Origin of the sequence: Actinomadura sp. B10D3 (assembly GCF_039871695.1) — a bacterium.
In the GTDB taxonomy this organism is placed as follows: Bacteria; Actinomycetota; Actinomycetes; order Streptosporangiales; family Streptosporangiaceae; genus Spirillospora; species Spirillospora madurae.
The window spans coordinates 1-53,981 of sequence record NZ_JBDPLY010000016.1 but is presented as its reverse complement, the minus strand read 5'-3'; the positions used below and the strand labels follow the sequence as shown (position 1 = coordinate 53,981).

General features: G+C 70.3%; 67 protein-coding genes (1 of these 67 running past the window's edge). 15 read left to right on the top strand and 52 right to left on the bottom strand.

Going from position 1 to position 53,981, the window contains the following annotated elements:
* A protein-coding gene (locus tag ABGB11_RS23570) for a sensor histidine kinase (RefSeq protein ID WP_347636069.1) crosses the window boundary here: on the top strand, positions 1-372 show its 3' portion. It extends 804 nt beyond the left edge of the window; only the last 372 of its 1,176 coding nucleotides appear in the window; its start codon lies off the left edge, out of view; the stop codon is at positions 370-372.
* A complete protein-coding gene (locus ABGB11_RS23565; protein ID WP_347636068.1) occupies positions 369-995 on the top strand; it encodes a response regulator transcription factor in 627 nt (208 codons plus the stop codon). The genes ABGB11_RS23570 and ABGB11_RS23565 overlap by 4 nt, the downstream gene beginning before the upstream one ends.
* Here the strand turns inward: ABGB11_RS23565 and ABGB11_RS23560 are convergent.
* The 4 genes from ABGB11_RS23560 to ABGB11_RS23545 are packed head-to-tail and all read right to left on the bottom strand — an operon-like array spanning position 992 to position 4,494.
* A complete protein-coding gene (locus ABGB11_RS23560) occupies positions 992-1,708 on the bottom strand; it encodes an ABC transporter permease (RefSeq protein WP_347636066.1) in 717 nt (238 codons plus the stop codon). The genes ABGB11_RS23565 and ABGB11_RS23560 overlap by 4 nt on opposite strands.
* 4 nt (positions 1,709-1,712) lie before the next feature.
* Positions 1,713-2,624 carry an ABC transporter ATP-binding protein gene (locus tag ABGB11_RS23555; RefSeq protein ID WP_347636065.1) on the bottom strand — a complete coding sequence of 304 codons (912 nt, stop codon included), beginning with the start codon at positions 2,622-2,624 and terminating at the stop codon, positions 1,713-1,715.
* Positions 2,625-2,674: 50 nt separating this feature from the next.
* Positions 2,675-3,553, bottom strand: a complete 879-nt coding sequence (locus tag ABGB11_RS23550) for an ABC transporter permease (RefSeq protein WP_347636064.1) — start codon at positions 3,551-3,553, stop codon at positions 2,675-2,677.
* Entirely contained in the window at positions 3,550-4,494 is a 945-nt protein-coding gene (locus ABGB11_RS23545; protein WP_347636062.1) for an ABC transporter ATP-binding protein, read from the bottom strand. The genes ABGB11_RS23550 and ABGB11_RS23545 overlap by 4 nt, the downstream gene beginning before the upstream one ends.
* Before the next feature lie 244 nt (positions 4,495-4,738).
* Between ABGB11_RS23545 and ABGB11_RS23540 the strand changes: the two genes are divergently transcribed.
* Positions 4,739-5,428, top strand: a complete 690-nt coding sequence (locus ABGB11_RS23540) for an HNH endonuclease family protein (RefSeq protein ID WP_347636061.1) — start codon at positions 4,739-4,741, stop codon at positions 5,426-5,428.
* Positions 5,429-5,524: 96 nt separating this feature from the next.
* Positions 5,525-5,857, top strand: a complete 333-nt coding sequence (locus ABGB11_RS23535; protein WP_347636060.1) for a hypothetical protein — start codon at positions 5,525-5,527, stop codon at positions 5,855-5,857.
* Here the strand turns inward: ABGB11_RS23535 and glmM are convergent.
* The 3 genes from glmM to rplM all read right to left on the bottom strand — a co-directional run bounded on the left by glmM (position 5,854) and on the right by rplM (position 8,381).
* A complete protein-coding gene (gene glmM, locus ABGB11_RS23530; protein WP_347636058.1) occupies positions 5,854-7,197 on the bottom strand; it encodes a phosphoglucosamine mutase in 1,344 nt (447 codons plus the stop codon). The two genes, ABGB11_RS23535 and glmM, sit on opposite strands and share 4 nt — an antisense overlap.
* A 121-nt stretch (positions 7,198-7,318) precedes the next feature.
* Positions 7,319-7,828, bottom strand: a complete 510-nt coding sequence (rpsI, locus tag ABGB11_RS23525) for a 30S ribosomal protein S9 (protein ID WP_347636057.1) — start codon at positions 7,826-7,828, stop codon at positions 7,319-7,321.
* 100 nt (positions 7,829-7,928) lie between these two features.
* Complete coding sequence (gene rplM / locus ABGB11_RS23520; RefSeq protein WP_347636056.1) at positions 7,929-8,381, bottom strand: 50S ribosomal protein L13; 453 nt, start codon at positions 8,379-8,381, stop codon at positions 7,929-7,931.
* 722 nt (positions 8,382-9,103) lie between these two features.
* Between rplM and ABGB11_RS23515 the strand changes: the two genes are divergently transcribed.
* The 3 genes from ABGB11_RS23515 (at position 9,104) to ABGB11_RS23505 (ending at position 12,802) form a co-directional block, all read left to right on the top strand.
* Positions 9,104-9,847 (top strand): CAP domain-containing protein, encoded by a 744-nt coding sequence (locus tag ABGB11_RS23515; protein ID WP_347636054.1) that lies wholly within the window; start codon positions 9,104-9,106, stop codon positions 9,845-9,847.
* Positions 9,848-9,967: 120 nt separating this feature from the next.
* The gene (locus ABGB11_RS23510) at positions 9,968-11,128 is read left to right on the top strand and encodes a hypothetical protein (RefSeq protein WP_347636053.1); all 1,161 of its coding nucleotides are present in this window, start codon (positions 9,968-9,970) and stop codon (positions 11,126-11,128) included.
* Between the two features lie 24 nt (positions 11,129-11,152).
* Positions 11,153-12,802 carry a hypothetical protein gene (locus tag ABGB11_RS23505; RefSeq protein WP_347636052.1) on the top strand — a complete coding sequence of 550 codons (1,650 nt, stop codon included), beginning with the start codon at positions 11,153-11,155 and terminating at the stop codon, positions 12,800-12,802.
* Between the two features lie 18 nt (positions 12,803-12,820).
* Here the strand turns inward: ABGB11_RS23505 and truA are convergent, their stop codons facing one another.
* From truA to infA, 8 genes are all read right to left on the bottom strand, one after another.
* Positions 12,821-13,717: a tRNA pseudouridine(38-40) synthase TruA gene (gene truA, locus ABGB11_RS23500; RefSeq protein ID WP_347636050.1), complete on the bottom strand. Its 897-nt coding sequence runs from the start codon at positions 13,715-13,717 to the stop codon at positions 12,821-12,823.
* Positions 13,718-13,926: 209 nt separating this feature from the next.
* Complete coding sequence (rplQ, locus tag ABGB11_RS23495; protein WP_347636049.1) at positions 13,927-14,460, bottom strand: 50S ribosomal protein L17; 534 nt, start codon at positions 14,458-14,460, stop codon at positions 13,927-13,929.
* Positions 14,461-14,553: 93 nt separating this feature from the next.
* A complete protein-coding gene (locus ABGB11_RS23490; protein ID WP_250360001.1) occupies positions 14,554-15,567 on the bottom strand; it encodes a DNA-directed RNA polymerase subunit alpha in 1,014 nt (337 codons plus the stop codon).
* A gap of 106 nt (positions 15,568-15,673) precedes the next feature.
* Positions 15,674-16,300, bottom strand: coding sequence for a 30S ribosomal protein S4 (gene rpsD / locus ABGB11_RS23485; RefSeq protein ID WP_347636048.1), 627 nt, complete (start codon positions 16,298-16,300; stop codon positions 15,674-15,676).
* A gap of 90 nt (positions 16,301-16,390) precedes the next feature.
* Entirely contained in the window at positions 16,391-16,792 is a 402-nt protein-coding gene (rpsK, locus tag ABGB11_RS23480; protein WP_021596710.1) for a 30S ribosomal protein S11, read from the bottom strand.
* A 48-nt stretch (positions 16,793-16,840) separates the two neighbouring features.
* Positions 16,841-17,221: a 30S ribosomal protein S13 gene (rpsM, locus tag ABGB11_RS23475; RefSeq protein ID WP_347636046.1), complete on the bottom strand. Its 381-nt coding sequence runs from the start codon at positions 17,219-17,221 to the stop codon at positions 16,841-16,843.
* Between the two features lie 183 nt (positions 17,222-17,404).
* Entirely contained in the window at positions 17,405-17,518 is a 114-nt protein-coding gene (gene rpmJ / locus ABGB11_RS23470; RefSeq protein WP_021596712.1) for a 50S ribosomal protein L36, read from the bottom strand.
* Positions 17,519-17,584: 66 nt separating this feature from the next.
* Entirely contained in the window at positions 17,585-17,806 is a 222-nt protein-coding gene (gene infA / locus ABGB11_RS23465) for a translation initiation factor IF-1 (protein ID WP_018657567.1), read from the bottom strand.
* A gap of 261 nt (positions 17,807-18,067) precedes the next feature.
* Between infA and ABGB11_RS23460 the strand changes: the two genes are divergently transcribed.
* Positions 18,068-18,679: a hypothetical protein gene (locus ABGB11_RS23460; RefSeq protein WP_347636044.1), complete on the top strand. Its 612-nt coding sequence runs from the start codon at positions 18,068-18,070 to the stop codon at positions 18,677-18,679.
* A gap of 220 nt (positions 18,680-18,899) precedes the next feature.
* The gene (locus ABGB11_RS23455) at positions 18,900-19,715 is read left to right on the top strand and encodes a phosphodiesterase (RefSeq protein WP_347636043.1); all 816 of its coding nucleotides are present in this window, start codon (positions 18,900-18,902) and stop codon (positions 19,713-19,715) included.
* 4 nt (positions 19,716-19,719) lie between these two features.
* Here ABGB11_RS23455 and ABGB11_RS23450 read toward each other — a convergent pair whose 3' ends face one another.
* The 31 genes from ABGB11_RS23450 to ABGB11_RS23300 form a co-directional block, all read right to left on the bottom strand.
* A complete protein-coding gene (locus tag ABGB11_RS23450) occupies positions 19,720-20,169 on the bottom strand; it encodes a DUF1707 domain-containing protein (RefSeq protein ID WP_347636041.1) in 450 nt (149 codons plus the stop codon).
* A 13-nt stretch (positions 20,170-20,182) separates the two neighbouring features.
* Positions 20,183-21,022: a type I methionyl aminopeptidase gene (gene map / locus ABGB11_RS23445; RefSeq protein WP_347636040.1), complete on the bottom strand. Its 840-nt coding sequence runs from the start codon at positions 21,020-21,022 to the stop codon at positions 20,183-20,185.
* 12 nt (positions 21,023-21,034) lie between these two features.
* On the bottom strand, positions 21,035-21,685 hold the full coding sequence (locus tag ABGB11_RS23440; RefSeq protein WP_347636039.1) for an adenylate kinase: 651 nt from the start codon (positions 21,683-21,685) through the stop codon (positions 21,035-21,037).
* On the bottom strand, positions 21,685-22,980 hold the full coding sequence (gene secY, locus ABGB11_RS23435; RefSeq protein ID WP_024934179.1) for a preprotein translocase subunit SecY: 1,296 nt from the start codon (positions 22,978-22,980) through the stop codon (positions 21,685-21,687). Before secY ends, ABGB11_RS23440 begins: the two co-directional genes overlap by 1 nt.
* 229 nt (positions 22,981-23,209) lie before the next feature.
* Complete coding sequence (gene rplO, locus ABGB11_RS23430) at positions 23,210-23,683, bottom strand: 50S ribosomal protein L15 (protein WP_347636037.1); 474 nt, start codon at positions 23,681-23,683, stop codon at positions 23,210-23,212.
* A 1-nt stretch (position 23,684) separates the two neighbouring features.
* Entirely contained in the window at positions 23,685-23,867 is a 183-nt protein-coding gene (gene rpmD, locus ABGB11_RS23425) for a 50S ribosomal protein L30 (protein WP_021596720.1), read from the bottom strand.
* Complete coding sequence (rpsE, locus tag ABGB11_RS23420) at positions 23,864-24,487, bottom strand: 30S ribosomal protein S5 (RefSeq protein WP_024934180.1); 624 nt, start codon at positions 24,485-24,487, stop codon at positions 23,864-23,866. Before rpsE ends, rpmD begins: the two co-directional genes overlap by 4 nt.
* Positions 24,488-24,518: 31 nt before the next feature.
* Positions 24,519-24,905: a 50S ribosomal protein L18 gene (gene rplR / locus ABGB11_RS23415; RefSeq protein ID WP_347636036.1), complete on the bottom strand. Its 387-nt coding sequence runs from the start codon at positions 24,903-24,905 to the stop codon at positions 24,519-24,521.
* Between the two features lie 2 nt (positions 24,906-24,907).
* Positions 24,908-25,444 carry a 50S ribosomal protein L6 gene (gene rplF / locus ABGB11_RS23410; protein WP_347636034.1) on the bottom strand — a complete coding sequence of 179 codons (537 nt, stop codon included), beginning with the start codon at positions 25,442-25,444 and terminating at the stop codon, positions 24,908-24,910.
* A gap of 16 nt (positions 25,445-25,460) precedes the next feature.
* On the bottom strand, positions 25,461-25,859 hold the full coding sequence (gene rpsH, locus ABGB11_RS23405; protein WP_347636033.1) for a 30S ribosomal protein S8: 399 nt from the start codon (positions 25,857-25,859) through the stop codon (positions 25,461-25,463).
* Between the two features lie 150 nt (positions 25,860-26,009).
* The gene (locus ABGB11_RS23400) at positions 26,010-26,195 is read right to left on the bottom strand and encodes a type Z 30S ribosomal protein S14 (RefSeq protein WP_021596725.1); all 186 of its coding nucleotides are present in this window, start codon (positions 26,193-26,195) and stop codon (positions 26,010-26,012) included.
* Between the two features lie 2 nt (positions 26,196-26,197).
* Positions 26,198-26,773, bottom strand: coding sequence for a 50S ribosomal protein L5 (rplE, locus tag ABGB11_RS23395; RefSeq protein ID WP_347636031.1), 576 nt, complete (start codon positions 26,771-26,773; stop codon positions 26,198-26,200).
* Between the two features lie 5 nt (positions 26,774-26,778).
* Positions 26,779-27,087 (bottom strand): 50S ribosomal protein L24, encoded by a 309-nt coding sequence (rplX, locus tag ABGB11_RS23390; RefSeq protein ID WP_250359996.1) that lies wholly within the window; start codon positions 27,085-27,087, stop codon positions 26,779-26,781.
* A complete protein-coding gene (gene rplN, locus ABGB11_RS23385) occupies positions 27,087-27,455 on the bottom strand; it encodes a 50S ribosomal protein L14 (RefSeq protein WP_021596728.1) in 369 nt (122 codons plus the stop codon). The genes rplX and rplN overlap by 1 nt, the downstream gene beginning before the upstream one ends.
* A 64-nt stretch (positions 27,456-27,519) precedes the next feature.
* Positions 27,520-27,792 carry a 30S ribosomal protein S17 gene (gene rpsQ / locus ABGB11_RS23380; RefSeq protein WP_021596729.1) on the bottom strand — a complete coding sequence of 91 codons (273 nt, stop codon included), beginning with the start codon at positions 27,790-27,792 and terminating at the stop codon, positions 27,520-27,522.
* The gene (rpmC, locus tag ABGB11_RS23375) at positions 27,789-28,028 is read right to left on the bottom strand and encodes a 50S ribosomal protein L29 (RefSeq protein ID WP_021596730.1); all 240 of its coding nucleotides are present in this window, start codon (positions 28,026-28,028) and stop codon (positions 27,789-27,791) included. The genes rpsQ and rpmC overlap by 4 nt, the downstream gene beginning before the upstream one ends.
* Positions 28,028-28,447, bottom strand: a complete 420-nt coding sequence (gene rplP, locus ABGB11_RS23370) for a 50S ribosomal protein L16 (protein WP_021596731.1) — start codon at positions 28,445-28,447, stop codon at positions 28,028-28,030. The genes rpmC and rplP overlap by 1 nt, the downstream gene beginning before the upstream one ends.
* Positions 28,448-28,454: 7 nt before the next feature.
* A complete protein-coding gene (rpsC, locus tag ABGB11_RS23365) occupies positions 28,455-29,303 on the bottom strand; it encodes a 30S ribosomal protein S3 (protein WP_024934182.1) in 849 nt (282 codons plus the stop codon).
* Positions 29,303-29,686, bottom strand: coding sequence for a 50S ribosomal protein L22 (gene rplV, locus ABGB11_RS23360; RefSeq protein ID WP_075023906.1), 384 nt, complete (start codon positions 29,684-29,686; stop codon positions 29,303-29,305). Before rplV ends, rpsC begins: the two co-directional genes overlap by 1 nt.
* 39 nt (positions 29,687-29,725) lie before the next feature.
* Positions 29,726-30,007: a 30S ribosomal protein S19 gene (gene rpsS / locus ABGB11_RS23355; RefSeq protein WP_067889244.1), complete on the bottom strand. Its 282-nt coding sequence runs from the start codon at positions 30,005-30,007 to the stop codon at positions 29,726-29,728.
* A gap of 12 nt (positions 30,008-30,019) precedes the next feature.
* Complete coding sequence (gene rplB / locus ABGB11_RS23350) at positions 30,020-30,853, bottom strand: 50S ribosomal protein L2 (protein ID WP_024934183.1); 834 nt, start codon at positions 30,851-30,853, stop codon at positions 30,020-30,022.
* A gap of 37 nt (positions 30,854-30,890) precedes the next feature.
* Positions 30,891-31,190, bottom strand: coding sequence for a 50S ribosomal protein L23 (rplW, locus tag ABGB11_RS23345; RefSeq protein ID WP_250359995.1), 300 nt, complete (start codon positions 31,188-31,190; stop codon positions 30,891-30,893).
* Between the two features lie 12 nt (positions 31,191-31,202).
* A complete protein-coding gene (rplD, locus tag ABGB11_RS23340; RefSeq protein WP_347636028.1) occupies positions 31,203-31,805 on the bottom strand; it encodes a 50S ribosomal protein L4 in 603 nt (200 codons plus the stop codon).
* Positions 31,802-32,452: a 50S ribosomal protein L3 gene (gene rplC, locus ABGB11_RS23335; protein ID WP_347636027.1), complete on the bottom strand. Its 651-nt coding sequence runs from the start codon at positions 32,450-32,452 to the stop codon at positions 31,802-31,804. Before rplC ends, rplD begins: the two co-directional genes overlap by 4 nt.
* A gap of 15 nt (positions 32,453-32,467) precedes the next feature.
* The gene (gene rpsJ, locus ABGB11_RS23330) at positions 32,468-32,776 is read right to left on the bottom strand and encodes a 30S ribosomal protein S10 (protein WP_018657599.1); all 309 of its coding nucleotides are present in this window, start codon (positions 32,774-32,776) and stop codon (positions 32,468-32,470) included.
* A 145-nt stretch (positions 32,777-32,921) separates the two neighbouring features.
* On the bottom strand, positions 32,922-34,115 hold the full coding sequence (tuf, locus tag ABGB11_RS23325) for an elongation factor Tu (RefSeq protein ID WP_347636025.1): 1,194 nt from the start codon (positions 34,113-34,115) through the stop codon (positions 32,922-32,924).
* An 83-nt stretch (positions 34,116-34,198) separates the two neighbouring features.
* Positions 34,199-36,310, bottom strand: coding sequence for an elongation factor G (fusA, locus tag ABGB11_RS23320; protein ID WP_347636024.1), 2,112 nt, complete (start codon positions 36,308-36,310; stop codon positions 34,199-34,201).
* A 40-nt stretch (positions 36,311-36,350) separates the two neighbouring features.
* Positions 36,351-36,821, bottom strand: coding sequence for a 30S ribosomal protein S7 (gene rpsG / locus ABGB11_RS23315; protein WP_067806994.1), 471 nt, complete (start codon positions 36,819-36,821; stop codon positions 36,351-36,353).
* 1 nt (position 36,822) lies between these two features.
* Positions 36,823-37,197: a 30S ribosomal protein S12 gene (gene rpsL / locus ABGB11_RS23310; protein ID WP_021597495.1), complete on the bottom strand. Its 375-nt coding sequence runs from the start codon at positions 37,195-37,197 to the stop codon at positions 36,823-36,825.
* Positions 37,198-37,714: 517 nt separating this feature from the next.
* Positions 37,715-39,277, bottom strand: a complete 1,563-nt coding sequence (locus tag ABGB11_RS23305; RefSeq protein ID WP_347636022.1) for a hypothetical protein — start codon at positions 39,275-39,277, stop codon at positions 37,715-37,717.
* Positions 39,278-39,519: 242 nt separating this feature from the next.
* Positions 39,520-40,500, bottom strand: a complete 981-nt coding sequence (locus ABGB11_RS23300) for an aldo/keto reductase (RefSeq protein ID WP_347636020.1) — start codon at positions 40,498-40,500, stop codon at positions 39,520-39,522.
* A gap of 152 nt (positions 40,501-40,652) precedes the next feature.
* On the opposite strand from ABGB11_RS23300, the gene ABGB11_RS23295 reads away from it, so the two are divergent.
* Positions 40,653-41,135 carry an Lrp/AsnC family transcriptional regulator gene (locus ABGB11_RS23295; RefSeq protein WP_347636019.1) on the top strand — a complete coding sequence of 161 codons (483 nt, stop codon included), beginning with the start codon at positions 40,653-40,655 and terminating at the stop codon, positions 41,133-41,135.
* A 394-nt stretch (positions 41,136-41,529) separates the two neighbouring features.
* On the opposite strand, the gene ABGB11_RS23290 is transcribed toward ABGB11_RS23295, so the two are convergent.
* Positions 41,530-41,772: a hypothetical protein gene (locus ABGB11_RS23290; RefSeq protein WP_347636018.1), complete on the bottom strand. Its 243-nt coding sequence runs from the start codon at positions 41,770-41,772 to the stop codon at positions 41,530-41,532.
* A 130-nt stretch (positions 41,773-41,902) separates the two neighbouring features.
* Positions 41,903-42,925 carry a DNA polymerase IV gene (locus tag ABGB11_RS23285; RefSeq protein WP_347636016.1) on the bottom strand — a complete coding sequence of 341 codons (1,023 nt, stop codon included), beginning with the start codon at positions 42,923-42,925 and terminating at the stop codon, positions 41,903-41,905.
* A 128-nt stretch (positions 42,926-43,053) separates the two neighbouring features.
* On the opposite strand from ABGB11_RS23285, the gene ABGB11_RS23280 reads away from it, so the two are divergent.
* The 5 genes from ABGB11_RS23280 (at position 43,054) to ABGB11_RS23260 (ending at position 47,112) form a co-directional block, all read left to right on the top strand.
* Positions 43,054-43,551 (top strand): pyridoxamine 5'-phosphate oxidase family protein, encoded by a 498-nt coding sequence (locus ABGB11_RS23280; RefSeq protein ID WP_347636015.1) that lies wholly within the window; start codon positions 43,054-43,056, stop codon positions 43,549-43,551.
* Positions 43,552-43,645: 94 nt separating this feature from the next.
* On the top strand, positions 43,646-46,030 hold the full coding sequence (locus ABGB11_RS23275) for an excinuclease ABC subunit UvrA (RefSeq protein WP_347636013.1): 2,385 nt from the start codon (positions 43,646-43,648) through the stop codon (positions 46,028-46,030).
* A gap of 70 nt (positions 46,031-46,100) precedes the next feature.
* Complete coding sequence (locus ABGB11_RS23270) at positions 46,101-46,538, top strand: helix-turn-helix transcriptional regulator (protein WP_347636012.1); 438 nt, start codon at positions 46,101-46,103, stop codon at positions 46,536-46,538.
* Between the two features lie 47 nt (positions 46,539-46,585).
* Entirely contained in the window at positions 46,586-46,720 is a 135-nt protein-coding gene (locus ABGB11_RS23265; RefSeq protein WP_347636011.1) for a hypothetical protein, read from the top strand.
* A gap of 119 nt (positions 46,721-46,839) precedes the next feature.
* Entirely contained in the window at positions 46,840-47,112 is a 273-nt protein-coding gene (locus ABGB11_RS23260; protein WP_347636009.1) for a VOC family protein, read from the top strand.
* 46 nt (positions 47,113-47,158) lie between these two features.
* Here the strand turns inward: ABGB11_RS23260 and ABGB11_RS23255 are convergent, their stop codons facing one another.
* The 4 genes from ABGB11_RS23255 to ABGB11_RS23240 form a co-directional block, all read right to left on the bottom strand.
* Positions 47,159-48,172, bottom strand: a complete 1,014-nt coding sequence (locus ABGB11_RS23255; RefSeq protein WP_347636008.1) for a phosphotransferase — start codon at positions 48,170-48,172, stop codon at positions 47,159-47,161.
* 75 nt (positions 48,173-48,247) lie between these two features.
* A complete protein-coding gene (locus ABGB11_RS23250; RefSeq protein ID WP_347636006.1) occupies positions 48,248-49,222 on the bottom strand; it encodes a CU044_5270 family protein in 975 nt (324 codons plus the stop codon).
* Positions 49,215-49,775 carry an RNA polymerase sigma factor gene (locus ABGB11_RS23245; RefSeq protein WP_347636005.1) on the bottom strand — a complete coding sequence of 187 codons (561 nt, stop codon included), beginning with the start codon at positions 49,773-49,775 and terminating at the stop codon, positions 49,215-49,217. Before ABGB11_RS23245 ends, ABGB11_RS23250 begins: the two co-directional genes overlap by 8 nt.
* Before the next feature lie 170 nt (positions 49,776-49,945).
* Entirely contained in the window at positions 49,946-53,818 is a 3,873-nt protein-coding gene (locus ABGB11_RS23240; protein ID WP_347636003.1) for a DNA-directed RNA polymerase subunit beta', read from the bottom strand.
* Between the last annotated feature and the right edge of the window lie 163 nt (positions 53,819-53,981).

Here is a 53,981-nt window from a genome sequence, read left to right as displayed (position 1 = left end):
CGGACGCTGCGCCGCACCCTCGACCGGTTCGCCGAGGACACCGGGCTCACCGTCACCGCCGACCTCCCGGACGTCGACTGCGACCAGACGACCCGGATCGCGCTGCTGCGCTGCACCCAGGAGTCGCTCGCCAACATCCGCAAGCACGCCGCCGCCTCCACGGTCGGGGTCGTCCTCGAACGCCGCCCGCACGGCGTCGAGCTGGAGATCACCGACGACGGGCGCGGCTTCACGGTGGCCGGGTCCCGCGGCTTCGGCCTGGACGGGATGCGCCGCCGCCTCGCCGAGCTCGGCGGCGAGCTCACCGTCACCAGCTCCCCCGGCGAGGGCACCCGGATCCTCGCCATGATCCCCCGCGAGGGCGTGACATGACCGGCAGGCTCAGGATCATCGTGGTGGACGACCACACGGTCATGCGCGCGGGCCTCGTCGCGCTGCTGGCCGCCGAGCCCACCATCGAGATCGTCGGCGAGGCCGGCGACGGCCGCGAGGCGGTGGCGCTCGCCCGCCGGCTCCGCCCCGACGTCGCGCTGCTCGACCTGCGGATGCCCGTGCTGGACGGCGTCGCCGCCACCGCCGAGATCGGCGCGGCCGGGACCCGCGTCCTCGTCCTCACCACCTACGACACCGACACCGAGATCGAGCGCGCGATCGAGGCCGGCGCCATCGGCTACCTGCTGAAGGACACCACCCGCGAGCAACTCGTGGACGCCATCCACGCGGCGGCCCGCGGCGAGACCGTCCTCGCGCCCCGCGTCGCGGAGAAGCTCGTCGCCCGGATGCGCCGCCCCGAACCGGCCGCGCTGACCGCCCGGGAGATCGACGTGCTCCGGGCGGTCGCCGACGGCCTGTCCAACGCCGAGATCGGGCGGCGGCTCGTCATCGCCGAGGCGACCGTCAAGACCCACCTCCTGCGCGTGTTCGCGAAGCTGGACGTCAGCGACCGCACCCGCGCCGTCGTCGTCGCCATGGACCGCGGCCTGCTCCCGCGCTAGTCGGCGCTCGCGACCGCCAGGGTGCGGAGCCGGAAGGCGGCGAGGAACGTCGCGGCGGCCGTCACCAGCACCAGCAGCGTGATCGCCACCGGCAGGTCCACCACCGACTTGACCGGCGACGCCGCGGTGAGCGCGTCGATCACCGACAGCGCCCACTGCTGGATGGACGCCTGCTGCGCGCCCGGCGCGAACGTCCCGAGCAGGGTCTCCCACACCAGCGCGTACAGCAGGCCGATCGTGACGGCGTTGCGGCTCGCGACCGCGAGGGCCACGAACACCGCGCTGTAGGTGAGGCCGCCGACCAGCGTCCCGACCGCGAACGCGGGGGTCAGCCCGGCCGTCGTCCCGGTCAGCAGGAGCGCCGCGAGGACCGTCGGGACGACCGCGAAGGCCGTCACCAGGACGATCGCCACGACCAGCTTCGTCAGCACGACGACCTCGCGCGGGATCGGCTTGGTCAGCACGTACATGATCTGGCCGTCGTCGATCTCCGGCCCGATCACGCCGCTGCCGGCGATCAGCGCGAGCAGCGGCAGCAGCGTCGCGAGGCCGAACGTCTGCAGCACGTTCGCCGAGATGTCGAGGTCGTTGTTGCCGGTCACGCGCAGGGCGACCGCGAGGAGGAGCAGGAGCAGCGGCAGCCCCAGCAGGAGCAGGGCGCGCTTGCGGCCGAGCATCCCCCGGAACGTGATCATCGCGATGGTTGCATTCATGGGATCACCGGGCCACCAGGTAGGAGAACACGCTTTCGAGGGACTCGTCGGCCGGGGAGACCTCCCACAGGCGCACCCCGGCGTCCCGCGAGATCTGCGGCAGCAGCCAGGTGAAGCGCTGGAAGTCGATCGCCTCGACCTGCAGCCCCTTGTCGGTGAGCTGCACGCTGCGCGCCGAGCCGTCCGCGATGATCGCGGCGGCCAGCCTGCGGTCGTCGGCCGACCGGACGAGGAAGATGTGCGGCCGGTCGGTCATCAGCCGCCGGATCTTGCGGAAGTCGCCGGACGCGGCGTGCCGCCCCGCCACGATCACCTCGATGTGGCTGGCGAGCCGCTCCACCTCCTCCAGGATGTGCGAGGAGAACAGGATCGTGCGCCCCTCGGCGGCCATCCGCTGGATGAGGTCCATCAACTGGAGCCGCTGCCGCGGGTCCATGCCGTTGAACGGCTCGTCCAGCAGCAGCACCGGCGGGTCGTGCACCAGCGCCGACGCCATCTTGATGCGCTGCTTCATGCCCTTGGAGTAGTTGCCGATCTGGCGGTCGGCCGCGTAGCCCATCTCCACCAGATCGATGGCGCGGCGGGCCGCGGCACCCGGTTCGGGCAGCTTGTGCAGCTTCGCCATCGCGAGGATGAACTGCTCACCGGTGAGGAAGTCGTACGCCGACTCCCGCTCCGGGACCAGGCCGAGGCTGCGGTAGATGCCCGGGTTCCGCCAGATCGGCGCCCCGTCCAGCGTGACCGTCCCCGACGACGGCGCGAGGAACCCGCCCATCATGTGGATCAGCGTCGACTTGCCGGCGCCGTTCGGACCGAGGAGTCCGGTGACCCCCGGCCCGACCTTCATCGACACGCCGTTGACGGCCACGACGTTCCCGTACCAGCGGGACACGTTCTCCAGAATCAACTCGCTCATGCTTCCTGTGGGGGGACGACCCCCCACACCCCCCGCCTCGCTTCGCTCACTCATGAGAGCCCCGCCTTACGGAACCTACGGTAAAGGACCGCGATCGAACCGAGGACGATGACGGTGCACAGCGCCAGAGCGGCCACGCCGCCCTCGATGCCGGACGGCACCCCTCCCGACGACGACTGCGCGCCCAGCAGCCTGACCTGGACGATGTCCACCAGGTTGAACGGCGCGAACAGCCCCGCCCAGCCCTGGACGGTGAAGTTCGTCTGCTCCTCGGCGATCCCCTGGACGACGCCGACGAAAGCCGTGCTGATCATGTAGACGGCGATGACCGCGGCGACCCCGAAGCCGCGCCGCGGGGTGAACGCCGCGACCACCATCCCGATCGACGCCAGCACGAGCGCGAACAGCACGATGCCGACCAGGGCGCCGAGGTACTTGAGCACCTGCTCGCCCGAGTCCGGCATCTTGGCGACCAGCCCGCCGACGTACAGGACGGTGACGGGCGCGGCCATCAGCGCGAACAGCGCGGACGCCATCGCGGCGCCCTTGGCCAGCACGAAGTCGAGGTGGCCGACCGGGCGCGAGAAGTACAGCGGGATGACGTGGAACCGGACCTCCCGCGAGGCCAGCACCGGCGCCTGCGTGGCCAGGAAGATCGCCACGATGACCTGCATGATGACGGCGTAGCCGGAGTAGCGGATCAGCGCGTCCGGCTCCTTGGTGAAGGAGAACGCCGCGACCGACCCGGCGGCCGGCAGCATCATGATCGCCGCCAGCAGGAACGGCATCACCTTCGCCCGCGCGGGACGGCCGAGGCCGAAGGCGGCGCGCAGGTTGTGGACGTACAGCGACCGCAGCACGTAGGCGCGGCCGTTGCGGCGCCCCTCGTAGTGGCGGTAGCCGATGTCGTGGATCGTGCTGGTGCTCATCGCGGCGCCCCCTCCTGGACGGTCCCGGCGGGCGGCTGCGGCGCGGCCGGCGTCTGGAAGACCTCCTCGATGTGGTGGCGGCGCTGCTCCATCCGGATCAGCCGCAGCCCGAGGTCGGCGACGCCGTCGCGGATCAGGTCGTAGGTCTGCTCGCCGGCGATGTCGACGACGAGGAACCGGCCCTCCGGATGGACGGACACGCCCTGGTCGTAGAGGTGCTGCCCGAGCGTGTCGCGGCCTTCGTCCACCTCGACGGTGAGGACGCCGCTCTCCTTGGTGTAGGCCTCGACGGCCTGCGAGCGCAGCAGCTTCCCGCCGTCGATGATGACGACGTGGTCGCAGACCCGCTCCAGCTCGCCGAGCAGGTGGGACGTGACGAGCACGCTGATCCCGAAGTCGGCGCCGATGCGGCGGATCAGGTCGAGCATCTCGTCGCGCCCGGCCGGGTCGAGGCCGTTGGTGGGCTCGTCCAGGAAGACGAGCTTCGGGTCGTGGACGAGCGCCTGCGCGAGCTTCACCCGCTGGCGCATCCCGGTGGAGTACCCGCCGATGGGGCGGTAGCGCTCCTCGTACAGGCCGACGTGCCGGAGCGTGTCGGCGGCGCGTTCGCGGGCCGCGGTCGGCGGCAGCCCGCACATCCGGGCCATGTGCACGACGAACTCCGTCGCGGACACGTCCGGCGGCAGGCATTCGTATTCGGGCATGAACCCGACGCTCTCCCGGATCCGCAGGCCCTCGCGGGCGATGTCGAGGCCGAGGACGGTCGCGGTGCCGGAGGTCGGCGGCTGCAGCCCGAGGAGGATCTTGATGAGCGTCGACTTGCCGGCGCCGTTGGCGCCGACGAGTCCGACGACGCCCGGCTCGACGGCCATGGACAGATCGTCCAGGGCGGTCACCCGGGGGAACCTCATCGTCAGGCCCTGGGTGGCGATGATCGGCATATCACCGAACCTAGTGGCTGGCGGCGTGCGCGACGTCACCCTCAAGTGCGATGCCGGCCAGCCTTTAGGCCGATGTCGCGCCGACCCAAGTTCCCCGCACGAACGACTTTCGTCCACGGCGGCCCCACCATCCGTGGCCGCGCGGCCCGGGCATTGTGGCCGTCAAGCCAGGCCATACGGTTTGATCGGATATTTGCCGGTGATCTGGCTAAAAACAACAGAAACCCCCCAGGACGGTGACGGCATGGCCGGTGGCCCTGCGCTGGTGCACGCTCTACGAACGGCCGCGGCGGCCCTCGCGCTCGCGGTGCCCCTCGCCACGGCGGGCTGCGAAGGCAGCGTCGGGCTCTCCGAGACCGGCGCCCCGCCGTCCGGCGGCGCCCCGAAGTCCGGCGACGCGGCCCGCGCCCGCAAGGACCTCGCCGGTCTGCGCGTCGCGTCCGAGCGCGACGGCGGCGGCTACGAGCGCGACAAGTTCGGCACGCGCTGGAAGGACACCGACCGCAACGGCTGCGACCAGCGCAACGACGTCCTCGCCCGCGACCTGGCGAAGGTCGAGAAGAAGGGCGATTGCGTCGTCCTCGCCGGCCGCCTGGAGGACCCCTACAGCGGCAAGACGATCACCTTCGAGAAGAAGGACGCCGCCGAAGTCCAGATCGACCACGTCTACCCGCTCGCCCTCGCGTGGCGCATGGGCGCGTCCCGCTGGAGCGAGGACCGCCGCGAGCAGTTCGCCAACGACCACGCCAACCTCCTCGCCGTCTGGGGCGTACCGAACCGCCAGAAAGGCGACTCAGGCCCCGGCGAGTGGAAGCCCCAGAAGGCCTTCCAGTGCACCTACGCGATCAAGTACATAGCGATCGCCCGCAAATACACCCTCCCCATAACCCGCCCCGACCACAACGCCCTCCAAGACTTCCTCGGACGCTGTTAGCCCAGGGGGTGAGCCCCTGGAACCCCGGTCACGACGGGCATGCGCGTAATGATGGTTGGGGGCACCCCTGGACGGGCCGGGAAATATGCTCGGGGCATGACTAGTGAACCGGAGCGGCTCGACGGCGAGGGTGGAGACGGCGGTAAGGACGCCAAGGACGGGCGGCCGCGGGTGCGGACCGAGCGGGGGGTCGGCGCACGGGCCACGGGGGCCGAGGTGACCGGGGCCTCCGCCACCGGGGTGGCGTTGCGCGCGGGCAACGGGCTCGGGTCGCTGGCGCTCGGGGCGATGGCGGTCGGCGCGGTCGCCGTCGGGGCGGTCGCGATCGGCAAGCTCGTCGTGAAGCGGGCGGTGATCGCCCATCTGGAGGCGGGGACCGTCGAGATCAGGCACCTGAAGGTCGGGCGCCTGGAGATCGACGAACGCTAACCGAGGGCCGCCTTCACCACACCCGCGAGGTGCTCGGCCACCGACCGGGCCTGGGCCTCGGAGGCGGCCTCGACCATCACCCGGACCATCGGCTCGGTGCCGCTCGGCCGGATGAGGACGCGGCCGGTCTCGCCGAGGCCGGCCTCGGCGACGGCGACCGCCTCGGCCAGTTCCGGGGACGACTTCGCGCGGGTCTTGTCGACGTCCTTGACGTTGATGAGGACCTGCGGCAGCCGCGTCATCACCTTGGTCAGCTCGTCCAGCGGCTGCCCGCGGCGGACCATCGCGGCGAGCAGGTGCAGGCCGGTGAGGACGCCGTCGCCGGTGGTGGCGTGGTCCAGCATGATGACGTGGCCGGACTGCTCGCCGCCGAAGCCGAAGCCGCCCTCCTTCATCGCCTCCAGGACGTACCGGTCGCCGACCGCGGTCTGCACGACGGTGATGCCCGCCTGCTGCATCGCGAGCTTGAACCCGAGGTTCGACATGACGGTCGCGACGACGGTGTCGGCGGCGAGGGCGCCCGCCTCGCGCAGGTCGAGGGCCAGGATCGCCATGATCTGGTCGCCGTCCACGATCTCGCCGGACGCGGTCACGGCCAGGCAGCGGTCCGCGTCGCCGTCGTTGGCGATGCCGGCGTCCGCGCCGTGCTCCCGGACGGCCTTCTGCAGCGCCTCCAGGTGGGTGGAGCCGCAGCCGGAGTTGATGTTCAGCCCGTCCGGGGCCGTGCCGATCGTGATCACCTCGGCACCGGCGCGGCGCAGCGCCTCGGGGGCCACGTCGCTGGACGCGCCGTTCGCGCAGTCGACCACGACGCGCAGGCCGTCCAGCGACACCGGGACCGTCGAGAGCAGGTGCGCCACGTACTGCTCGACCGCGCCGTGCGCCTCGCGGACGCGGCCGACGCCCGCGCCGGTCGGCGGCTCCCACGCCTCGCCGAGGCGCGCCTCGATCCGGTCCTCGATCTCGTCGGGGAGCTTGTGGCCGCTGCGGTCGAAGAACTTGATGCCGTTGTCGGGGGCCGGGTTGTGCGACGCCGACAGCATCACGCCGATGTCGGCGTCCAGCTCGTGCGTCAGGTGCGCGACCGCGGGCGTCGGCAGGACGCCGAGCCGCAGGACGTCCACCCCGGAGCTGGCGAGGCCCGCCACGACGGCCGCCTCCAGGAACTCGCCGGAGGCGCGCGGGTCGCGGCCGACCACCGCGACCGGCCGGTGCCCCTTGAACGCGCCCTGCTCGCCCAGCACCCGCGCCGCCGCGACGGACAGGTCCATGACCAGGGGGGCGGTGAGGTCGCGGTTGGCGAGCCCGCGCACGCCGTCGGTTCCGAAGAGACGAGCCACTGTTCAACTCCCGATCAGAGAGGGGCACCCCGGAAAAGCGGACGAGCCGCCGCACCCGGTGCGCCGGCCACGCGGGGCCGGCCGCGGAGAAGCCACGGGGTGCGACGGCTCGTGCCGTCGATCAACGCTTGCTGTACTGCGGAGCCTTGCGGGCCTTCTTGAGGCCGGCCTTCTTGCGCTCCGGAACCCGCGCGTCGCGGGTGAGGAAACCGGCCTTCTTCAGCGCCGGGCGGTGCTCGATGTTCGCGAACTGCAGCGCGCGGGAGATGCCGAGGCGCAGCGCACCGGCCTGGCCGGTGGTGCCGCCGCCGTTGACGCGGGCGAGCACGTCGAACTGGCCCTCCAGGCCCAGCAGCACGAACGGCTCGTTCACGATCTGCTGGTGCACCTTGTTCGGGAAGTACTGGTCCAGGGTGCGGCCGTTGATCTTCCACTGGCCGCTGCCGGGGACGATCCGGACCCGCGCGATGGCCTGCTTGCGGCGCCCGGTACCGGCGGCGGGGCCGGTCGCGACCGGCTGGCCGAGGTAGCTCTCGCCGGCGGCCTCGGGGGTCTCGGTGCTGTACTCGGACGGCGCGTCCTCGTACGACTCGGTCTCGGCGGCCTGGTCGGCGCCGGTGATGTCGTCCACGGTTCTCCTTGGGGTGTTCTAGCCAGGGCGGCTGGCCCGTCGTCGCGGGTGCCCCGGCGGCCTCATGTCGCGGTGCGCGCGATCGGCTCGCGCGCGGGTGTCACTTCTTGATCTGGCTGATCTGGGTGATCTCGAACGGGACCGGCTTCTGCGCCTGGTGCGGGTGGTCCGGGCCGGCGTAGACCTTCACCTTGCCGAACATCTTCCGGCCGAGGGAGTTCTTGGGCAGCATGCCCTTGATCGCCTTCTCGACGGCCCGCTCGGGGTGCTTGGCGAGCAGGTCGGCGTAGTTCTGCGAGCGGAGGCCGCCCGGGTATCCGGAGTGCCGGTACGCCTTCTTCTGCTCCAGCTTGTTGCCGGACAGCGCCACCTTCTCGGCGTTCACGATGACGACGAAGTCACCGGTGTCGAGGTGAGGCGCGTAGATCGGCTTGTGCTTACCCCGAAGCAGCTGCGCGACATGACTGGCGAGACGGCCCAGCACGACATCGGTCGCGTCGATGACGTACCACTGACGCTGGACGTCAGCGGGCTTAGGGGTGTACGTGCGCACGGTCGTAAGCCTTCGTTTCTCGTCGACTTCTGAGCGGTTTCGATCCTCCGCCCGCCCTCACGGGCGAGCGCCACAGCGGAATCCTGCTCGCGCCGATCAGAGGATCATTCCGACCTGGCGCTCCGGGAGGCCGGGCCCCGCACGGCGCCGCGAGAGGCGCATGATCGGGAACACCGGCACGTCGTCGCGTCTCCCCTCGCCCGTACGGGCAGGCGTCAACGCATACAACAAACACGCAGGATACTCGGCCGCGCGCGTGCGGGTCAAAACAAGGCGCCCTGACGGCATCGGCCGCGTCCACCATTGTCGCGCACTCCGACATTTCTCTCGAATCGGAACCGTCAGCGCCCCACTGATCACGGAATGTAGTGATTTTGATCTTTCTGGGGGGATCTTCGTAACTGGGGGTTGATATCGGGATATGGTGCCGGGCGACCGGTCCACGCCGGCGCGAGCCGGCCCGCACCCGGGAGCCCCCGCTGTCCACTCCCCGCAGACCAGGCGAACACTCCGGACGCCGCAGTCCCGGCCACGGGCGCGAGCGTCCCGCACCGCACGGCGCCGCCGCGCGCGGCGCTTCCGCCCCCCGCGACGAGCTCGTCGCCGGCGCCCCGCGCCGTTCCCGCTCCGGCCCGCCGCCCGGCGGGCGACGCCCGTCCGGCGACGGCTCGGGCCGACCCCCGGGACGCAAGCGCCGCGGCAAGAGCGCGAGCGGGATCGTGGTGGCCGTCACCGCGTCCGCCCTCGCGATCGGCATCGGCGTCGCGATCGACCGGCTCGTCCTGCCCGAGCTCCGCTCGGAGAAGACCGCCGCGTCCGGGCCCAAGAAGGACCCCTCGACCGTGTCCCTGCCGGGACCGCAGAGCGACCCGCCGGCCGGAACCGGGAACGGGTCCGGCACGGGCGCCGGCGGCGGCGAGGGCTCGCCGAGCGCGGCGCCGTCGCCGACCACGGCGGAGCCGACGCCGCCGCTGAAGCCGATCCACCCGCGGACGACCGCCAAGGCGAAGCCGTCCAGGTCCGACGCGCCGTCGGGGTCGGGCTCGCCGTCGTCCGGCGGCGGCTCCGCGGGCGGCACCGGCGGCTCGTCGAGCACCGAGACCGCCGTGGTGACGCTGACCAACGCCGAGCGCGCGAAGGCCGGCTGCAAGGCGCTGCGCATCGACCAGCGGCTCGTCGTCGCGGCCCGCAAGCACTCCGCGGACATGGCGGCCAAAAACTACTTCGACCACACGTCCCGCAACGGCGACAGCCCGTGGAAGCGGATGGAGGACGCCGGCTACCCCAGCCCCGGCGCGGAGAACATCGCCAAGGGCTACCCGACCGCCGCGGCCGTCGTGAAAGGCTGGATGAACAGCCCCGGGCACCGGGCCAACATCCTCAACTGCGGCCTGCGCGCCATCGGGGTCGGGAAGGCCTCGGGCCCCGGCGGGCCGCTGTGGACGCAGGACTTCGGCTGGAAGTGACCCGCCGCGTTCCTCGCGGTCATGACCTTCGGGAAATCACCGGCGTCCGGTTCGCCCCCATGTCATGGTGGGTGTCTCGAAGGTCCAGAGCCCTGAACGAGGAACGGTAAGGTCCACACCATGGGTTATCCGGGCGATCAAGGCAAACCCGGCGACTGGCCTCCGCGGCAGTCGCCGCACGCGCCGTACGGACCCGGAGCCGAAGCGCCGCCGTACGGCCACGACAACGACGAATCCCCCTTCGCACCGCGCCCCGACGCCCCGCGCGACGAGGCACCGGGCGCGAGGCCGTTCGGGCAGGAGCCGTTCGGCCAGGACGCGTTCGGGCAAGAGCCGTCCGGGCAGGAGCCCTTCGGGCAGCCGTCCGGCAACGAGCCGTTCGGCGGGTCGCCCGCCGGCGACACCGCCGCGTGGTCCGACCAGCCGCCCGCGTGGGGCGACGAGCCCGTCGCGGGCAACGCGGCCGGCCAGGACCCCTCCGGCGCCTACGAGGGCCCGCCGCCACCGGGCCCGTCCGGCGGCCCCGGTGGCGGGCCCGTCCCGCCCGAGCGCCGCCGCAACCTCCCGCTGATCATCGGCGGCGCGGCGGTCGCCGGGATCCTCCTGATCGGCGGCGGCGTCGGGCTGTCGTCGGTGCTCAAGGGCGACGACAAGTCGGACAAGAAGCCGGCCGGCGCCGCCTCCAAGCAGCCCCAGGCGACGCCGAGCCCCACCAAGCCCGTCCTCGCGCCGGTGAAACTGCAGAGCCGCACCACCGACCCTTCGCCGCTGACCCTCAAGGAGGTCTTCGGCAAGAGCAAGTTCACCGCGGGCGGCCACAAGTACGTCCGCACGGCCGCCAACTCGCAGAAGAACTGCACCGGCGTCGTCGGCGGCACGACCCTGGAGAAGACCCTCAAGAAGGGGCGCTGCACGCAGGCGCTCCGCGCCACCTACGCGCTCAGCACCGGAGCCCTCATCGGGACGGTGGGCGTCTTCAACCTGGAGAACGAGAACGCGGCCAGACTGGCCGTCAAGGCCGCGGGCGGCAAGGACGCCTTCCTCCAGGCGCTGCCCGGCAAGGGCGTCTCGAAGACCAACGGCAAGGGCGAGGCGCTCGGCACCTCGCAGGCGCGCGGCCACTACCTCATCATGACGTGGGTACAGCGGCCGGACGGCAAGAAGATTGCGACCAAGTACCATGCCGCCGTCCGGGTCTTCGGCACGCAGATGGTCAAGGGCAGCAACCTGGCCCTGGCCCTGCACTACAGGGAAACCGAAGGCAAGCCCCTCCAAAAGTGACCTGGTTGAATACCCTCTCTGCTTATGTCTGGACCTAGAGACACCCGGGAGACCGCCGAGGACGCGGGCACGGCCGCCGTCCCCGCCGACGCGGCCCCGCCCAGTTTCGGCGGTGCGGCTCCCCCCGCCGACGCGGTCGCCGAGGAGGCGCCGCCGGCGGAGACCGCCTCCCTCAAGCTCCCCGCCTTCGGCCTGGAGGCCCCCTGGTGGGCCGCCGAGTCCGCGGACACCTCCCCGCCGGAGGACGACGACCCGCAGGACGCGGAGGCGCGGCCGGAACCGGTGGCCGAGGACGAGCCCGATGTCCCGCAGCCCGAGTCCCCGCAGCCCGAGACCGAGCCGGCCCCGGCCGCCGCGGTCGCGCTCGGGACGCTGGTCGCCGGCGAGGGCGTCCCGAGCGTCGACTCGCGCCGGGCCGTCCCCGCCGAGCCGATCGTCAAGCCCCCGGTCTCCCCGGACGACACCGACCCGGACGGCTTCGCTCCCATCCAGCCGGACGACGAGAACCCGTCCGAAGACCCCCAGGACGAGGTGTCCGAGGACGCCGCCGACGAGGGCGGCCAGGACGACGCCACCGCGGAGAGCGAGACACCGCGGGCCGAGACCATCACGGAAGAAGCCCTGGAACGAGCCGCGGACGTCACCGTCGTGGACGCCCCCGTCGTGGACGAGGTCGCGGAGGAGCCCTCCGCGCCCGTCTCGGCGTTCGAGAAGGCCAAGAAGGCCGAGGACGCGGCACCCCTGTCCCCGGTGCTCGTCCCGGACGCGATCCTTCCGCCCGGCTTCGTCCCGCCCACCGGCAGCGGCCCGTTCCCCAACACCGAGCCCGGCGAGGGCACCGCGCCGACCGCCGAGCAGCCCGCGGTGATCACGCCGGTCTACCACGCCGAGGGCGGCGTCCCGAACGACACCCCGCCACCGCCCGGACGCCCCCCGCGGGACCCCGCGGGCCACGGCGCGAACAAGCGCCGGACCCTGCTGATCGGCGGCGGCGCGGCGGCCATCCTCGCCGCGGCGGCCGCCCTGTTCCTCGTCGGCGGGAAGGGTGCGAGCGAAGGCGGCGGAAAGAAGCAGACCGCCGAGCCGCCGCCGGTGTCGCAGTCCACCCCGCCCGCCACGCCGTCCCCCGGCGGTGGCGGCGGCGCCACGCCGGCGTCCCGCATCGACAACGAGAGGACCGACCCCGGCGACCTCGCGTTCCATGACATCTTCCCGGCCGCGACCCTGCGGCTCGGCGGCCGGACCTTCACCCGCGACCGCTGGTCCCTCAACCGGGACGTCGCGTACGCGGCCCGCGGCTCGATGCTCGCCACCCTCAAGCGGGAGAAGTGCCGCAAGATCGTCCGCGCGACGTACATCGACCCGCGCAGCAAGCTCGCCGTCACCTCCGGCATCGCGGTGATGCCGACGAAGGCGGCGGCGCTCACCGTGAGCAAGGCGGGCGACCCCGCCAAGTACGAGTGGTTCCGCGGCATGGCGGGCAAGCGCTCCCCGGACATCGACCGGGCCGGCGGGTACGCGGCGGCGACCGTCCGCGGCCGGTACGTCGCCTACGCCTACGTGCAGTGGGCGAACGGCAGGACGGCCGAGCCCGGCGATCCGACGATCAAGAAGATCGCGCAGCAGTTCCTCGACCACGACCTGCGGCCGATCATGGAACGTGCCGGGGGCTGACCCGCGGACGCCCGCGGGTCAGCCGCCCTGCCGGGGCGCGGCCCCGCCGGACGGGGCGGGCTGCTCCGCGGCCGCCGCGGCGGCGGTGGCGTTCAGCGTCCGGACCCGGCGGGTCTCCTGGGCGCGGCGGGCCAGGCTGTCGTCGTCCGGGTAGCGGATCTCCTCCAGGCACAGGCCGTGCGCCGGCGCGACGTTCACCCCCGAGTCGCGGACGCGGGCGGCGAGCACCTGCGCGGGCCACTCGGCCTCGCGCCGCCCGTCCCCGACCATGAGCAGGGCGCCGACGAGCGCGCGGACCATCGAGTGGCAGAACGCGTCGGCCTCCACGGTCGCGAGCACCAGGTGCGGGTCGCGGTCGTCGCGGGCCCACTCGTACCGCAGCAGCTCGCGGATCGTCGTCGCGCCCTCCCGTTTCCGGCAGTACGCGGCGAAGTCGTTCTCCCCCACCAGCAGGCGCGCGGCCTCGTTCATCCGGGCGAGGTTCAGCGGGCGCGGGTGCCACAGCACGTCGTGGCGGCGCAGCGGATCCACCCCGACCGGGTTGTCGCACACCCGGTACACGTAGCGGCGGGACAGCGCGGAGAAGCGCGCGTCGAACCCCTCGGGCGCGACCGACACGCGCCACACCCGCACGTCCGGCGGCAGCAGCCCGGCGAGCCGGCGCGGCATCGTCCCGTTGATCGCCGAGTAGGCGGCCACCGGGACGACCAGGTGGGCGACCTGGCCGCGGGCGTGGACGCCGGCGTCGGTGCGTCCCGCGACGGTGAGCATGGGAGGCGGGTCCAGGCGCAGCATCCGCGCCAGCGCGTCCTCGATGACGCCCTGGACGGTCCGCTGGTTCGGCTGCCTCGCCCAGCCCGCGAAGTCCGACCCGTCGTAGCCGATGTCGAGCCGGAGTCGTACCAGAGCGGTCATGTCAGCCGTATCGTCCCTCTGCACCGTGCGTCCGTTCCCCCCGATGATCCGCGTCCACCGGGCACTTCCCTGACACGCCCCCCGCTTAACCGCCGCCCGCCTGCCATGACCATGAGATCAAGTCTGGCAAAGTTCAGGCCCGCCGTCCCGAAGGAAACGGCGGGCCCTCACGAATGTCGAGCAAACGCTCGCCTAGGTCGCGCGGAGAACTACTCCTTGCCCTCGGCCTTGGCGTCGTCCTTGGCGTCCTCGGCTTCCGCCTCGGCCTTCGCGTCCGCGGCCTCGGGCTCGTCGGCGCCGGCCTTGCTGAGGGTGACCTCGCCCTCGGCGGGCAGGTCCTCCTCGGCGACCTTGGGCGTGTCGGCCTTGCCGGTGGACGCGGCCAGCTGCTCCTGCACCAGCTCGATCACGGCCATCGGGGCGTTGTCGCCCTTCCGCGGGCCGATCTTGGTGATGCGGGTGTAGCCGCCGGGACGGTTCTCGAAGCGCGGCGCGATCTCGGTGAAGAGCTCGTGGAGCACACCCTTGTCGCGGATCGTCCGGGCCACGAGGCGGCGGTTGTGCAGGTCGCCCTTCTTGGCCTTGGTGATCAGCTTCTCCGCCAGCGGGCGGACACGGCGGGCCTTGGCCTCGGTGGTGGTGATGCGGCCGTGCTCGAACAGCGCCGTGGCCAGGTTCGCCAGAATCAGCTTCTGGTGAGCCGCGCTACCGCCGAGGCGGGCGCCCTTGGTGGGCTGGGGCATGGTGCTTCCTTCCTGCGCCGGCCGTATCAGGTACCGGCGTCAGCTGGTTCCGGGCCGGCCGGGGAGCGCGCCCCCGGCCGCCGGAATCGGGTGTCAGTACTGCTCGGTCTCGGCGTAGCTCTGGTCGTCGTCGGTGTAGGAGTCCGCCGCCGCGCTCGGGTCGAACCCGGGCGGGGAGTCCTTCAGCGACAGGCCCATGTCGTTGAGCTTCTGCTTGACCTCTTCGATCGACTTGGCGCCGAAGTTCCTGATGTCGAGCAGGTCCTGCTCGGAGCGGGCCACGAGCTCGCCCACCGAGTGGATGCCCTCGCGCTTCAGGCAGTTGTAGGAGCGGACCGTCAGGTTCAGCTCCTCGATCGGCAGGGCCAGGTCCGCGGCGAGCGCGGCGTCCGTCGGGGACGGGCCCATGTCGATGCCCTCGGCCTCGACGTTGAGCTCCCGGGCCAGCCCGAACAGCTCGACGAGGGTCTTGCCGGCGGAGGCGACCGCGTCGCGCGGCAGCATCGCCTGCTTGGTCTCCACGTCCAGGATGAGGCGGTCGAAGTCGGTGCGCTGCTCGACTCGGGTGGCCTCGACCTTGTAGGTGACCTTGAGCACGGGCGAGTAGATGGAGTCGATCGGGATCCGGCCGATCTCCTGGCCCGGCTGCTTGTTCTGCGCGGCGGAGACGTAGCCGCGGCCGCGCTCGACCGTCAGCTCCATCTCCAGCTTGGCCTTGTTGTTCAGCGTGGCGATGTGCAGGTCGGGGTTGTGGACCTCGACGCCCGCGGGCGGCGCGATGTCGGCCGCGGTGACCTCGCCCGGCCCCTGCTTGCGCAGGTACATGACCACGGGCTCGTCGTGCTCGGACGAGACGACGAGCTCCTTGAGGTTCAGGATGATGTCGGTGACGTCCTCCTTGACGCCCGGCACGGTGGAGAACTCGTGCAGGACGCCCTCGATCCGGATGCTGGTGACGGCCGCACCGGGAATCGAGGAGAGCAGGGTACGGCGCAGCGAGTTGCCGATCGTGTAGCCGAAGCCCGGCTCCAGCGGCTCGATGGTGAACCGCGACCGGTACTCGTCGACCTGCTCTTCGGTGAGAGTGGGACGCTGAGCGATGAGCATGGTGATGCCTTCTTTCCGCGGTGCCCGCTATTTGACTACCGCGTTCGAGAGTGTTCCCCGTTCCGCCGGGATCCCACCCGGGGATCCCGGCGGAACGGCGTGAGCCCTACTTGGAGTAGAGCTCGACGATCAGCTGCTCCTGGACGGGAGCGTCGATCTGCTGCCGGACGGGCAGCGAGTGCACGAGGATCCGCATCTTCTCGCCGTCCACCCCGAGCCACGCCGGGACCTGCCGCTCGCCGACCTCGGCCTTGGCGACCTGGAACGGCGTCATCTCGGCCGACTTGGGCTTGACGTCGATGATGTCGGCCTCGCTCACGAGGGCCGACGGGATGTTGACCTTCTTGCCGTTGACCCGGATGTGGCCGTGCCGGATGAGCTGGCGGGCCATGTCGCGGGACTTGGCGAAGCCGCCCCGGTAGACGACGTTGTCGAGCCGCCGCTCCAGCAGCGTGAGCAGGTTGTCGCCCGTCTTGCCCTGCTGGCGGTTCGCCTCGACGTAGTAGTTGTGGAACTGCTTCTCCAGCACGCCGTAGATGCGGCGAGCCTTCTGCTTCTCGCGGAGCTGCAGCAGGTACTCGGTCTCCTTGGGCCGGCCGCGTCCGTGCTCACCCGGCGGGTAGGGACGGATCTCGATCGGGCACTTCGGGCCCTCGCACTTGCTGCCCTTGAGGAACAGCTTCATCTTCTCGCGGCGGCAGAGCTTGCAGTCCGCACCGGTGTAACGAGCCATTGTTCTAGATCTCCCCCTGCCTCAGACCCGGCCGGCCAGCACAGTGGCGGGCGGTGCCGCCTGCGCAGCTTCCAGATTGCTCTTCACGGGTCAGACCCTCCGGCGCTTCGGCGGGCGGCAGCCGTTGTGCGGAACGGGCGTGACGTCCTGGATCGAGCCCACCTCGAGGCCGGTCGCCTGCAGCGACCGGATGGCGGTCTCGCGGCCCGAGCCCGGGCCCTTCACGAAGACGTCGACCTTGCGCATGCCGTGCTCCATCGCGCGCCGGGCGGCGGCCTCGGCGGCCTGCTGCGCGGCGAACGGGGTGGACTTGCGCGAGCCCTTGAACCCGACGTGGCCCGAGGAGGCCCAGGAGATCACGTTGCCGTTGGGGTCGGTGATCGAGACGATCGTGTTGTTGAACGTGCTCTTGATGTGGGCGTGCCCGTGAGCGACGTTCTTCTTCTCCTTGCGGCGCACCTTCTTGGCGCCGACACGGCTTTTAGGAGGCATTCTGCTCTCTCTACTCTGAGGTCATCGATCCGGAGGACCGACTCCGGACTACTTCTTGCCGGCCTTCTTCTTGCCGGCCACGGTCTTCTTCTTGCCCTTGCGGGTACGCGCGTTGGTCTGCGTGCGCTGACCGTGCACCGGAAGCCCGCGGCGGTGCCGGATGCCCTGGTAGCACCCGATCTCGATCTTGCGGCGGATGTCCGCCTGGACCTCGCGGCGAAGATCACCCTCGATCTTGTAGTTCGCCTCGATCCAGTCGCGGAGCGTGACCAGCTCGTCGTCGCCGAGCTGGTGCACGCGCAGGTCGCCGCTGATGCCGGTGCCCGCGAGGGTCTCCAGCGCCCGCGTCCGGCCGATGCCGAAGATGTAGGTGAGAGCGACCTCGAGGCGCTTGTCGCGCGGGAGGTCGACGCCGAGGAGGCGTGCCATGTGGGCAGTCCCTTCATTCTCCCGGAGGTATGGACGCGTCGCCTCCGCACACACCCTGCCCGGGTGGCGGCCCCGGCCTCCGGAGATCCGGGGGTACTCCTCCACACGACGGTGCCGTACGACCCCGGAAGGGGTTCGTACGGCCCGGTGCGAAGGCTGCGATGCGCTTGCTGTGGTTGAGCGTCAGCCCTGACGCTGCTTGTGGCGCGGGTCGGAGCAGATCACCATGACCCGGCCGTGCCGGCGGATGACGCGGCACTTGTTGCAGATCTTCTTGACGCTCGGCTTGACCTTCACTGGGTCTCCTAGGAATCAGGGTCACCCCCGCGCCGCCACGCACGGGGAAGGCAACCCCAGTGGGATTTACTTGTAGCGGTAGACGATCCGACCGCGCGTGAGGTCGTAGGGGCTCAACTCCACAACGACGCGGTCGTCCGGCAGGATCCGGATGTAGTGCATCCGCATCTTGCCGCTGATGTGGGCGAGCACCTTGTGCCCGTTGTCGAGCTCCACCCGGAACATGGCGTTCGGGAGGGACTCGATCACGGTGCCCTCGATCTCGATGGCCCCTTCTTTCTTGGGCATGTCCTCCGCGCTTCGCTGATCGGCTCATTGGACGCGGCCCGGCTCTCCAGGGGAGAATCGGCCGCAACCCGCACCGCGACGCGGAAGCGTCAGGGAAGGGGAATCAGGCGGCCGGCAACGGACCGACAAAGGAGTCTACGTCAACCGGCCGCCCAATGCGAAATCAACGCATGATACGGGTCCGGAGACTCCTCCCGACCCAAGCATACATCGCGTACGCGTTGTACCTTTCCAGGAGAGAGACGTCCGAGGAGGATCAGCATGCCGAGCTATGACTTCGCGCTGATCCTCAGTCGTCCCCTCTACGAGGAGGAGCTGGACCCGCTGTTCGACCGCACGCACGGCGCGGTCACGGTGTCGATCATCAGCGAGCCCCACCACGCAGACCGTCCTTCAGCCCCCACCCGCCACCATCCGATCGACGAGCCCCGCTCGGCGGAACGTCTGGGCAACGCCTCCTGCTCCTGGTCCGGCTCCACCCTCGCCGCGGCGATCATGGAGGTGGTGGGGCATGTGGAGGAGAGCGCGCCCGGCCTGCACGTCCTGCAGGTGGAGGCCGACCCGCTGCTGACGATCCGCGACATCGCCGAGCGGGTCGGTCGGTCCCTGGACTCGGTCCGGCACGCGATCACCGGGGCCCGCGGCGCCACCGGCTTCCCGTCCTCGGAGATGTCGACCGCCGGCCACCGGCTGTGGCGCTGGTCCAAGGTCGCCGCCTGGTACGACCTCGACGACCCGCAGCTGGTGGAGGCCAGGCCGACCGTCCAGGCCATCAACGGCTGGCTCGCGCTGCGCGACGTCGTCCCCGACGTGGCCCCGGCCCCCGAAGAGGTGACCTCGGCCCTGTCCTTGGTGATCCCCCACGTGGCGTAGTCGGGGGACGTGGGGGGCGTCCCCCCACAATGAACTCGCCAGACCCTTGAGACGTCCTGAAAGGCTCACTCCCGGGGCGCGAGAGATGCCCGTAATGTCGTTTTTACATGGGCGAGTCGACAGTCCGGGCGGCTGAGCGCGAAGATCGTCTCGGGGTGGGGCCGGGGGTGCCCGGGGTGTGGGTCCGTGATGTGTTGGGGCAAGGGGGAAGAGGGGATCGATGGCGATCATCGCGCAGCTGAGCGACATCCACCTGGCGGCCGGACGGGACGGCGAGGTGGACGACGCCTCCGGTCCGGTGCGCGCCCTGCGGGCCGCCGTGTCGAGCCTGCTGTCGCTGCCCGCGCGGCCCGACGCCGTCGTCCTCACCGGTGACCTGGCCGACGCCGGGCGGCCCGCCGAGTACGCCCGGCTGCACGCGCTGCTGTCGCCGCTGCCGATGGCCGTCTACCCCATGTGCGGCAACCACGACGACCGCGACGCGATGCGCAAGGCGTTCGGCGACCACCCGGCCGTGTCCGGCACCGCGACCGGGCCCGGGGCTCCCCTCCAGTACGCCGCCGACGTCGCGGGCGCCCGGCTCGTCTGCTGCGACACCACCGTCGACGGCCACCCCCACGGGCACATGAGCGAGGAGCGCCTCGCCTGGCTGGACGCGACCCTCTCTGCGGCCCCCGACACCCCCACGGTCATCGCCACCCACCACCCGCCCTACCCCATCGGGATGCGGTTCATCGACGACCTGCGGTTCGTCGACCCGGCCGGGTTCGCCTCCGTCATCTCCCGGCACCCGCAGGTCGTGCGGATCATCTCCGGGCACGTCCACCGCGCGTCCGTCGGATCGCTCGCCGGGACGGTCAGCACGACCTGCCCGAGCACCTACCGGCAGCTGTTCCTCGACCTCACCAAGCAGGGCCGCGCCGCCGTCACGGGCGAGCCCGCCGGGTTCGCCGTCCACCTCATCGGCGAGGACGGCACCGCCACCACGCACTTCGCCCCGACCGGGAACTACCGGCCGCTGATGGACGTGGAGTGAGCCGTCAGCCGCTCCCCGACCGGCCGCCGAGGATCGTGCGCAGCAGCAGGGCCGCGCCCCACGGGCCCGCCACCCAGATCCACCACGGGTAGACCGCGTCCCCCGTCGCCAGCATGACGGCCAGCCAGATCGTGAAGTTGATCCCGCTGACCACCGCCCAGGCGCCCCAAGCGCGGGCGCCGGTCAGGTCGAGGTCGCGGGACGGGGCCCGCGCCGGGGAGGTGGTGCTCTTCGGCTGCGACGCCGGGACGGGAAGCTGGTAGAGGTCCTCCTCCGGCAGGTCGGCCGTGACCTCCTGGAGCTGACCGAGGGTCTTCGCCGCGTACACCGACTCCAGCCGCTCCTGCAGCTCGTCCATCGTGATCCGGCCGAGCGCGCAGTGCTCGCGCAGGCTCGCCGCGACCCGGTCGCGGTCGGCGTCCGAGGCCCGGATGTCAGGGTTCGGCGCCATCATTCCTCCCGCACCTTCAGGACGAGCCGTCCGTTCCATTCTGCTGCGGCGACGCGAGCTTGGCGAACCGTTCGCGCCCCTCGTCGAGAGCGGTCAGGACGCGGGGACCGTCCTCGGTGACCGCGAAGGTGTGCTCGAAGTGCGCCGAGGACCGCCCGTCGGTCGTCACGACCGTCCAGCCGTCGTCCAGCTCGGCGGTCTCCTTCGTGCCGAGGTTCACCATCGGCTCCACCGCGAAGCACATCCCCGGCTCCAGGACGGGCCCGTGCCCCGGCGCGCCGTGGTTCGGGATCAGCGGGTCCATGTGCATCTCGGTACCGATGCCGTGGCCCCCGTACCCCTCCACGATCCCGTAGCGGCCCTGAGAGCGGATGTAAGCCTCGATCGCGTGCGACATGTCCGTGAGCCGCGCCCCGGCCGTCCCGGCCGCGAGACCGCGCCACAGGGACGTCTCGGTGACCTCCAGCAGCCGCCGCTCCGCCTCGGTGATCTCGCCGACCGGGACCGTGATCGCCGCGTCGCCGTGCCAGCCCTCGACGATCGCGCCGCAGTCGATCGAGATGATGTCGCCGTCCCGCAGCACCTTGTCCGCCCGCGGGATGCCGTGCACGATCTCCTCGTTGATCGAGGCGCAGATCGTGCCGGTGAAGCCGTGGTAGCCCTTGAACGACGGGACGCCGCCGTTGTCGCGGATGTGCCGCTCGGCGAGGGCGTCCAGGTCGAGGGTGGTGATCCCCGGCTTGACCGCCTCGCGCAGCAGCTCCAGCGTCCGGCCGACGAGCAGGCCCGCCGCGCGCATCAGCTCGATCTGCTCCGCGGTCTTCATCTGGATCGCGGGCCTACGCCGTCTGAACATCGCTCGCCGCCGTCACCTCTCCAGCGGGCGCAGCGCGGTCAGGGCGCGCTTGGTGACCTCTTCCACGGGCCCGGTCGCGTCGATGCCGACGAGGATGTTCTCGTCGGCGTAGAACTGCACCAGCGGGGCCGTGTCGTGCCGGTAGACCTCCAGGCGGTGCATGACGACCTCTTCCTTGTCGTCGTCGCGCTGGAACAGGTGGCCGCCGCAGTCGTCGCAGATGTCGTCCTGCTTGTCGTCGAAGTCGACGTGCCAGATCCGGCCGCACCGGTCGCAGGTGCGCCGCCCCGACAGCCGGCGGACGACCTCGTCCTCATCGACGACGAGCTCCAGCACGATGTCGAGGCGGGCGTCCCACTCGGCGAGGATCTTCTTCAGCGTCTCGGCCTGCGGGACGTTGCGCGGGAACCCGTCCAGCAGGAACCCGTCGCGGGCGTCGTCCTCGGCGAGCCGGTCGCGGACCATCGCGATCGTCACCTCGTCCGGGACGAGGTCGCCGCGGTCCATGTACTGCTTGGCCTGCCGGCCGAGCTCGGTGCCGCCGCTGACGTTCGCGCGGAAGATGTCACCTGTCGATATCTTCGGGACCGACAGATGAGATGCGATGAACTGGGCCTGCGTCCCCTTGCCCGCTCCCGGGGGGCCCACCAGCACGATACGCACTACCGGAGGAAGCCCTCGTAGTTGCGCTGCTGCAGCTGACTCTCGATCTGCTTCACTGTATCCAGTCCGACGCCGACGACGATGAGGATGCTCGCGCCGCCGAACGGGAAGTCGTTGGTGGCGTTCAGGAGTGCGAACGCGACCATCGGGATCAGGGACACGAGCCCCAGGTACAGAGCACCGGGTGTGGTGATCCTGGTCAGCACGAAGTCGAGGTATTCGGCGGTCGGCCGACCAGGACGGATACCTGGGATGAATCCACCATACTTCTTCATGTTGTCGGCGACTTCAGTGGGGTTGAAGGTGATCGCCACGTAGAAGTACGTGAAGAAGATGATGAAGACGAAGAAGATCGCCATGTGCCAGGCGTTGTCCTGCTGCAGGTACGGCTGGACCTTCTGCAGCCACTTGGTGTCGGGCCACAGCTGCGTCGCCAGCACCGGCAGGTAGAGCAGCGACGACGCGAAGATGATCGGGATGATGCCGGCCTGGTTCACCTTCAGCGGGATGTAGGTGGACGTCCCGCCGTACATGCGCCGGCCCACCATCCGCTTGGCGTACTGGACGGGGATGCGCCGCTGCGCCTGCTCGACGAACACGACGCCCGCCATGATCGCCAGGCCGACGAGGATCACGACCGCGAAGACGAAACCGTTCTTGGCCTTGTAGATGCTCCAGAACTGGGCCGGGAAGACCGCCACGACCTGCGTGAAGATCAGGATCGACATGCCGTTGCCGACGCCGCGGTCGGTGACCAGCTCGCCCAGCCACATGATGACGGTCGTGCCCGCCACCATGCAGATCACCATGGTGAGGATCGGGAAGATGCCCGTCTCGTACAGGATGTCGTCGCTGCCCGACACACCCTGGAAGAGCTGCCCGGTGCTCGCCATCGCCACGATGCCGGTGGCCTGCAGGATCGCCAGCCCGACCGTCAGGTAGCGCGTGTACTGCGTGATCTTCGTGGTGCCGGCCTGGCCCTCCTTCTTCAGGGCCTCCAGGCGCGGGATCACCACCGTCAGCAGCTGCAGGATGATGCTCGCCGTGATGTACGGCATGATTCCCAGCGCGAACACCGACAGTTTCAGCAGCGCGCCGCCGCTGAACAGGTCGACGAGTCCGTAGAGCTGGTTGCTCTCCTTGGCCGCGTCGGCGGTCTCCTTCAGCACCTTCACGTTGACGTTCGGCGTGGGCAGGATCGAGCCGATCCGGAACACCACGATCATCATCAACGTGAAGAACAACTTTTTACGCAGGTCAGGCGTACGGAAAGCCCGAGCGAACGCGGTCAGCACCATTCCTCCTGCGCGACTGGCGAATTCATGGCCGCCGAGGGGCCGGTTACAGGTCCATGAGGTCGGGCGGAGGATACCCGCTGAGAAACCCGAGTGTGGAATCTCACGCGGTCACCTTCGCCCGTGTGACTCTAACAGCAGATGACACCGGGGCCGTCTCGCCCATCCCGGCGGCCTCGCGGCCCCGGGCATTGGACGAGAACGGCCCCGGCATCAACGGTGTTCCTTCTTACAGCTCGTCGGCGGTACCGCCGGCGGCGGCGATCTTCTCCTTGGCGGAGCCGGAGAAGGCGTGCGCCTTCACCTGGACCGCGACGGAGATGTCGCCGGTGCCGAGGACCTTGACCGGACGGCCGCGGCGCACCGCGCCCTTGGCCGCCAGGTCCTCCGCCGTGACCTCGCCGCCCTCCGGGTAGAGCGCGGCGAGCTTGTCCAGGTTCACGACCTGGAACTCGACCCGGTTCGGGTTCTTGAAGCCCTTGAGCTTCGGAACCCGGCGGATCAGCGGCATCTGCCCGCCCTCGAAACCGACGGGGACGGTGCTGCGGGCCTTCGTGCCCTTGGTGCCGCGGCCCGCGGTCTTGCCCTTGGACGCCTCGCCGCGGCCCTTGCGGGTCTTGGCCTTGTTGGCGCCGGGGGCCGGACGCAGGTCGTGGACCTTGAGCGGGGTGCCCTCGGTGTCCTTGCCGAGATCAGCCGCCATGTCAGTCGACCTCCTCGACGGTGACCAGGTGCGCCACCGTCCGGATCATGCCGAGCACCTCGGGGCGGTCCTCCCGGACCACGCTCTGCCCGATCTTCTTCAGGCCGAGGGTGCGCAGCGTGTCACGCTGGTTCTGCTTCTCGCTGATCACGGACTTGGTCTGCGTGATCTTCAGGTTGCTCATGACGCCGCGGCCTCCGCCCTGGGCTCGCTGCCCGCGGCACGCGCGCGCAGCATGGCGGCCGGGGCGACGTCCTCGATCGGCAGGCCGCGCTTGGCCGCGATCTCCTCGGGACGCTTGAGCGCCTTCAGACCCGCGATCGTCGCGTGCACGATGTTGATCGCGTTGTCGCTGCCGAGCGACTTGCTGAGCACGTCGTGGATGCCGGCGCACTCCAGCACCGCGCGCACCGGGCCGCCGGCGATGACGCCGGTACCGGGGCTGGCCGGACGCAGCAGGACCTCGCCCGCGGCGTCCCGCGCCTGCACCAGGTGCGGGATGGTGCCCTGGATCCGCGGCACCTTGAAGAAGTGCTTCTTGGCCTCCTCGACGCCCTTGGCGATCGCCGCGGGCACCTCCTTGGCCTTGCCGTAGCCGACGCCGACGGTGCCGTTGCCGTCACCGACGATCACCAGGGCGGTGAAGCTGAAGCGACGCCCGCCCTTGACGACCTTGGCGACACGGTTGATCGCCACGACCTTCTCGATGTACGACTGGCCCTTGTCGGCGCCACCGCGGCGGTCGTCGCGGCGATCGCGACGGTCGCCACCCTGACCGCCGCCACGCCTCTGCGCTGCCATCAGTGGTTCCTTCCGTTGACCGTGTGCAGGGCCGTCACAGTTCCAGGCCCCCTTCGCGCGCACCCTCCGCGACGGCGGCGATGCGGCCGTGGTACTTGTTGCCACCGCGGTCGAACACGACCGCGGAGACGCCCGCCTGCTTGGCCCGCGCGGCGACGAGCTCGCCGACCCTGCGGGACTTGGCGGTCTTGTCGCCGGAGTCGGCGCGCAGGTCCGCCTCCATCGTCGACGCGCTGGCCAGCGTGTGGCCCTTCCCATCGTCGATGACCTGGACGAACACGTGCCTGCTGGAGCGGGTCACGACCAGGCGAGGCCGCGTGGCGGTGCCCACGACCTTCTTGCGGACCCGCAGGTGCCGGCGCTTGCGGGACTTGGCCCGCGCCGACGTGGCCTTGCCGGCCAGGGTCTTGGTGCCTGCCATGACTACTTACCAGCCTTTCCGACCTTGCGGCGGATCTGCTCGCCCTCGTAGCGCACGCCCTTGCCCTTGTACGGGTCGGGCTTGCGCAGCTTGCGGATGCGGGCGGCGATCTCACCGACGAGCTGCTTGTCGATGCCCTCGACGGTGAGCTGCGTCGGCCTCTCCACCGTGAGGGTGATGCCCTCCGGGGCCTCGAACGGGATCGGGTGGCTGTAGCCGAGCGAGAACTCGACGTTCTTGCCCTTGGCGACCACCCGGTAGCCGACGCCCTGGATGACCAGGGTCTTCTTGTAGCCGTCGGTGACCCCGACGACCATGTTGTTGATCAGCGTCCGGGTGAGCCCGTGCAGGCCGCGCACCCGGTTGATGTCGTTCGGCCGGGTGACGACGATCGTGCCGTCCTCCTGGCTGACCTCGATGGGCTCCGCGACGGTGTGCGAGAGCGTGCCCTTCGGCCCCTTGACGGTGACCTCGCGGCCGTCGAGCTTGACCTCGACACCGCTCGGCACGGTGATGGGGAGTCGTCCGATGCGAGACATTGTTAGAGCCCTCCCCTCACCAGACGTAGGCGAGGACTTCCCCGCCCACGCCGCGCTTGCCCGCCTGCCGGTCGGTCATCAGGCCGGAGGACGTCGAGATGATCGCGACGCCCAGCCCGCCCAGAACCTTTGGCAGGTTGTCCTTCTTCGCGTACACGCGCAGACCCGGCTTCGAGACGCGCTTGATGCCGGCGATCGACCGCTCGCGGGTCGGGCCGAACTTCAGCTCGATCACGAGCTTCTTGCCGACCTCGGCGTCCTCCACGGTCCAGCCCGAGATGTAGCCCTCCTGCTGGAGGATCTCGGCGATGTGCGCCTTGATCTTCGAGTACGGCATCGACACGGAGTCGTGGTATGCCGAATTCGCGTTCCGCAGACGCGTCAGCATGTCTGCGATCGGGTCGGTCATCGTCATGGCCTACTGGCCCTCCCTCGCCACGGTTTCCTCGGGTGATGGAGCCCGTGGACCTTTGGCGCGGTCGTGGACGCCCTCTCGGGCGCCCGGTTGGTCATTCATTACAGGCCGGCGTCCGCCGCCCCCGGGGCCGTCCCCCGGGGGCCGCGGTCACCAGCTGGACTTCGTGATGCCGGGCAGCTCACCGCGGTGGGCCATCTCCCGGAAGCACACGCGGCACAGGCCGAACTTCCGGTAGACGGAGCGCGGACGCCCGCAGCGCGAGCACCGAGTGTACGCGCGCACGCCGAACTTCGGCTTCCGCGCCGACTTGGCGATCAGCGACTTCTTCGCCATGCTCAGCTCTCCTTGAAGGGGAAGCCCAGGAGCTTGAGCAGCGCCCGGCCCTCGTCGTCGGTCTTCGCGGACGTCACGACCGTGATGTCCATGCCCCGCGTCCGGTCGACCTTGTCCGGGTCGACCTCGTGGAACATGACCTGCTCGGTCAGCCCGAAGGTGTAGTTGCCGTTCCCGTCGAACTGGCGCGGCGACAGGCCGCGGAAGTCGCGGATGCGGGGCAGCGCGGTCGCCAGCAGCCGGTCCAGGAACTCCCACATGCGGTCGCCGCGCAGCGTGGCGTGCGCGCCGATCGGCATCCCCTCGCGCAGCTTGAACTGCGCGATGGACTTGCGGGCCCGGTTCACCGCCGGCTTCTGGCCGGTGATGACCGACAGGTCGCGGATCGCGCCCTCGATCAGCTTGGCGTCCTTGGCCGCGTCGCCGACGCCCATGTTGACCACGATCTTGGTCAGCGTGGGGATCTGCATGACGTTGGCGTAGCCGAACTGCTCGCGCATCTTGCCCGCGATCTCCTCGCGGTAGCGCAGCTTGAGCCTCGGCTGGGGGACGGGACGCTCGGTAACGGTCTCGGTCATCGGTCTCAGATCTCCTTACCGCTACGGCGCGAGATCCGAACCTTCGTGCCGTCCTCGTTGATGCGGTAACCGACCCGTACCGGCTTGCCGTCCTCGACGATCGCGACGTTGCTGACGTGCAGCGGCGCCTCGACCGTGACGCGACCGCTCTCCTTGCCGGCACGCTGCTGGTCGGCCTTGATGTTCTTGGTGATGAGGTTGACGCCCTCGACGACGACCCGCTCCTCGCGGGGGATGACGCGCAGGACCTTGCCCGTCGCGCCCTTGTCCTTGCCGGCGAGGACGATGACCTCGTCGCCCTTGCGGATCTTCATCAGAGCACCTCCGGCGCGAGCGAGATGATGCGCATGAACTTCTTCTCGCGCAGTTCGCGGCCCACCGGCCCGAAGATGCGGGTGCCGCGGGGGTCCCCGCCGTCCTTGATGAGGACCGCGGCGTTCTCGTCGAAGCGGATGTAGGAGCCGTCCGGGCGCCGGCGCTCCTTGCGGGTGCGCACGACGACCGCCTTGACGACGTCACCCTTCTTCACGCCGGCGCCGGGAAGGGCGTCCTTCACCGTCGCGACGATGATGTCGCCGACTCCCGCGTAGCGCCGACCCGAGCCGCCGAGAACCCGGATGCAAAGGATCTCCTTCGCACCCGTGTTGTCGGCGACCTTGAGTCGCGACTCCTGCTGGATCACGTTGACTCCTGTTCGTCACACCGGTTCTGACCAAACGCGGTGGTCAGCCTGGTGGAACCAGTAATTACTTGGCCTTCTCGAGGATCTCCACCACGCGCCACCGCTTGGTGGCCGACAGCGGGCGGGTCTCCATGAGACGGACGCGGTCGCCGACGCCACACTCGTTGGCCTCGTCGTGCGCCTTGTAGTTCTTCGTGCGGCGGATCACCTTGTGGTACTTCGCGTGCTTGACGCGGTCCTCGACGGACACGACCACAGTCTTGTCCATCTTGTCGCTGACCACGAGACCCTCAAGGATCTTGCGGCTGCTCCGCTGCTCGGTCTGCTGCTCGGTCATTCGTTGTCCTCCGCGGCGTCCTCGACCGTGACGATGCCGAGCTCGCGCTCCCGCATCACGGTGTAGATGCGGGCGATCTCGCGCTTCACGGTGCGCAGCCGCCCGTGGCTCTCAAGCTGGCCGGTCGCGGCCTGGAAGCGGAGGTTGAACAGCTCCTCCTTGGCCTCCTTGAGCTTGGTGACCAGGACGTCCTCGGGCTCGGTCCGCAGGTCGTCGGCGGTAAGACCCTTGGCCATCAGGACTCACCCACCTCTCGCTTGACGATCTTGCACTTCATGGGGAGCTTGTGGATCGCGCGCGTGAGGGCCTCCCGAGCGATCTGCTCGTTCGGGTAGGAGATCTCGAACAGCACGCGGCCCGGCTTGACGTTGGCCACCCACCACTCGACCGAGCCCTTACCTGAACCCATGCGGGTCTCGGCGGGCTTCTTGGTCAGCGGACGGTCCGGGAAGATGTTGATCCAGACCTTGCCGCCGCGCTTGATGTGGCGGGTCATCGCGATACGCGCGGCCTCGATCTGCCGGTTGGTCACGTACGCGGCCTCGACGGCCTGGATGCCGTACTCGCCGAACGTCACCCTCGTGCCGCCCTTGGCCATGCCGCGGCGCTTCGGGTGGTGCTGCTTGCGGTGCTTGACCTTGCGAGGGATCAGCATCGGTTACTCAGCTCCCCTCACCCTGCGGAGCAGCCTCGGCGGTCGGCGCCGGCTGCTCGGAACCCTGCTGCTGCTTCTGCTCGCCGCCGCGGCCGCCGCGCTCGCCGCCACCGGCGCCGCCGCGTCCGCCACGGCCACCGCGGCCGCCGCCGCGACGGTCACCGCGCCGCTCGCGGCCGCCGCCACCGGCGGCGCGCTGCTGCGCGGCCTGCTGCTCGCGCTCGGCGCGCGTCTGCGCGGCCTCGCCCTTGTAGATCCACACCTTGACGCCGATGCGGCCGAACGTCGTCCGGGCCTCGTAGAACCCGTAGTCGATGTCGGCGCGCAGCGTGTGCAGCGGGACCTGGCCCTCGCGGTAGAACTCCGACCGCGACATCTCGGCGCCGCCGAGGCGGCCGCCGCACTGCACCTTGATGCCCTTGGCGCCCGACTTCATCGCGGACTGGATCGCCTTGCGCATGGCGCGGCGGAACGCGACGCGGCTGGACAGCTGCTCGGCCACGCCCTGCGCGACGAGCTGCGCGTCGATCTCGGGGTTCTTCACCTCGAGGATGTTCAGCCGGACCTGCTTGCCGGTCAGCTTCTCCAGGTCGCCGCGCAGCCGCTCGGCCTCCGCGCCGCGGCGGCCGATGACGATGCCCGGCCGGGCGGTGTGGATGTTGACCTCGACGCGGTCACGGGTCCGCTCGATCTCCACCTTGGAGATGCCGGCCCGGTCCATGCCCTTCTGCAGCATGCGCCGGATCTGGACGTCTTCCTTGACGTAGTCCTTGTAGAGCTTGTCGGCGAACCACACGGACTTGTGGTCGGTGGTGATGCCGAGCCGGAACCCGTGCGGGTTGATCTTCTGACCCACTACCGGGCCCTCCTCGTCTTCTTACCGCCACCGGACGCGGCCGACGCCTCGTCGCGTGACTCCACGACCACCGTGATGTGGCTCGTGCGCTTGTTGATGCGGTAAGCCCGGCCCTGGGCGCGGGGACGGAAACGCTTGAGCGTCGGCCCCTCGTCCACCCACGCACGGCTCACGACGAGCGTGTCCGAGTCGAGCTTGAAGTTGTGCTCGGCGTTGGCGATGGCACTCGCCAGCACCTTGCCCACCGGCTCACTCGCAGCCTGGGGGGCGAACCGCAGCACCGCCTGAGCCTCCGCGGCAGGCAGGCCGCGGATGAGGTCCACCACGCGGCGGGCCTTCCTGGGCGTGACGCGGATGAACCGCGCCTGGGCCCTGGCTTCCATCGCTGATCCCTCTCTCCTACGTGCGAACTGCTCTGCCTGCTAGCCGCGACGGCTGCGGCGGTCTTCCTTGACGTGGCTGCGGAACGTCCGCGTCGGCGCGAACTCGCCGAGCTTGTGTCCCACCATCGCGTCGGTGATGAACACCGGCACGTGCTTGCGGCCGTCGTGCACGGCGATCGTGTGACCGATCATGTCCGGCACGATCATGGAGCGCCGCGACCACGTCTTGATGACGTTCTTGGTGCCCTTCTCGTTCTGCGCGTCCACCTTCTTCATCAGGTGGTCGTCCACGAACGGGCCCTTCTTGAGGCTACGTGGCATGACGAGCGACTCCTACCGCTTCTTCTTGCTGCGACGACGGACGATCAGCCGGTCGCTCGACTTGTTCGCCTGGCGAGTGCGGCCTTCCTTCTTACCGGCCGGGTTCACCGGGTGCCGGCCACCGGAGGTCTTGCCCTCACCACCACCGTGCGGGTGGTCGATCGGGTTCATGGCCACGCCGCGGACGGTCGGGCGCTTGCCCTTCCACCGCATCCGGCCGGCCTTGCCCCAGTTGATGTTCGACTGCTCGGCGTTGCCGACCTCGCCGACCGTCGCGCGGCACCGCACGTCCACCATCCGCATCTCGCCGGAGGGCATGCGCAGCGTGGCGTACTTGCCCTCCTTGGCCAGCAGCTGGACGCCGGCGCCCGCGCTGCGGGCGATCTTGGCGCCGCCGCCGGGGCGGAGCTCGATGGCGTGGATGACCGTACCGGTCGGGATGTTGCGCAGCGGCAGGCAGTTGCCCGGCTTGATGTCCGCGCCCGGCCCGTTCTCCACCCGGTCGCCCTGCCGGAGACCGCGCGGGGCGAGGATGTAGCGCTTCTCGCCGTCCACGTAGTGCAGCAGCGCGATCCGCGCGGTGCGGTTCGGGTCGTACTCGATGTGCGCGACCTTGGCCGGCACGCCGTCCTTGTCGTGCCGGCGGAAGTCGATCACGCGGTAGGCGCGCTTGTGCCCGCCGCCCTGGTGCCGGGTCGTGATGCGGCCGTGGTTGTTGCGGCCGCCCTTCTTGGGGAGCGGACGCAGCAGCGACTTCTCCGGCTCGCGGCGGGTGACCTCGACGAAGTCGGCCACGCTGGAGCCGCGACGACCCGGAGTCGTCGGCTTGTAGTTACGGATGCCCATCTTTTTCGTTCATCCCTTAATCTGCTCCGGCGCCGGCCTAGGCCGGGCCGCCGAAGATGTCGATCCGCTCGCCCTCGGCCAGGCTGACGATGGCGCGCTTGGTGTCCTTGCGCTTGCCGTAGCCGAACCGGGTCCGCTTGCGCTTGCCCGGCCGGTTGAGCGTGTTCACGTTCGTCACCTTGACGCCGAACACCGACTCGACGGCCTGCTTGATCTGCGTCTTGTTGGCGTCCGGGCGGACGATGAAGGTGTACTTGTTCTCGTCCAGCAGCCCGTAGCTCTTCTCCGAGACGACCGGCGCGATGATGACGTCGCGGGGGTCGGCGATCTTGTTCATGTGCGACCCTCCTTACTTCTTCGCCGCGCGCGAGATGAACTCGTCGTACGCCGTCTTCGTGAAGACGACGTCGTCGTTCACCAGCACGTCGTAGGTGTTGAGCTGGTCGGAGACGATCACGTGCACGCTCGGCTCGTTGCGCAGGCTCTTCCAGGTCAGCTCGTCCTCGCGGTCCAGGACCAGCAGGACGCGCTTGGCCTCGGTGACCTCGCGCAGCGCGGCGAGCGCCGTCTTCGTCTTCGGGGTGTCGCCCTCGATGAGGTGGTCGACCACGTGCACCCGGCCGAACCGGGCGCGGTCGGACAGGGCGCCGCGCAGCGCGGCGGCCTTCATCTTCTTGGGCGTCTTCTGCGAGTAGTCCCGCGGCTGCGGGCCGTGCACGATGCCGCCGCCGGCGAACTGGGGCGCGCGGGTCGAGCCCTGGCGGGCGCGGCCGGTGCCCTTCTGCCGGTACGGCTTCTTGCCGCCGCCGCGGACGTCGCCGCGGGTCTTGGTGGCGTGCGTGCCCTGGCGCGCCGCGGCCAGCTGCGCCACCACGACCTGGTGGATCAGCGGCACGCTGGTCTTCGCGTCGAAGACCTCGGCGGGCAGGTCGATGTCGAGCTTGGTCGTCACTTGCCCGTCCCCTTCACTGCGTCGCGGACCAGCACCACGCCGCCGTTGGGACCGGGAACCGCGCCCTTGATGAGCAGCAGGTTCTTCTCCGCGTCGATGGCGTGGACGGTCAGGTTCTGCACGGTGGTGCGGGCGTTGCCGTGCCGTCCCGCCATGCGGAGGCCCTTGAAGACGCGACCGGGGGTCGCGCAGCCGCCGATCGACCCGGGCGAGCGGTGCTTGCGCTGGGTGCCGTGCGAAGCGCCGAGGCCCTTGAAGCCGTGGCGCTTCATGACACCGGCGGTGCCCTTGCCCTTGCTCGTACCGGTAACGTCGATCTTCTGGCCGGCCTCGAAGACGTCGGCGGTGATCTCCTGGCCGAGCTCGTACTCGGTGGTGTCGTCGGCCCGCAGTTCGACGAGGTAGCGGCGCGGCGTCACGCCGGCCTTCTCGAAGTGACCCGTGCGCGGCTTGTTCACCTTGCGCGGGTCGATCTGCCCGAACCCGATCTGGACGGCGGTGTAGCCGTCCTTCTCCTGGGTGCGGAGCTGGGTCACGACACACGGCCCGGCCTGGACGACGGTCACCGGAACGATCCGGCCCTCATCGTCGAAGACCTGGGTCATGCCGAGCTTCTCGCCCAGGACGCCCTTCCTCTGCGTACTCATCTCTCGGTGCGTCCCTTAGAGCTTGATCTCGATGTCAACGCCGGCCGGAAGGTCGAGCCGCATCAGCGAGTCGACCGTCTTGGGCGTCGGGTCGATGATGTCGATCAACCGCTTGTGCGTGCGCATCTCGAAGTGCTCGCGGCTGTCCTTGTACTTGTGCGGCGAGCGGATGACGCAGTACACGTTCTTCTCGGTCGGCAGCGGCACCGGGCCCGCGACCTTGGCGCCCGTCCGCGTCACCGTCTCAACGATCTTCTTCGCGGAGGTGTCGATGACCTCGTGGTCGTAGGCCTTGAGCCGGATGCGGATCTTCTGTCCCGCCATGGTGGCCTCGGTGTCCTTTGCTGTAGTGCCGCTGTTTACTTCAGTGGTCGTGGTGCGGCGGCCCAGTCGCCGTATCGGTCTGGGGGACGACCCCAGGCCCCCGGCAAGAGCCGGGTGCGGCTGGGCCGCCGCACTACGAGGGGTGTTACTTGATGACCTTGGTGACGCGACCGGAGCCGACCGTCCGGCCACCCTCGCGGATGGCGAACTTCAGGCCCTCCTCCATGGCGACGGGCTGGATCAGCTCGACGCGCATCTCGGTGTTGTCGCTCGGCATGACCATCTCGGTGCCCTCGGGCAGGTGCACCACGCCGGTCACGTCCGTGGTCCGGAAGTAGAACTGCGGGCGGTAGTTGTTGAAGAACGGCGTGTGCCGTCCGCCCTCGTCCTTGGACAGGATGTAGACCTGCGCCTCGAACTCGGTGTGCGGGGTCGTGGTGCCCGGCTTGATGACGCACTGGCCGCGCTCCACCTCCTCGCGCTTGACGCCGCGCAGGAGCAGGCCGACGTTGTCGCCCGCCTGGCCCTGGTCGAGGAGCTTGCGGAACATCTCGACACCGGTGACCGTGGTGGTGGTCTTCTCGTTCTTGATGCCGATGATGTCGACGGTCTCGTTGACGTTGACGACACCGCGCTCGACGCGGCCGGTCACGACGGTGCCGCGGCCGGTGATCGAGAAGACGTCCTCGATCGGCATCAGGAACGGCTTGTCGATGTCGCGGACCGGCTCCGGCACGTTCTCGTCGACGGCGTTCATAAGCTCGCCGATCGACTCGGCCCACTTCTCGTCGCCCTGCAGCGCCTGGAAGGCGGAGACGCGGATGACGGGGACGTCGTCGCCCGGGAACTCGTACTCGGTGAGCAGCTCGCGGACCTCGAGCTCGACGAGCTCCAGGATCTCCTCGTCGTCCACCATGTCGCACTTGTTCAGCGCGACGACGATGTAGGGGACGCCGACCTGGCGGGCCAGGAGCACGTGCTCCTTGGTCTGCGGCATCGGGCCGTCGGTCGCGGCGACCACCAGGATGGCGCCGTCCATCTGCGCCGCACCGGTGATCATGTTCTTGATGTAGTCCGCGTGACCGGGGCAGTCCACGTGCGCGTAGTGCCGGGCCTCGGTCTGGTACTCGACGTGCGCGATGGAGATGGTGATGCCGCGCTCGCGCTCCTCCGGCGCCTTGTCGATGTCCTCGAACGGCGTGAAGGGGTTGAGGTCCGGGTACTTGTCGTGGAGCACCTTGGTGATCGCCGCGGTAAGCGTCGTCTTACCGTGGTCGATGTGTCCAATGGTGCCGATGTTCACGTGCGGCTTCGTCCGCTCGAACTTGGCCTTCGCCACTGGTTGCTCCTTGTTGCGATCCTCGGCCGTCTAGACGACCGCTTCGATGTACGTCCTGGTGATCTGTGGGCAGGCCCGGTGCTCTACTCGCCCCGCGCCTTGGCGATGATCTCCTGCGCGACGTTCGACGGAACCTCGGCGTAGGAGTCGAACTGCATGGTGAAGACAGCCCGGCCCTGGGTCTTGCTGCGCAGATCACCCACGTAGCCGAACATCTCGGACAGGGGCACGAGCGCCTTGATGACGCGCATGCCGTGCCGCTCGTCCATGGACTGGACCTGACCGCGGCGGGAGTTGAGGTCGCCGATCACGTCGCCCATGTTGTCCTCGGGCGTCGTGACCTCGACGGACATCATCGGCTCCAGCAGCGTGGGGGACGCCTTTCGGGCGGCCTCCTTGAACGCCATGGAACCGGCGACCTTGAACGCCATCTCCGAGGAGTCGACCTCGTGGTAGGCGCCGTCCTGCAGGGTGACCTTGACGCCCACCATCGGGTAGCCGGCGAGGACACCGAACTCGGCGGCCTCCTGGCAGCCCGCGTCCACCGACGGGATGTACTCCCGGGGGATGCGGCCACCGGTGACCTTGTTCTCGAACTCGTAGCCGTCGGACCCGCCGCCCAGCGGCTCCAGGTCGATGATCACGCGGCCGAACTGGCCGGAGCCACCCGTCTGCTTCTTGTGGGTGTACTCGACCTTCTCGACCTTGCGGCTGATCGTCTCGCGGTAGGCGACCTGCGGCTTGCCGACGTTGGCGTCGACCTTGAACTCCCGCTTCATCCGGTCGACGAGGATCTCCAGGTGGAGCTCGCCCATGCCCGAGATGACGGTCTGGCCGGTGTCCTCGTCCGTGCGGACCTGGAAGGACGGGTCCTCCTCGGCCAGCCGCTGGATCGCGGTGCCCAGCTTCTGCTGGTCGGCCTTGGTCTTCGGCTCGATCGCGACGTGGATGACCGGCGCCGGGAAGTTCATCGACTCCAGGACGATCGGGTCCTTGTCGTCGCACAGCGTCTCGCCGGTGGTGGTCTGCTTGAGGCCCATCACCGCCACGATGTCGCCGGCGCCGGCGCGCTCGATCTCGGTGCGCTTGTTGGCGTGCATCCGGTAGATCTTGCCGATGCGCTCCTTGCGCTCCTTGACGGAGTTCATGACGTTCGAGCCGGACTCCATCACGCCGGAGTAGACGCGCACGAACGTGAGCTTGCCCAGGTGCGGGTCGCTCGCGATCTTGAACGCCAGCGCGGAGAACGGCTCGTCCTCGCTCGGCCGGCGGGTGAGCACCTTCTCCTCGTCCCGGACGGCGTGGCCCTCGATGGCCTCGACGTCCAGCGGGGAGGGCAGGTAGCGGACGATCGCGTCCAGCAGCGGCTGCACGCCCTTGTTCTTGAAGGCGGTGCCGCAGGTCACCGGGGTGAGCTTCGCGGCGATCGTCGCGCGGCGGATGCCGTCGTGGAGCTGCTGGATGGTGGGCTCGTCGCCCTCCAGGTACAGCTCCATGATCTCGTCGTCGTTCTCCGCGAGGGTCTCGACCAGCCGGTCGTGCCACTCCCGCGCGGTCTCCAGGTGCGTGTCGGGGATGTCGACCGTGTCGTACATCTCGCCGAGCTTGGCCTCCTCGTTCCACAGGAGGGCCTTCATGCGCACGAGGTCGATGACGCCCTTGAAGTCGGCCTCGGCGCCGATCGGCAGCTGGAGCACGAGCGGCGTGGCGTTGAGGCGGTTCTCGATCATGTCGACGCAGCGGTGGAACTCCGCGCCGACCCGGTCGAGCTTGTTGACGAAGCACATGCGCGGCACGCCGTACCGGTCGGCCTGGCGCCACACGGTCTCGGACTGGGGCTCCACGCCGGCGACACCGTCGAACACCGCGACCGCGCCGTCGAGCACCCGCAGGTTGCGCTCCACCTCGATGGTGAAGTCGACGTGCCCCGGGGTGTCGATGATGTTGATGGTGTGCTTGACCTCGTCGACGGGCCATTCGCAGGTGGTGGCCGCGGAGGTGATGGTGATCCCCCGCTCCTGCTCCTGCTCCATCCAGTCCATGGTGGCGGCACCGTCATGGACTTCGCCGATCTTGTAGCTCATCCCCGTGTAGTACAGGATGCGCTCGGTCGTCGTGGTCTTGCCCGCGTCGATATGGGCCATGATCCCGATGTTGCGGACCTTGGCCAGGTCTACACCGGTTTTGGTAGCCACTGCCGTCCTCGCGTGTCTCGTCGTTGCGGTTCCGCCGGGGTTACCAGCGGTAGTGGGCGAAGGCCTTGTTGGACTCCGCCATCTTGTGCGTGTCCTCGCGCTTCTTGACAGACGCGCCGAGGCCGTTGCTGGCGTCGAGCAGCTCGTTCATGAGCCGCTCGGTCATGGTCTTCTCGCGGCGTTGCCGGGCGTAGAGCACCAGCCAGCGCAGGGCGAGGGTGGTGCTGCGGGCCGGCCGCACCTCCACCGGGACCTGGTAGGTCGCGCCGCCGACGCGGCGGCTGCGCACCTCCAGGGTGGGCTTGACGTTGTCGAGCGCGCGCTTCAGCGTGACGACCGGGTCGTTGCCGGTCTTCTCGCGGGCGCCCTCGAGGGCGTCGTACACGATGCTCTGGGCGATCGAGCGCTTGCCGTCCAGGAGAACCTTGTTGATGAGCGCGGTGACCAGCGGCGAGTTGTACACCGGGTCAGCGATCAGCTGGCGCTTGCCAGCGGGGCCCTTGCGCGGCATCTCAGCTCTTCTCCTTCTTCGCGCCGTAGTGGCTGCGCCCTTGCTTGCGGTTCCGGACACCCTGGGTGTCGAGCGACCCGCGGATGATCTTGTACCGAACGCCGGGGAGGTCCTTCACACGCCCGCCGCGCACGAGCACGATCGAGTGCTCCTGCAGGTTGTGCCCGACGCCGGGGATGTAGGCCGTGACCTCGATCCCGCTGGTCAGCCGGACCCGGGCGACCTTGCGAAGCGCGGAGTTCGGCTTCTTGGGCGTCGTCGTGTAGACGCGCGTGCAGACGCCCCGGCGCTGGGGGCTGCCCTTGAGCGCGGGCGTCTTGTTCTTGGTCACCTTGTCCTGGCGGCCCTTTCGGACCAGCTGCTGGATCGTGGGCACCGCGTCTCCGTCTTCCTCGTACCGAGCCGGTAAGTCTTATTGCTGCAATCACCACCTCAGGCGAGGCTGTGACCTGCCGGTTTCCCGACCTCTCCGACCCACGCGGTCGGGCGTGTCGCCGCCTCACGGAAGTACAACCGCGAAAAACCGACACAGACCGCCCGGCCCATGAAAGGGCCGAATCAAGCCGGGGAGTAGATGCGGCGCTGGAGCTGGCCGACCGGCCTCACCGGGGCGCACGCATAGCGGCCCGCATACAGCGGGCACAAGTGAAGAGGTTACCGACCCCCGGGCCAAAGTGCAAAGCGGCACGCGCACTACCGCGTGCGACCCCACCGGCGCAAGCCCTCGGGACGGTGGGGAGCCGTCTCCCCTTGATGGTGAACGGCGAAATGCCGACGGATGTTCCCACCCGGAGGCTCCGCTCCGAGGGGTCGACCCGTCGGCATTGTGTCCCACATCCCCGCTGTTAGGGAAGATGTGGCGCGCCTTTTACGTCATTCCCCGTCTCGTGGCCCTAGAGGACGTACGCGACCACCAGCACCACGATGATCACCAGAGCGGCGGCGCCTCCGACGATGAGCCAGAGCATGTTCTTGTTGCTGCCCTTGCTCTCTCCGCCCCCGTACGTGGACGGCTGACCGTACTGGCCCTGCTGCCCGTACTGACCGGGCTGACCCGGCTGACCGAAGCCCTGCTGCTGGCCGAACTGCTGCTGGCCGAAGCCCTGCTGGCCTTGCTGGCCCTGTTGCCCCGGCTGGCCGTAGTCCTGCTGCTGACCGTACGGCTGCTGCCCGAACTGCTGTTGCTGCTGCTCGCCCTGCTGGCCGCCGAACTGCTGGCCGTACCCCTGCTGCTGCTCGGGCTGGCCGAAGCCCTGCTGCTGCCCGAACTGCTGCTGCGGCTGCTGTTGCGGCTGCTGCTGGCCCCACTGCTGCTGGCCGATGTCGAGCCTGGTGTGCTCGGCCATCCCGCCCTGCTCGCCCTGCTGCTGCCCGAACTGCTGTCCCTGCGAGGCGGAGGACGGGTCGAACGCCTCGGTCGGGCGCGCGTCCTCGACGTTGCTCTCACCGGGCGGGCGGTACAGGTCCTCCACCGAGGGGGCGGGCGGCTGGGAGCCCGCGCCGTACCCCGACTCGGGCGGCGGCACCATCATCGTCCGCTCCGTGTCGGCCTGCCCCTGGCCGGGCTGCCCGGGCGCGCCCTGCTGGGCGCCGCCGGGCTGGGACGACTCCGGCGACCACGGCTCGGGCGTGGACGGCGGGGTCGGCGCCTGCCAGGGCTCGGAGGGGGCCTCGTGCTTGCGCTCGGGCCCCGTGGCGACCGGGATGTCGGTGCCGGGCGACCAGTGCAGCGTCGCCTGGTCGTCCACCACGGGGCGCTGCGGCTGCTCGGGCTCGGGCGCGCCGGCGGCCGGCCCGGGGACGATCATCGTCCGGTCCGCCCCGGACTCCTGCGGCTGCTCAGGCTGCTGCGGCGGCGCCTGCTCGCCGAACGGCGGCTGCCCGTACTGAGGCTGCTGCTCCTGGGGCGCGCCGTGCACCGGCTGCTGCGGGTATCCCCCGGGCTGCTGCGGTGGCTGCTGCTGGCCGAACGGCGGCGGCTCGGGCTGCCCGTACTGGGGCTGCTCGTACTGGGGCTGGCCGAACTGCGGCGGTTCGTACTGCGGCTGCGGCTCACCCGGCGGGGCGTACTGCTGCGGCTGCTGCGGCTGCTGCGGCGGCGGGAACCCGCCCGGACCGGGAGGAGCGCCGTAGGGCTGCTGGCCGGCGGGCGGCTGCCCGTACTGCGGCTGCTCCTGCGGGCCGCCGTAGGGCTGCTGGGGCGGAGGCGGAGGCTGCTCGCCGAACTGCTGCATCGGCTGCTCGACCATCGTGGGGGGCGGCGGAGGCGGCGCGGGCCGCTCCTCCGGGCGGGACTGCTCCGGCGGCGGAGCCTGGCCGCCCAGCTGCGGAGCCCCGAACACCACCGTGCGGTCTCCCAGCGGACGGGCGGGGGGCTCCTGCCCCTCGGGCGTGGCCTGCCCCTCGTCCTCCGGCAACGGCCGCTGCGGTCCCTGCGTGCCGTCGTTCTCGGTCATCGTCGGGCTCCTTCAGCGCCGTGGTCCCGGGGCTCCTCAGCTCCCGGAAGTCCGGTGGCGCGCGGCGCATAACGCGGCCTCCGAACCTTGTCACCCATGTCCCCACGTGGCGTGCCGCCATGCGTGGGCGTTCTCGTCCCCAGCCTGCCCCGATCGCCGGTGGTATCGCAAATCACCACCCCTGATAGACGCCGCACGCCTCCGGACCGTTCCGGCCCGGAGGCGTGCGAGATGGCGAGACGTCAGGAATGCCCGATGACGCCGTGCGGCCGGTACGGGGCCTCCATCCGGGCGACCTCCTTCTCGTCCAGCCGGAGGTCCGCCGCGGCGATCGCGTCGTCGATGTGCGAGAGTTTCGTCGCTCCCACGATCGGCGCGGTCACCACCGGCTTCGTCAGCAGCCACGCGAGCGCGACCTGAGCCGCCGGGACGCCCCGTTCGGCGGCCACCTCGCGGACGGCGTCCACGACGTCGAAGTCGGAGTCGACGTACAGGCCGTCGCCGTAGGCGTCGTTCCGGGACCGGACGGTCTTGCGCTCCCCGCCCCTCTCCCTGTTACCGGCGAGCAGCCCCCGGGCGAGCGGGCTCCAGGGGATCAGGCCCACGCCCTGGTCCTCGCAGAGCGGGTTCATCTCCCGCTCCTCTTCCCTGTAGACCAGGTTGTAGTGGTTCTGCATGGTGACGAACTTCGTCCACCCGTGCGTCTCGGCGACGTGCTGCGCCTTGGCGAACTGCCACGCGTACATGCTCGACGCGCCGATGTAGCGGGCCTTGCCCGACTTCACGACGTCGTGCAGGGCCTCCATGGTCTCTTCTATAGGCGTCCCGTAGTCCCACCTGTGGATCTGGAAGAGGTCCACGTAGTCGGTGCCGAGCCGCCTGAGAGATGCGTCGATGCCCGCCATGATGTGCTTGCGCGACAGGCCCTTGTCGTTCGGGCCTTCTCCCATGGGGAGACACACCTTGGTGGCAAGGACGTAGTCCTCCCGCTGCGGGAACAGCCTCGCGAGCAGCCGTCCGGTGATCTCCTCGCTGGCGCCCTGCGAGTAGACGTCGGCGGTGTCGAAGAACGTCACTCCGCCTTCGACGGCCCGCCGGACGATCGGCTCCGCCGCGTCCTCCTCCAGCGCCCACGGCCGGAGCGCGGGGTCGCCGTAGCTCATCATCCCGAGGCAGATCCGCGAGACCCTCGTGCCCGTCCTCCCGAGCCGTACCTGCTCCATGACCCTCTCCTCTCAACACTCACCACGATGCAACGCGGCACCGCCGATCACTCATCCTCCCTGCTCGTCCAGGCCGCAGGGGGCGCGGGCGGCGGACCGCGGCGGGGAGGAATCGACATGCCGTATCGTCCGGCGATCCGTAGGTTGGAGGAATGGCGAACCGAAGGAGCCGACCGGGCCGCGCCTACGAACCGAAGCCGCTCGACGCGACCGACCTGCGGATCCTCACCGAGCTGCAGCGCGACGGGCGCGTGTCCCTCGCCGAGCTGGGGCGCCGCGTCGCGCTGTCCGCGCCCGCCGTCGCCGAGCGCGTGCAGCGGCTCGAAGAGACCGGCGTCATCACCGGCTACCACGCGACCGTCGACCCGGTCGCGCTGGGCTTCCCGATCACGATCCTCGTGCGGGTCAGTCCGAGCCCCCGCGAGCTGAGCCGCGTCCCGAAGATCGCCGAGGAGATCCCGCAGATCACCGAGTGCCACCGGATCACCGGCGACGACTGCTTCTTCTTCATCGCCCACCTGCGCGCGGTCGACGAGCTGGAGCCGATCCTGGACCGCTTCACCCCGTTCGCCCGGACGACGACCTCGATCCTCCAGTCGGCCCCCGTCCCGCCCCGCCCTCTCCCCCTGGTCTGATCCGCGGGCGCAACCGGTTCGAGGCCTTCGGGCCAGAGGAAGGTGTCAGCACCCTCTAGCACGGAGACCGCACTCGATGATGAGACCTCCATGGGCGCGGTGAGCCGCGCCGGCGACGACCTGGACGATTCGAGGATCGTCGCGGCGTCGCTGGACGACCCCGAAGCCTTCGGCGAGCTGTTCCGCCGCCACGCGCCCCGGCTGCACGCCTACGCCAAGCGGCGCCTCGGGGAAGGCGAAGGACATGCCCGACCGGTTCCACCGTCCCGGCGAGCTGGCCGCCTACCAGGCGTTCGAGGTCACGGAGTGGACGGACGCGCCCCCGCGCTGACCTCCGTCCGCAGGCGAGGGGCCCGTTCCGGGTGGAACGGGCCCCTCGTTCAGTGCGCGGGTCTCACGCGAAGGCGCGGCACTCCACGGTGGCACGGCGCTCGGTCATGCCCTGCTGGACGGCGGCGGTGACGCACGCGCGCTGCTTCTCGGTCAGCTGGGGCTCGCCGCACTGGCTGACGCTGGAGTAGGTGCGGCAGTCCTGCCGCGTGTCCGGCGCCTGGGACGGCTGGGCGGCGGACGCGGTCCCCACGCCCCCGATCCCGACGGCAGCGGCGATCAGTGCCCCGGTCATGACCTTCTTCATCTACTCTCCCCCGTCGCGTGCATCAGCGCGTACATCAGGCAACGACGGGCTTCCTCCCCGGGCCACCACGCGGCAAAACCGGACAAAAGGTCAAGAAACAGACGCCGTTCAGGGTCAAGCGCTCGCTACGTCAGCGTGCGAACTCGGCGCGGACGCCCAGCAGCCGCACCCGCCGCCGTCCGGTGAACAGGTCGAGCGCGGCGAGGGCGGCCCGCTCGATCGCGTCCGGGTCGCTCGTGGGCGCCTCCAGCGTCCGGCCGTGGGTGGCGGTGATGAACGGCGCGTACCGGACCTTGACGATGACGCGGGCGACGTCCCTCCCGTCGCGGGCCACGTCGCCGGCGACCCACCGCGCCAGGCGGACGATCTCGCGGCGCACGTCGTCCCAGCCGTCCAGATCCTGCTGGAAGGTGGTCTCCCGGCCGGCGGAGCGCGGGACGTACGGCGCGTCGCTCACCGGCGAGTTGTCCCGCCCCTGCGCGAGGAGCACCAGCCACGGGCCGATCGTGGGACCCATCTCCGCGGCGAGGACGCGCGGGTCGGCCGCCGCGAGCTGACCCACCGTGGCGATGCCGAGGCCCTTCAGCCGCTTGGCGGTCTTGGCGCCGACGCCCCACAGCGCGTCCGTCGGCCGGTCGCCGAGCACGTCGAACCACGTCTCGTCGGTGAGCCGGAAGATCCCGGCGGGTTTGCCGAAGCCGGTCGCCAGCTTCGCCTGGAGCTTGTTCCGCCCGATGCCGACCGTGCAGTCGAGGCCCGTCTCCGCACGGACCCGCGCCTGGAGCTCCCGGGCCACCGCTTCCGGATCCTCACCGTCGACGGCGAGGAACGCCTCGTCCCAGCCGAGCACCTCGACCACGACGCCGAGGCTCCGCAGCGCCGCCATGACCCGGTCCGAGACGGCCTCGTAGGCGTGCCGGTCCACCGGCAGGAAGACGGCATCCGGGCAGCGCCGCGCCGCCGTGCGCAGCGGCAGTCCCGAGTGCACGCCGTAGGCGCGGGCCTCGTAGGAGGCCGTGCTGACCACGCCGCGCTTCGACGGATCGCCGTCCCCGCCGACGACGACCGGCCGCCCGCGCAGTTCCGGACGGCGCAGCACCTCGACGGCGGCGACGAACTGGTCCAGGTCAGCGTGCAGGACCCACCGAGCCACACCCTCATTGTCCCCCGGACCTGCGCGGACGCACCGATCAGGAATCGAGAAGCGCAGGCCGGCGGGCCGCGTCTAGTTTGGACGCCATCAGGACAGGACCGTCCGCGCACGACGCATCGGGAGCCACCATGACCACTTCCCCCGGCCAGGGGACCGAGACCGTCCCGCAGCCCGCGACGGTGGCTCCCCGGACCCGCGGGCAGCGCCGCCGCGACACCGAGCACCGGCTCGCCCACGACGCCGACCTCTGGGTGGCCACCGCCTCGGCGGACGGCGTCCCGTACCTGGTGCCGCTGTCCTTCGAGTGGGACGGTGAGACGCTGCTGCTCGCCACGCCCGCGCAGTCCCCGACCGGCCGGAACCTCGCGGCCCGCCGGATCGTTCGGCTGGGGCTGGGCCACACCCGCGACGTGACCATGATCGAGGGCGAGGTCGAGGTGCTGGAGATCGGCGCGCTGCCCCGCGGGCGGGCCGGCCGCTTCGCGGCGCGCACCGGATTCGACCCGCGCGACGAGGCCACGCCGTACCGGTGGTTCCGCGTCACCCCGCGCCGCGTCCAGGCGTGGCGCGAGGCGGACGAGCTGCCGGGCCGCGAGCTGATGCGCGACGGCCGCCGGCTGGACTGACCGCACGTACTCTCGGACCCGGCCCGATCGGACCGGGCGACGCTGGGGGAGGCCGCGCAGGCGGCCCCGCCGAACGGATGGAGACAGGATGAGCATGGGCACGAGGACGGACACGGAGCCGGCCGCGCGGCACGCCGCCGACACCCACGATCTGATCCGCGTGCACGGGGCGCGCGAGAACAACCTCAAGAACGTCGACGTCGAGCTGCCCAAGCGGCGGCTGACGGTGTTCACCGGCGTCTCCGGCTCGGGCAAGAGCTCCCTGGTGTTCGCCACGATCGCCGCCGAGTCGCAGCGGATGATCAACGAGACCTACAGCGCGTTCCTGCAGGGGTTCATGCCCACGCTGTCGCGGCCCGAGGTCGACTTCCTGGACGGGCTGACCACCGCGATCATCGTCGACCAGGAGCGGATGGGCGCCAACCCCCGCTCCACCGTCGGCACCGCGACCGACGCCAACGCGATGCTGCGCATCCTGTTCAGCCGGCTCGGGGAGCCGCACATCGGCTCGCCCAACGCGTTCTCGTTCAACGTCCCGTCGGTGAAGGCCAGCGGAGCGATCACGGTCGAGCGGGGCGGCAAGACCAAGGCCGAGAAGGCGACCTTCAACCGCCTGGGCGGCATGTGCCCGCGCTGCGAGGGCATGGGCTCGGTCACCGACTTCGACCTGTCCGCGCTGTACGACGAGTCCAAGTCGCTCAACGAGGGCGCGCTGACGATCCCGGGCTACACCATGGACGGCTGGTACGGCCGCATCTACCGCGGCTGCGGCTTCTTCGACCCGGACAAGCCGATCAGCAAGTACACCAAGAGGGAGCTGCACGACCTGCTCCACAAGGAGCCGACCAAGATCAAGATCGAGGGCATCAACCTGACCTACGAGGGGCTGATCCCCAAGATCCAGAAGTCGATGCTGTCCAAGGACGTCGACGCGCTCCAGCCGCACATCCGGGCGTTCGTGGAGCGGGCGGTCACCTTCACGACCTGCCCCGACTGCGACGGCACCCGGCTCGGGCCGGAGGCCCGGTCCTCCAAGATCAGGGGCAGGAACATCGCCGACGTCTGCGCGATGCAGATCAGCGACCTGGCCGGCTGGATCCGCGAACTGGACGAGCCGTCGGTGGCCCCGCTGCTCGCCGGGTTGCAGCACCTCCTCGACTCCTTCGACGAGATCGGGCTGGGCTACCTCTCCCTCGACCGGCCGGCGGGCACCCTGTCCGGCGGCGAGGCGCAGCGCACCAAGATGATCCGCCACCTCGGGTCGTCGCTGACCGACGTCACCTACGTCTTCGACGAGCCCACGATCGGCCTGCACCCGCACGACATCCAGCGGATGAACAACCTGCTGCTGCGGCTGCGGGACAAGGGCAACACCGTGCTGGTCGTGGAGCACAAGCCCGAGACCATCGCGATCGCCGACCACGTCGTCGACCTCGGCCCCGGCGCCGGCTCGGAGGGCGGCACCGTCTGCTTCGAGGGCACCGTGGACGGGCTGCGCGCCAGCGGCACCATCACCGGCCGGCACCTCGACGACCGGGCCGCCCTCAAGGAAACGGTGCGCTCCTCCACGGGCGCGCTGGAGATCCGGGGCGCCTCGACGCACAACCTCAAGGACGTGGACGTCGACATCCCGCTCGGGGTGCTCTGCGTGGTCACCGGCGTGGCCGGCTCCGGCAAGAGCTCGCTGATCCACGGCTCGGTCGCCGGGCGGGACGGCGTGGTGGTGGTCGACCAGAGCGCGATCCGCGGGTCGCGGCGCAGCAACCCGGCGACCTACACCGGCCTGCTCGACCCGATCCGCAAGGCGTTCGCGAAGGCCAACGGCGTGAAGCCGGCGCTGTTCAGCGCCAACTCCGAGGGCGCCTGCCCCGCCTGCAACGGCGCGGGGGTCATCTACACCGACCTCGGCGTCATGGCCACCGTCGAGTCCACCTGCGAGGAGTGCGAGGGCCGGCGGTTCCAGGCGTCGGTGCTGGAGTACACGCTGGGCGACCGGAACATCGCCGACGTGCTCGCGATGTCGGTGGCCGAGGCCGAGCGCTTCTTCCAGGAGGGCGAGGGGCGCACGCCGGCCGCCCACAAGATCCTCGACCGGCTCGCCGACGTCGGGCTCGGCTACCTGCACCTCGGCCAGCCGCTCACGACGCTGTCGGGCGGCGAGCGGCAGCGGCTCAAGCTCGCCACCCGGATGGCGGAGAAGGGCGGCGTCTACATCCTCGACGAGCCGACGACCGGCCTCCACCTCGCCGATGTCGAGCAGCTGCTCGGCCTGCTCGACCGGCTCGTCGACTCCGGCAAGTCGGTGATCGTCATCGAGCACCACCAGGCGGTCATGGCGCACGCCGACTGGATCATCGACCTCGGCCCCGGCGCCGGGCACGACGGCGGCCGGATCGTCTTCGAGGGCACCCCGGCCGACCTCGTCGCCGCCCGCTCCACCCTCACCGGCGAGCACCTCGCCGCCTACGTCGGCGCCTGACCCGGCGCGCCCGGCTCGTCCACCCGCCCGGGAGTGGACGAGCCGGACGCCGACCAGCGACAATGCGGGCGTGCCTTCCGAACCGGCCGTGTCTCCCGAGCGCCTGCGCGACCTGGCGCTGCTCCGGCGCGTCCGGGACCGCATCGACCGCGAGTACGCCCAGCCGCTGGACGTCGAGGCCCTCGCCCGCGGCGTGCACATGTCGGCCGGGCACCTCAGCCGCCGGTTTCGCCAGGCGTACGGCGAGTCGCCCTACTCGTACCTGATGACCCGCCGCATCGAGCGCGCGATGGCGCTGCTGCGCCGCGGCGACCTCAGCGTCACCGAGGTCTGCTTCACCGTCGGCTGCTCGTCCCTCGGCACCTTCAGCACCCGCTTCACCGAACTGGTCGGCATGCCCCCGAGCATCTACCGCGACAAGGCGGCGGACGCGACGGTGGGCATCCCCTCCTGCGTCGCCAAGAAGGTCACCCGACCGGTCAGGAACAGGCCTCCGTCAGCCGGGTGACGAAGGCCCGACCGATCCCGCCGCTACGTTCATGCCGGAGGGCGCCCGTGCCGGATCCGCTGATCGTCGACCGCGTCCTCGGCGACCGTCCCTTCGCCGAGATCGGTTTCCTTCGGTCGCGGCCGTCGGGCGCATCGCGGCGGCTCGTCATCGCCGGCGGCGCGGTCGGCCCGCCCGGGTAGCAGCCCGGCACCCTGGCCAGCGGGCGGAGCACCCATCGCATCGGGGTCTACGGCCTGGACGGCCTGCGCTGCCGCCACCTGCACCCTGTACTGACCCGGCCACCGGATACGGTCCCTGCATGCGGACTCTCCACCCGGCGTACCGCGTAGCGGACCTTCCGGCCTCTCTCGACTTCTACACCGCGCTCGGCTACCAGCTCGTCGGCCGCGTCGACGTCGGCGGAGGCACCCACCTGGCCATGCTCAAGTTCCCCGACGACGAGGTGGTGACGCTGGAGCTCGTCCACCGCCCGTCCGACGGCCCGGTGAACGTCGGCACCGGCTACAGGATCGAGCTGGTCCAGTGGCCTCCCGGCCACCCCTACGGGCTCACCGCCGCCGACTTCGCCTAGTGCGGCGTCGCTCACGGCCGGTGGCCGGGCGGTTCCGGGAGGGAGGTCAGCGTGCGGGGACGGGGAAGAGCCATTCCAGTGCGGGCAGGGACTTGTCGAGGTACTTGCCGTGGCCCGGCTGGAGCCCGTAGGCCATGTCCTCCAGCACGCCGCATCTGGCGTGGAAGCCGGCGCGCGCCCCGATCTTTTTGGCGTCGTGGCCCGTTCCGTAGGCACGCAGAGCCAGGTCGAGGGCGGCGGGGCCGAGATCGCGGTAGAGCAGGCCGAAGTCGCGGGCCGGGTCGGTGATCGCGGCATCGCTCCAGTCGATGACCCCGGTCACCGTCCAGGCGGCCGGATCGACGAGGACGTGTTCGATGCCCAGGTCACTGTGAGAGAACGCCAGAGCACGCGGGCCGGACGGTGGCGGCGCGTCCAGGAACGCCTCCACGGCGCGGCGGTGCGCCATGGGGACGGCTTCACGGACGGCCGGGTAGGTCTCCGCGGCCTCCTCCAGCCATGCCGCCGGCGGTTCGTCGTCGGTCTCGACCAGGCCGTCCAGGCGGGCGATCGGGACGGCGTTCAGCACGCTGAGGAACTCCCCGAGCGCGGCGGCGACCGGACCTCCGCGAGTCGACCGCTCCGCCGGGGCGACGTCGATCAGCGGGACGCCCGGCAGCTCGCGGTAGGCGAGGCAGCCCTCCTCCGGAACCGTGAACCTCGGCTCGGGCACCGGCAGGGGTGACAGCTCCGCGACGGCGGAGAGAAGGCGGGCCTCGCGGCCCACCCGCGCGGCCCGGCTCGCGGGATCGGGCTCCGTCCCGAATCGGACGATCAGCTCGCCGTCGACCTCGAAGGCGATGTTGTCCTCGCCCTCGCCGAGCAGCACCACGGTCTCGACGCCGTGACCCGGCAGGTGCGCGGCCACCAGTTCTCGCACGCGTCCCGCACGGTCCTTCTCGGCTTCGCGCATCGTCCACTCCACCTCGGCCGGCTCGACCCGGACGTTGCGGTACTGCGGCATGCCGGTGCCGGCCGGGATGAGCCTACCGATGATGGCGTTCTCCTTGAGACCCAGCACCGGTTCGCCGAGGTGGACGAGGTGACGGCCTCCGAAGTTCTCGCGGACCTGGAGGCCGTCACCACGCCTTGGGGCTCAGGAAGCGGGAACGTGCGGCTTCCGGTCGGTCCAGCCGACTTCCAGGTACACCGTGGTCGCCGACTTGACCTGCGCCTTGCCGGGCGATGGCGTGTCCGGCCGGCCGGTCGCGCCGGACCGGTCGGCCGTCCGCGTCGACAGGACGAGGGAGGTGCGCGGATCGATGACCAGGCGAGTGCGCGGCGGTGCGTCCCTTTTGGCCGCGATCGTGACCCCGACCCCGGCCCGGCCGTGCGGATCGGTCGCCTTCCCCGTGACCTTGACGTTCGGCATGCCCGCCAGAGCCCGGTAGGCCGCCGCGCGGGTCCTGGGGGTCGCGGGAACGTCGATCAGCAGCGAGGACAGGCACCGGGCGGTGAAGCCCTGCTCGGCGCCCGGGGGCACCGGGCCGTCGTCGTTGCTCCGCATGGCCTTCACGATCGCGGCCTTCAGCGTCGCCGGGTCACCGGGAAGCGCCTGTACCTGCGCGAAGGACATCGCCTTGTCGCAGATGGTGAACGTGAACGGCCCCCGCGCCTTGAGCAGGTCGGACTCGCCGGCGTCCGGGCCTGCCAGAGCGCGGTACCCGACGAAGCTCTGCCCCTTCCGGGTCGACCAGTTCTCCATGATCCGTCGCCTGGTCGTGTTTCCGACCGTCAAGGTGGTGTCCTGCTTGACGTGCCAGTAGGTGCCCGCCGTGGGAGCGAGTTCGGCCTGGTGGGCGGCGCTGAGCAGGATCTGCCGCCCGGAGTCGGCGGGTGGGCCGGAGGACGGTGACGAGCCGATACCGATCCCCGCGACGGCGACGGCCGCCGCCGCGGCGGTGACGGCCGTCAGCCCCATCCCGGCCAGCGCCGGCCGGGACAGCCGCAGGAACATCCGGCGGCGGGGCCGGGCCTCTTCCATCAGCCGCCTGCGGGCGTCCGAGACGACCTGGGGCTCCGGCGAGGGCTGCGCGTCATGGTGGGCTCGCAGGAGGTCCATCTCATTCATGCGTCGCCATCTCCTGTTCGAGTACTCGGCGAAGGTGGGTGCGGGCGCGGTTCAGACGCGAGCCCACCGTCCCCATCGGAATGTCCAGCGCGATCGCGACCTCGTTGTAGGGCAGTTGCGCGTAGGCGACCAGCAGCAGCACGTCCCGGTCGCCCTCGGACAGCCCGGCCAGCCCGGCGGCGAGCTGCGGCTGCATGCGCTCGGCGCTGACGCGATCGACGACCCGGTCGGCGTGGCCGCCGTCGGCGCCGGCGTCCGTGGACTGCTTCCGCGCCCGGTAGTAGCGGGCCTCGTCCCGCCGGTGCTGCCGGATCAGGTTGGTGGCGATCCCGAACAGCCAGGCACGGGCCAGGGGCAGGGAGGTGTCGTAGCGGTCTCGCCGCCTGAAGGCGACCAGGAACGTGTCGGACGCGATGTCGTCGGCGGCGGGTCCGACACGGGAGGCGACGTACCGGTGGATGTGCCGGAAGTAGCGATCGAAGATCGGCGCGAACGACTCGGGGTCATCCCGGGATCGTTCGATCAGTTCGGCGTCGCTCGGTTCCTCGGCCATCTCAGGAATGACCACGAAGGAGCAGGTGAGGGGCGTACATGTGCGTCCTTTCGTAGAAGCAGGGACGCTCATGATTGGCCGCATCCCGCGAACGTCTTCACGCCCCCGGCAAGCGGAAGGCCGCCGCCCGCATGATGCGGACGGCGGCCTTTGCGTGAAACCTCGGCGGCTTACCGGTTGTACTGGCCGAAGTCGTACTCCTCCAGCGGGACGGCCTCGCCGGAGCCCTGCCCGAAGGCGTACTCGGCGCCGTCGTCGTAGGAACCGACGGAGTAGACCGCCGCCTTCGCCTCCTCGGTCGGCTCGACCCGGACGTTGCGGTACTGCGGCATGCCGGTACCGGCCGGGATGAGCTTACCGATGATGACGTTCTCCTTGAGGCCGAGCAGCGGGTCGCTCTTGGCGTGCATCGCGGCCTCGGTGAGCACCCGGGTCGTCTCCTGGAAGGACGCCGCCGACAGCCACGACTCGGTCGCGAGCGAGGCCTTGGTGATGCCCATCAGGACGGGGCGGCCGGCGGCGGGGACCCCGCCCTCGGCCACGACGTTCCGGTTCGTCTCCTCGAAGATCGGACGCTCGACCAGGTCGCCCGGCAGCAGGTCGGTGTCGCCCGACTCGAGGATGTTCACCCGCTTCAGCATCTGGCGGACGATGATCTCGATGTGCTTGTCGTGGATCGACACGCCCTGCGACCGGTAGACCTCCTGGACCTCCTGGACCAGGTGGAGCTGCACGGCGCGGGGCCCGAGGATGCGCAGCACCTCGTGCGGGTTGATCGCACCCGCGATGAGCTGCTGGCCGACGCCCACGGACTCGCCCTCCTTGACCAGGAGGCGGGACCGCATCGGCACCGGGTAGGCGATCTCGTCGGAGCCGTCGTCCGGGACGATGACGACCTTGCGGGCCTTCTCCGTCTCGTCGATCTTGACGCGGCCGGCGACCTCGCTGATCGGGGCCACACCCTTCGGGATGCGGGCCTCGAACAGCTCCTGCACACGCGGCAGACCGTGCGTGATGTCGCCGCCGGCCACACCGCCGGTGTGGAAGGTGCGCATCGTCAGCTGCGTGCCGGGCTCGCCGATGGACTGCGCGGCGATGATGCCGACGGCCTCGCCGACGTCCACCCGCTTGCCGGTGGCCAGCGAGCGGCCGTAGCAGGCGGCGCAGACACCGATCTTGGCCTCGCAGACCAGGGCGCTGCGGGTGCGGACCTTCTCCACGCCCGCCTCGACCAGGCGGGACACGACCGAGTCGGACAGGTCGGTGTCGGCCGGGAAGATGACCGTCCCGTCCACGACGACGTCCTCGGCGATCGTGCGGCCGACCAGGCTGGTCTCGGTGGTGGCCAGCTTGACCAGCGTGCCGTCGGGCAGCCGGTCGGCGACCTCGAACGGGATCGTGCGGTCGGTGCCGCAGTCCTCCTCACGGACGATGACGTCCTGCGCGACGTCCACCAGGCGCCGGGTCAGGTACCCCGAGTCGGCGGTGCGCAGCGCGGTGTCGGCCAGGCCCTTGCGGGCGCCGTGCGTCGAGATGAAGTACTCGACGACCGACAGGCCCTCGCGGAACGACGACTTGATCGGACGCGGGATGGTCTCACCCTTGGGGTTGGAGACCAGGCCGCGCATACCGGCGATCTGGCGGAGCTGCAGCGGGTTGCCGCGGGCGCCCGACTGGATCATCATCCAGATCGGGTTGGCCTTCGGGAACGCCTTCTCCATGTCCACCGCGACGTCCGCGGTGGCCTTGTTCCAGATCTCGATGAGCTCCTGCTTGCGCTCGTCGTCGGTGATCAGGCCGCGGTTGAACTCCCGCTGCACCTTCTCCGCGCGCTGCTCGTAGCCGCCCAGGATCTCCTGCTTGTTCGGCGGCGTGATGACGTCGTCGATCGCGATCGTGACACCGGACCTGGTCGCCCAGTGGAACCCGGTGCTCTTGAGCGCGTCCAGGGCGTTGGCGACGGCGACCTTCGGGTACGTCTCCGCCAGCTCGTTCACGATCGCCGAGAGCTGCTTCTTGCCGATCTCGTCGTCCACGAACGGGTAGTCGTCCGGCAGCGTCTCGTTGAACATCGCGCGGCCGAGCGTGGTCTCCAGCCGGTACGGCCGGCCGGGCTCGTAGCCCTCGGGCGCCTTCCAGCCGCGGGGCGGCGGGATGTCCTTGAGCCGGATCTGGATCTTGGCCTGCAGGTCCAGCTCGTGCCGGTCGTAGGCCATGATCGCCTCGGCGACCGACCCGAACGAGCGGCCCTCGCCCTTCGCGCCGTCCTTCTGCGTCGTCAGCCAGTACAGGCCGATGACCATGTCCTGGGTGGGCATGGTGACGGGCTTGCCGTCCGACGGCTTCAGGATGTTGTTGGTCGACAGCATCAGGATCCGCGCCTCGGCCTGCGCCTCGGCGGACAGCGGCAGGTGCACCGCCATCTGGTCGCCGTCGAAGTCCGCGTTGAACGCGGTGCAGACGAGCGGGTGGATCTGGATGGCCTTGCCCTCGACCAGCTGCGGCTCGAACGCCTGGATGCCGAGGCGGTGCAGGGTCGGCGCCCGGTTCAGCAGCACCGGGTGCTCGGTGATGACCTCTTCCAGCACGTCCCACACGACCGGGCGGGCCCGCTCGACCATCCGCTTGGCGGACTTGATGTTCTGCGCGTGGTTGAGGTCGACCAGCCGCTTCATGACGAACGGCTTGAACAGCTCCAGCGCCATCTGCTTGGGCAGGCCGCACTGGTGCAGCTTGAGCTGCGGGCCGACGACGATGACCGAACGGCCGGAGTAGTCGACGCGCTTGCCCAGCAGGTTCTGCCGGAACCGGCCCTGCTTGCCCTTGAGCATGTCGGACAGCGACTTCAGCGGACGGTTGCCGGGCCCGGTGACCGGGCGGCCGCGGCGGCCGTTGTCGAACAGCGCGTCGACGGCCTCCTGCAGCATCCGCTTCTCGTTGTTGACGATGATCTCGGGCGCGCCCAGGTCGAGCAAGCGCTTGAGCCGGTTGTTGCGGTTGATGACCCGGCGGTACAGGTCGTTCAGGTCGGACGTGGCGAACCGGCCGCCGTCCAGCTGGACCATGGGACGCAGGTCCGGCGGGATGACCGGGATGCAGTCCAGCACCATGCCGAGCGGGCTGTTGCGGGTGTTGAGGAACGCCGAGACGACCTTCAGCCGCTTCAGGGCGCGGGCCTTCTTCTGGCCCTTGCCGGTGCGGATGATGTCGCGCAGCTTCTCGGCCTCGGCGTCGAGGTCGAAGTTCTGCAGCCGCGCCTGGATGGCCGCGGCGCCCATGCCGCCCTCGAAGTACTTGCCGAACCGGTCGCGCATCTCGCGGTAGAGCAGCTCGTCGCCCTCCAGGTCCTGGACCTTGAGGTTCTTGAACCGGCTCCACACCTCGTCGAGGCGGTCGAGCTCGCGCTGCGCGCGGTCGCGCAGCTGCTTCATCTCCCGCTCGGCGCCGTCGCGCACCTTGCGCTTCTGGTCGGCCTTCGCGCCGGCCTCCTCCAGCTCCGCGAGGTCGCCCTCCAGCTTCTGCTGGCGGGCCTCGACCTGCGCGTCGCGGGCCTGCTCGATCTGCTGGCGCTCCACCGAGATGTGCGCCTCCAGCGTGGGCAGGTCGCGGTCGCGCCGCTCCGCGTCCACGCTGGTGATCATGTAGGCCGCGAAGTAGATGATCTTTTCCAGATCCTTCGGGGCCAGGTCCAGCAGGTAGCCGAGGCGCGACGGCACGCCCTTGAAGTACCAGATGTGCGTGACCGGCGCGGCCAGCTCGATGTGGCCCATCCGCTCGCGGCGCACCTTGGCACGGGTCACCTCGACGCCGCAGCGCTCACAGATGATGCCCTTGAAGCGGACGCGCTTGTACTTGCCGCAGTAGCACTCCCAGTCCCGGGTCGGACCGAAGATCTTCTCGCAGAAGAGCCCGTCCTTCTCCGGCTTGAGGGTCCGGTAGTTGATCGTCTCCGGCTTCTTCACCTCGCCGTGCGACCACTGGCGGATGTCGTCGGCGGTCGCCAGACCGATGCGAAGCTCGTCGAAGAAGTTGACGTCAAGCAACTGTTTTCCCCTTGAGTTCTCAGACCTCGTCGACGCTCATCGCGCCCTCGTTAGGACGGCGGGACAGGTCGATGCCGAGCTCCTCCGCGGCGCGGAAGACGTCCTCGTCGGTGTCGCGCATCTCGATGGACATGCCGTCGCTGGAGAGCACCTCGACGTTGAG

Coding starts and splice junctions, on each gene's coding strand:
- rpsQ (WP_021596729.1), bottom strand. CDS start 27,792: ATGACCGAGCAGCAGACCGAGCAGCGGAGCAGCCGCAAGATCCTTGAG.
- ABGB11_RS23505 (WP_347636052.1), top strand. CDS start 11,153: ATGTCTGGACCTAGAGACACCCGGGAGACCGCCGAGGACGCGGGCACG.
- map (WP_347636040.1), bottom strand. CDS start 21,022: ATGTTCAGACGGCGTAGGCCCGCGATCCAGATGAAGACCGCGGAGCAG.
- infA (WP_018657567.1), bottom strand. CDS start 17,806: ATGCCCAAGAAAGAAGGGGCCATCGAGATCGAGGGCACCGTGATCGAG.
- ABGB11_RS23300 (WP_347636020.1), bottom strand. CDS start 40,500: ATGGAGCAGGTACGGCTCGGGAGGACGGGCACGAGGGTCTCGCGGATC.
- rpsG (WP_067806994.1), bottom strand. CDS start 36,821: ATGCCGCGCAAGGGCCCCGCTGGCAAGCGCCAGCTGATCGCTGACCCG.
- ABGB11_RS23400 (WP_021596725.1), bottom strand. CDS start 26,195: ATGGCGAAGAAGTCGCTGATCGCCAAGTCGGCGCGGAAGCCGAAGTTC.
- rplF (WP_347636034.1), bottom strand. CDS start 25,444: ATGTCTCGCATCGGACGACTCCCCATCACCGTGCCGAGCGGTGTCGAG.
- rpsM (WP_347636046.1), bottom strand. CDS start 17,221: ATGGCACGCCTCCTCGGCGTCGACCTCCCGCGCGACAAGCGCCTCGAG.
- ABGB11_RS23540 (WP_347636061.1), top strand. CDS start 4,739: ATGGCCGGTGGCCCTGCGCTGGTGCACGCTCTACGAACGGCCGCGGCG.
- rplP (WP_021596731.1), bottom strand. CDS start 28,447: ATGCTGATCCCTCGCAAGGTCAAGCACCGCAAGCAGCACCACCCGAAG.
- ABGB11_RS23280 (WP_347636015.1), top strand. CDS start 43,054: ATGACCACTTCCCCCGGCCAGGGGACCGAGACCGTCCCGCAGCCCGCG.
- ABGB11_RS23460 (WP_347636044.1), top strand. CDS start 18,068: ATGCCGAGCTATGACTTCGCGCTGATCCTCAGTCGTCCCCTCTACGAG.
- ABGB11_RS23490 (WP_250360001.1), bottom strand. CDS start 15,567: ATGCTCATCGCTCAGCGTCCCACTCTCACCGAAGAGCAGGTCGACGAG.
- rplW (WP_250359995.1), bottom strand. CDS start 31,190: ATGAACAAGATCGCCGACCCCCGCGACGTCATCATCGCGCCGGTCGTC.
- ABGB11_RS23250 (WP_347636006.1), bottom strand. CDS start 49,222: ATGAATGAGATGGACCTCCTGCGAGCCCACCATGACGCGCAGCCCTCG.
- ABGB11_RS23545 (WP_347636062.1), bottom strand. CDS start 4,494: ATGCCGATCATCGCCACCCAGGGCCTGACGATGAGGTTCCCCCGGGTG.
- rpsK (WP_021596710.1), bottom strand. CDS start 16,792: ATGCCTCCTAAAAGCCGTGTCGGCGCCAAGAAGGTGCGCCGCAAGGAG.
- ABGB11_RS23305 (WP_347636022.1), bottom strand. CDS start 39,277: ATGACCGAGAACGACGGCACGCAGGGACCGCAGCGGCCGTTGCCGGAG.
- rplR (WP_347636036.1), bottom strand. CDS start 24,905: ATGGCAGGCACCAAGACCCTGGCCGGCAAGGCCACGTCGGCGCGGGCC.
- rplB (WP_024934183.1), bottom strand. CDS start 30,853: ATGGGCATCCGTAACTACAAGCCGACGACTCCGGGTCGTCGCGGCTCC.
- ABGB11_RS23275 (WP_347636013.1), top strand. CDS start 43,646: ATGGGCACGAGGACGGACACGGAGCCGGCCGCGCGGCACGCCGCCGAC.
- ABGB11_RS23550 (WP_347636064.1), bottom strand. CDS start 3,553: ATGAGCACCAGCACGATCCACGACATCGGCTACCGCCACTACGAGGGG.
- ABGB11_RS23455 (WP_347636043.1), top strand. CDS start 18,900: ATGGCGATCATCGCGCAGCTGAGCGACATCCACCTGGCGGCCGGACGG.
- rplO (WP_347636037.1), bottom strand. CDS start 23,683: ATGGCGGCTGATCTCGGCAAGGACACCGAGGGCACCCCGCTCAAGGTC.
- ABGB11_RS23450 (WP_347636041.1), bottom strand. CDS start 20,169: ATGATGGCGCCGAACCCTGACATCCGGGCCTCGGACGCCGACCGCGAC.
- ABGB11_RS23535 (WP_347636060.1), top strand. CDS start 5,525: ATGACTAGTGAACCGGAGCGGCTCGACGGCGAGGGTGGAGACGGCGGT.
- rplQ (WP_347636049.1), bottom strand. CDS start 14,460: ATGCCCCAGCCCACCAAGGGCGCCCGCCTCGGCGGTAGCGCGGCTCAC.
- rplV (WP_075023906.1), bottom strand. CDS start 29,686: ATGGAAGCCAGGGCCCAGGCGCGGTTCATCCGCGTCACGCCCAGGAAG.
- ABGB11_RS23295 (WP_347636019.1), top strand. CDS start 40,653: ATGGCGAACCGAAGGAGCCGACCGGGCCGCGCCTACGAACCGAAGCCG.
- ABGB11_RS23555 (WP_347636065.1), bottom strand. CDS start 2,624: ATGAGCGAGTTGATTCTGGAGAACGTGTCCCGCTGGTACGGGAACGTC.
- ABGB11_RS23260 (WP_347636009.1), top strand. CDS start 46,840: ATGCGGACTCTCCACCCGGCGTACCGCGTAGCGGACCTTCCGGCCTCT.
- rpsD (WP_347636048.1), bottom strand. CDS start 16,300: ATGGCTCGTTACACCGGTGCGGACTGCAAGCTCTGCCGCCGCGAGAAG.
- rplX (WP_250359996.1), bottom strand. CDS start 27,087: ATGAAGATCCGCAAGGGCGACGAGGTCATCGTCCTCGCCGGCAAGGAC.
- rplE (WP_347636031.1), bottom strand. CDS start 26,773: ATGACCGAGACCGTTACCGAGCGTCCCGTCCCCCAGCCGAGGCTCAAG.
- rpsJ (WP_018657599.1), bottom strand. CDS start 32,776: ATGGCGGGACAGAAGATCCGCATCCGGCTCAAGGCCTACGACCACGAG.
- ABGB11_RS23565 (WP_347636068.1), top strand. CDS start 369: ATGACCGGCAGGCTCAGGATCATCGTGGTGGACGACCACACGGTCATG.
- ABGB11_RS23245 (WP_347636005.1), bottom strand. CDS start 49,775: ATGGCCGAGGAACCGAGCGACGCCGAACTGATCGAACGATCCCGGGAT.
- rpmC (WP_021596730.1), bottom strand. CDS start 28,028: ATGGCCAAGGGTCTTACCGCCGACGACCTGCGGACCGAGCCCGAGGAC.
- truA (WP_347636050.1), bottom strand. CDS start 13,717: ATGACCGCTCTGGTACGACTCCGGCTCGACATCGGCTACGACGGGTCG.
- ABGB11_RS23560 (WP_347636066.1), bottom strand. CDS start 1,708: ATGAATGCAACCATCGCGATGATCACGTTCCGGGGGATGCTCGGCCGC.
- rplC (WP_347636027.1), bottom strand. CDS start 32,452: ATGAGTACGCAGAGGAAGGGCGTCCTGGGCGAGAAGCTCGGCATGACC.
- ABGB11_RS23290 (WP_347636018.1), bottom strand. CDS start 41,772: ATGAAGAAGGTCATGACCGGGGCACTGATCGCCGCTGCCGTCGGGATC.
- rpsS (WP_067889244.1), bottom strand. CDS start 30,007: ATGCCACGTAGCCTCAAGAAGGGCCCGTTCGTGGACGACCACCTGATG.
- rpsH (WP_347636033.1), bottom strand. CDS start 25,859: ATGACGATGACCGACCCGATCGCAGACATGCTGACGCGTCTGCGGAAC.
- rpmD (WP_021596720.1), bottom strand. CDS start 23,867: ATGAGCAACCTGAAGATCACGCAGACCAAGTCCGTGATCAGCGAGAAG.
- ABGB11_RS23510 (WP_347636053.1), top strand. CDS start 9,968: ATGGGTTATCCGGGCGATCAAGGCAAACCCGGCGACTGGCCTCCGCGG.